We start from the raw sequence: 54,147 nt of genomic DNA, 5'->3' as shown, positions 1-54,147 counted from the left end.
CGGCAGGCCGACGCCCACGTTCTCCTCGCCGATCGCGGCGGCGAGCTGCTCGACCATGCCCGCGGTGGCGGCGTGGTACATCGCGGACTTGCCGCCCGCCAGCGGGCCGCCCTCGATGTCGTTGCCCTTGCTCGCGGTGTTCTCCGGCAGGCCGCCCGCGGCCTTCAGGTCGAGCAGGTACTGCAGGCTCTGCACGCCCTCGGGGCCGTTGAAGGCGACGCTCTTGCCGTCGGGGGCGAAGACGGTGCCGCCGTTGGCCCAGAGGATCGGGTAGAAGCTCTGGTTGAGCGAGACCTCGGGCTTGCCGGGGTAGTCGAGCACCGCCACCTTCTTCGCGGCCAGCTTCGGCGCCGCCGCCTTCAGCTCCTCCAGGGTGTCGGGCACCTCCGTGACGCCCGCCTCGGCGAACAGCTTCTTGTTGAAGATCGGGGCGGTGATCGTCTGGTAGATCGGAACACCGTAGAGCTTGCCGTCGACCGTCAGCGCGGTCAGCGCGTTGGGCAGGTAGGCGGCCTTGTCCTTGGCGATCACGTCGTCGAGCTGCTCGAGGGTGCCCTGCTGGGCGTACTGCGGGATCTGGTCGGGCCCGAGGACGACGAGGTCGAAGCCCTTCCTCGAGGCGAGGGCCGTCGTGACCTTCTCCTGCCGGCCGTCCCACGGCTGCTGGTCGATCTTGACGTCGATCGTGGGGTTGGCGGTCTCGAAGTCCTTCTCGACCTTGCCCCAGAAGGCCTGGTTCTTGGCCTGGTCGGCGATCACGGGATACATCCAGAGGGTCACAGTGCTCTTGTCGGATCCTGAGCCACCGGACCCGCACCCGGCGATCACGACGCTCATGGCGGCCGCGATTCCGGCTGCCGCTACCTTCCTCATCGGCGGCTTCCTTTCATGAATACCGGTCCTGACCGAAACCTAGTGAGCGGGGAGACGGTCGGTCAATGCCCGATACACGAACGTAACTACGGCCTGTTCCTGATTCGCTCCGCGATGAGCTCGACGTGCTCGTCGGTGTAGTGCTCGTTCCAGTCGATGACCAGCAGCGTCTCTGCCACCAGCCGCTCCGCCTCCGGGCAGGCCGCGGGCGTGTAGCCCTCCAGCGGGTAGCGGGAGCCGCCGTAGAGGGGCCCCTTCCACACCGGCGCCCTGTTCAGCGGCTCCCCGAGGTAACCGGCCCGCGCCGGAATCCCGGCGGCTCCCAGGTGGGCGGCCAGCTCGCCGGCCCCGCCGTCCAGAAGGACGAGGGGGAACAGCCACCATGCGTGCCCCTCGGGGCGCGGCAGCCGCAGCCCCTGCAGCCCTTCCAGGGCCTTCAGCAGGTGGGCGGCGGTGCGCCGCCTGGCGGCCAGCACGCCGTCCAGCTTGGCCAGCTGGGCGCGGGCGACGGCGGCCTGGAGCTCGGTCATGCGGTAGTTGAGGCCCAGACTGGCGTGCGACCGCCCGGCGGCGCGGTCCCATCCCTTGTCGGAGAACAGGCGCATCCTGCGGGCCAGCTCGTCGTCCTGGGTGATGACCACTCCGCCGTCGCCGCAGGTGATGTGCTTCCACTGCTGGAGGCTGAAGGTGCCGACGTCGCCCACGATGCCCGCGAGCCTGCCGCCCCCCACGCCCCGCGCACCGCCCCCGAGCTCCTCCCCCGACCCCTGAGCGGGAACCCCCGACCCCTGAGCGGGAACCCCCGACCCCTCGGCGGGAAGCCCCGGCCCCCGGGCGGGGAGCTCGGTGAGCCAGGCCTGGGCGCAGTCCTCGATCAACGCCAGCCCGTGCCTGTCGGCCAGCGCCCTGAGCTCGTCGATGCGCGCGGCCGCGCCGAACAGGTGGACCGCCATGATCGCCCGCGTCCTCGGCCCGATGAGGGCCTCGACCGCGGAAGGATCGAGATTGCCGTCGGAGGGGTCCACATCCGCGAAGACAGGAACGGCGTTCTGCGCCAAGATGGGGGCCACAGTCCCGAAGTCCGTGATCGGCGTCGTGATGATCTCGTCTCCGGGGTCCGGCGCAGCCGCCACGACCGACAGATGGAGAGCCGCGGTGCCGGAGCTGCACGCGATCGCGTGGCGGGAGCCGTACAGCTGCGCCATCTCGCGTTCGAGCGCCTTGGCCTCGGTTCCCCACACGGAGTTGAGCATGCCCGAGCGGATCACCCGCTCCAGGGCGGCCACCTCCTCGTCGCCGAGCGTGCGGCCCTCGGGATCGGCCATGGTTGGAAAGTTCAGAGTCACGAGTTACCCTTTCGGTCTTGACCGTAATATGCAAGAGGGAGGCGTGGGTGGGAATCGTCATCGGGGTCGTCGGCCCGCACGATCTGGTCGACGACGTCGCGGCCACCTGCGAGGAGCAGCCGGGCGTCACCGCGCTGCGGCTCGACTACGACCACGAGTCGCAGGCTCCCGCGATCGTCGAAGCGCACTCCTCCACCGTGGAGGGCTGGCTGTTCACCGGCATCGTGCCGTACATGCTGGCCAGTGACGCCGAGGCGCTCACCCGCCCGGCGGCGTTCGTCGACTACTCCGGGGCGACGCTGCTGACCGCTCTGGTACGGCTGCAGCACGAGGGCCAGGACATCACCCGCCTGTCCATCGACACGATCTCGGCCGCCGACGTCCACGCCACCTTCGAGGAGGCGGGCCTGCCCACCGAGCAGGTGCGCACGCTGCCCTACCGGCCCGAGATGACTTCCAAGAAGGCGGTCTCCTTCCACCGGCGCGGCGGCGACCACGCGGTGATCACCTGCCTCAGCTCGGTGCACGAGGCGCTGCGCGACGACATGCACGTGCTGCGCCTCGCGCCTTCGGTGCACTCGGTGCGGGTGGCGCTGCGCCAGCTGCTGCTCACCGCCGAGGGTCAGGCGCAGGAGGACGCGCAGATCGCGCTCGGGCTGATCGAGGTCGACAGCGAGGAGGGCCTGCTGCGCGAGGCGGCGGCCCTCGGTGGCACGCTGGCCGCCTTCAGGGGCGGCACGCATCTGCTGGTCACGACCAGGGGCCCGCTGGCCGACGCCACGGGCGGCTTCTCCTGCCTGCCGATGCTGTCGCGGCTGACCGTGACGAGCCAGGTGGTCAGGGTGGGCTTCGGGCTCGGCCGCAGCGCGGCGGAGGCCGAGAGCCTGGCGCGCAGGGCGCTGGCCAGGGCCAGGCGCATCGGCGACGTCGCCGCGGTGCTGTCGCTGCGCGCCGACACCGACATCGTGCTGGAGTCGGTCGGCGCGACACCAGCCGGCGAGCAGAACCTGTCGGTGATCGCCCGCAGGGTCGGCCTGTCGGTGCCCACGCTGGAGAAGCTGCTGGAGGCCCGCGAGGCGGCCGGCGGCGAGCCGCTGACCACCAGGGAGATCGCCGAGCGGCTCGCGGTGCAGCAGCGCACGGCCCGCCGCATGCTGCACCGCCTGGAGCTGGCCGGGCTCGCCGAGCGCACCGGCAACCTGACCAGCGGGACCAGTGGCCGCCCGCTGACCCTCTACCGGCTGACCCTCTAGCCCGCACACCTGGGCCGGCCGGCACCCCGTCCCGGGGTCCGGCTCGCCCCGTGGCCGGCACGCCTTCCGCGGATCCGGCGTGTCCGCTAGGCCAGCCACCGGTCGAGGCCCTCGGCGACGAACTCGTCGTCGCGCAGCCACGGGTAGGCGGCCCACACGCGGTCGATCTCGGCGAGCTGTCCTGGAGACAGCTCCTCGGCGGGGTCCAGGCACCAGCGCCCGGCCAGCAGCCCCTGGCGGCGCAGGATCTCGTGGATGCCGGGGATGCAGCCGTGGAAGCCGTTGGCCGAGTCGAAGATGGCGGCGTTGGCGTCGGTGAGGTGACCGTCGAGCCCGAGCAGCCTGCGCACGGCCGCGTCGTCGCCCGCACGGGCCAGCTTGGCCTCCTCCAGCAGCTCGACCGCCTTCTTGACCCAGACCGCCCACTGGCCGAGCAGGCCGCCGACGAACTCGACCTCGACCTCGCGGCCGTCCACGATCACCCGGTGGGTGGTGATCAGGTCGGCCAGGATGTGGTCGTCGTTGCCGGTGTAGAGCGCCACCTCGTCGGCGCGCCCCGCCCTGACCACCCCGTGCAGCACGTCGAGCGTGCGGTAGCGGTCGAACGGCGCCACCTTGATGCCGACGACCGACTCGATCGAGGCCAGCCTCGTCCAGAAGCTCCTGGACAGCGTGCGACCGCCGACGGCGGGCTGCAGGTAGAAGCCGATGACCGGCAGCACCTCGCCGACCGCGCGCGCCCGCTCGATCAGCTGGTCCTCGTTCAGCTCCCTGTGGGGGCTGAGCAGCACCATGTGGTAGCCGAGCGACCTGGCGAGCTCCGCCTCGGCCACGGCCTGCTCGGTCGGGCCGGTCGCGCCCGCCACCATGACGATCTCGCGGCCCGCCTCGCGGGCGGTCTCCGCCGCCAGCTCGAGCACCGGCGGCAGCAGCTCGGTGCCGTGGATGGCGAACTGCGTGGTGTGGACACCCACGGCCAGGCCGCCCGCGCCGGCCTCGACGTAATAGCGGGTCAGCGCCCGCTGGCGGCGCTCGTCCAGCTTGCGTCCCGCGTCGAGCGCCAGCGGGTGCGCGGGGATGACCAGGCCACGCCTGAACAGGTCGCGGACGGACGTCTGAGCCTCTGGAGCCGTGCTGAGCACGTCACTTCCCCCTCGATCGATGAGCATGCTGATCAGAACCGGCCGTCGCGGCGCTCGAACTTGGTCGGCTTGCCGAGCAGCGGGCCGCCGTCTGCGACCCAGCGCGCGGTGAGCTCGATCAGCTCGGCGGGCGCCAGCTCCGGGTAGCCGAAGAGCCTGTGACACCTGGCGGCGTTCGACAGCAGGGCCGTGTTCGCCTCCTCGCCCACGAAGGAGGGCTCCTTGCCCATGACCCTGCCGAGGTCGGTCGCGGCCTGCCGTACCGAGATCAGCTCGGGGCCCGTCAGGTTGAGCGTGAACGGCGGAGCCTGCGCGTGCAGCAGCGCGCGGAGCGTGACCTCGTTGGCGTATCCCTGCCAGACCACGTTGGCCATGCCCGTCGAGACGTCGATGGGCTCGCCCGCGTGGACCTTCTGCGCCAGGTCGACCAGCACGCCGTAGCGCATCTCGACGGCGTAGTTGAGCCTGATGAGGGCCAGGCGGGTGCCGTACTTCTCGCTGAAGTGCGACATCACCCGCTCCCTGCCCAGGCAGCTCATCGCGTACTCGCCCATGGGGTCGGCGGGGGTCTCCTCGGTCGCGCCGCCGCTGGTCACGGGGACGAGCGGGTAGACGTTGCCGGTCGACAGCGCCGCGATCCTGCTGTCCCTGAACCGGTCGGCGACCCGTCCCGGCAGGTAGGAGTTGGTGAACCAGGTGGCGTGCTCGGCGCCCTGGGTGCCGAACTTGGCGCCGACCAGGAAGACCACGTTCTCCACGTCGGGCAGGTCGCGCAGGGCCTGCTCGTCGGCCACGTCGGCGCTGACGACCGTGGCGCCCTCACGCGCGAGGTCCTCGGCCAGGCCCGGCTCGGAGAACCTGGAGACGGCCACGACCCGCCTGCTCCCCTTCGTGGCGTTGAGGGCGAGCCTGACCAGGCTCGGTCCGAGCTTCCCTCCCGCACCAAGGATCATGATGTCGCCGTCGAGCCTGGCCAGGTCGTCGACGAGACCGTCGCTGGGTCTGGCCAGCCGTTCCTCGAGCTCTGCTACCGTCCGCACCCCGAACTCCTCTCATTTACGGTCCAGACCGTAACTTCGCGAGTGTTTTCCTGTCAATGGGGCGCCGTTTTTATCGAGCCGGAACGGCCTCGCGGGCATCCACCAGAACGCCCAGAATCGCCCTGGTCTCGGCCCACGGCACGGGGCTCGGCGCCCCGCCGACCATGGTGAGGAAGGCCTCGACCGTTCCCTCGTAACCCAGGCCCTTCAGGACGTCGTCGCCGCTGTCGATGACGATGTCGCGCGAGCCCTGCCGGGTGTGCACGGTGACGGTGTACGCCTCGGAGTCCGAGACGCCGATGATCTCGACCGTGCCCGTGACTCCGCTGTCCCACCGCAGCGCCATGACGCCGGTGTCCTCCGAGCGCAGGCCCTCGTAGTGGCGGACCGAGCCGGCCGCGCCCGCCAGCCGTACGGCGGGGCCGAGCAGCGCCACGAGCAGCTCCACCCCGTGGATGCCCATCGTGACCATGGTGCCGCCGCCCTCGCCCGGCGTGTCCTGCCACGGGTTGTAGCCGGTGGCCCAGAGCCCGACGTCGTGCCTGACGGTGGCGCGCACGGACAGCACCTCGGCGGGGTCGATCCGCGCGGCGGTGAAGGCGGGCGCGAACCTCAGCACGGAGCTGGACAGCACCCGATCGGTGATCTCCAGCCGGTCGAGGGCGTCGAGCTGGGCCCTGGTCGCGGCGGCGGGCTTGTTCATGAACACCGGCGCGCCCGTCTCCAGCACCGCGCGCAGGGCGTCGGGCGCCTGGGGGTTCGGCACGGTGAGCACGACGCCGTCGGGCTCGGTGGCGAGCAGCTCGGCCAGGCCGGCCGCGACCTTCGCCCCCGGATGCTCGTCGGTGAAGCGCCGCAGCCTCTCGGCGTCCTGCTCCCACACGACGAGCTCGGCGTGGCGGGCCAGCGTACGGGCGTCGGTGTAGGGGTGACTGGTGGCCAACCCGGCCAAGGCAATGCGCACAGCGTCCTCCAGATCCGGAATGTGCGCCATCATGACACCCTCGCCCCCGGCCGAGGCGAGCCAGTCTCCCGGCTCCGCACGGCTACCGCTCGTCCACCTCGGCGTGGGTCCTGCCGTCGGCGAGCCTCGGATAGCCGGGTCCCCTGTCGAAGAAGCTGACGGGCTCCTCGGCCAGCCTGGCGCGCAGGGCGGCCGTGGCGGGCACGTCCACCCTGCCCCCCTCCGGCCCTGCGCCCTCCTCGAAGACCACCCCGTAGTCGGTCCTGGCGCCCTCGACCGAGACCTTCCCGTCGCGCACGTCGGCGGCCACCTTCTCCGGATCGCGCTCGTACGGCGAGCCCCAGCCGCCCCCTCCCGTGGTGCGGATGCGGATGACCTCGCCCGCCCGCACCGGATGGTCGTCGACCAGCCCCTCCATCTCCTGCCCCGCCACCGACACCGTGAAGGGACGCCCCGCCCTGCCCCCGTTGACGCCCCAGCACGACAGAATCGACCGGTCGGCGATCGACATGTACGAGGCGTCCCTGAGCATCCTGATGTGCTTGTCGTAGCCGAGCCCGCCCCTGAACAGCCCGGGACCCCCCGAGTCGACCGCGAGCCCGAGCCGCTCCACCCTGAAGGGCCAGCGCGCCTCGGCGAACTCCACGGGGATGTTGCGGGAGTCGGGCACCACGTGGATCGTGTCCTCCCCGTCTGCGTACCACCGGCCGCCCGAGCCGCCGCCCAGGACCTCTCTCATGAGGTACGGCACGCCGCCGCCGTCCTCGCCGTACACGCCGGTGTAGCGGATGGTCTCCTGGTCGGCGGGCATCCGCCCGTTCGTCGCCTTGGCCAGCACCCCCGCCAGCACCCCGAGCAGCCGCAGGATGACGAAGGTCCTGGCGTTGGTGGGCGCGGGGAAGATCGGCGTCAGCAGCGTCCCCTTCTCGGGGAAGCGCATCTCGATGAGCGGGACCACGCCCTCGTTGACGTCCAGCTCGGCCATCCGCTCGGGCGTGTCGGCCAGGTTGCGCAGGATCGGGGCCAGCCACTTCTTCAGGAACACCCCGTCGGCGTAGTCCCCCGCGTGGTTGATGGGGCCCTTGGCCTGCGGCGAGGTGCCGGTGAAGTCGATGACGAGCCTGTCGTCCACGCGCGTGAGCGTGATGCGCTGGGCGTGCAGGCGCGGCTCGTCCACACCGTCGTGCTCGGCGTAGTCCTCCCAGACGTAGGTGCCCTCGGGGATCTTCGACAGCAGCTCTCTGCGGAAGGTCTCGGTGGTCTTGTCGATGATGGCGTCGAAGCACCGCTCGACCTCGGCCCTGCCGTAGCGGTCGAACAGCTCGGCCAGGCGGCGCGCCCCCATCAGGCAGGCCGAGCACTCGGCGTCGAGGTCACCGGCGAGCGAGTCGGGCATGCGGGAGTTGCGCGTCATGATGCGCAGGGCGGCCTCGTTGGGCACGCCGCGCTCCCACAACCTGATCGGCGGGACCATCAGGCCCTCCTCGAAGACCGAGCGGGCGTGGGAGGGCATGCTGCCCGGCACCGATCCGCCGATGTCGTCGTGGTGGCCGAAGGCCTGCACGAAGGCCACCACCTCGCCCCGGTGGAAGACGGGCACGGTGACGCAGAGGTCGGGCAGGTGGCCGATGCCGCCCTCGGAGAGGTAGACGTCGTTGTGGAAGAAGACGTCGCCGGGGTTCATCGTCTCCGCCGGGAAGTCGCGCACGACGGGCTGGACCAGGGCGGAGTAGGAGCGGCCTGTCAGCTTGCGCAGCCTGATGTCGTGGATGCCCGCGCGGAAGTCGTGGGCGTCGCGGATCATCGGGGAGCGGGCGGTGCGGGCGATCGCGGTCTCGACCTCCTTCTCCACGGAGGCGAGCGTCCCTTCCACGATCTCGACGAGGATCGGGTCGACGGCGGTCACCGGCTCTGTCCCTTCTCGGTCGTGCTCGTGCCCGGTTCGCCCGCGCCGTGCCTGCGGATGACGAGGTTGCCGTGCGCGTCGCACTCGGCGGTGAAACCGGGGTGCAGCGGCAGGGTGGAGCCGTACTCCTCGATCACGGCAGGGCCGCTGACCACGTCGCCCCTGCGCAGGTCGGCGCGCTGGTGGACGGGGCGCTCGGTCCAGCCCTCGCGCTCGTCGAAGCAGACGGGCCGCCCGCCCCGCGCGGTGAGGGCGGCTTCGGCGCGTCCGGGGCGCTCGGGGATGGCGGGCCGGGTGATGGGGCCGATGCCCGACACCCTCAGGTTGACCCACTCCACGGCGTGGCGGGGATCGTCGCGGTAGGCGTAGCCGTAGAGCCGCTCGTGCGCCTCGTGGAAGCGGGCGAGCACCTCGGCGCGCCACTCCTCGCCGAGCGGGCCTGGCGGCGCCGCGACGCGCACCTCGTAGGCCTGGCCGTAGTAGCGCAGGTCGGCGCTTCGCCGGCAGACGGGCGAGGTGAAGCCTTCGCGCTTGAGCGCGGCGACCGCCTGCCCCTCCAGCTCGGCGAAGATCCCCGCCAGCACCCCCAGGTCCGGATTTTTCGTGACATGGGTGCGGACGTAGTCGTTCTTGACGTCCACGGTGAGCAGGCCGAACGCCGACACGTTGCCGGGGTCGGGCGGCACGATCACCGCGGGCAGCCCGAGGATGTCGATGAGGCGGCAGGCCAGCAGCGGCCCCGAGCCTCCGAAGGTCACCAGCGGGAAGTCGCGCACGTCCAGGCCGCGTTTGACGGTGATCTGCCTGATCGCGTTGCACTGGTTGAACGCGCTGATCTCCAGGATCCCCGTCGCGGTGCGCTCAGGGGTGAGGCCGAGCTTGGCCGCCAGCGCCTCGACGCCCTCCCTTGCCGCCTGCCCGTCCAGCGGGATCTCCCCGCCGAGCAGGTGCGGAGGGATCCTGCCGAGGAAGACGTGCGCGTCGGTGACCGTGACGTCCCCGCCGCCCTTGCCGTAACACAGTGGCCCTGGATCGGCGCCCGCCGACCTGGGACCGACCTTCAGCGTGCCCTCGGGCGAGATCCACGCGATCGAGCCGCCGCCCGCGCCCACGGTCACGATGTCGATCATCGGGATCTTGCAGGGGTAGCGGCCGATCGACCCCTCGGTGGTGAGGGAGGGCTCGCCGTCCACGACCACCGCCACGTCCGTGGAGGTGCCGCCGCCGTCCAGCGTGATGACCGAGGGGTGCCCCGCGGTGGAGGCGATCAGCGCCGCTCCCAGCGCCCCTGCCGCCGGTCCCGACAGCACCGTGGTGATCGGCTGGTGCACCACCTCGGCGGCGCTGAGGATGCCGCCGTTCGACTTCATCACCGAGTACGGCATGCGCAGCCGCTCGGACAGGTTGGCGATGTAGCGCCGCATCGTCGGCTTGACCGCCGCGTCGACCAGCGTCGTGACCGAGCGCTCGTACTCCCTGTACTCCCTCAGCACGTCGCTCGAGAGCGAGACCACGGCCTCGGGATGCTCCCTCTCGAGCACCCGCCTCATGCGCTCCTCGTGCTCGGGGTTGGCGTAGGAGTGCAGGAAGCACACCCCGATCGCCGTGATGCCGCGCTCCCTGAACCACCGCGCGACCCGCGCCGCCTCCTCCTCGTCGAAGGGCCTGACCTCGGCGCCGAGGTGGTCGAGGCGCCCGCCGACCGTCTTCACCCTGTGCACGGGCACGATCCTGGGCGGCTTCACCCAGAAGTAGGAGTTGCCGTAGCCGTCGGGCACGCTCTGCCTGGCGATCTCCAGGATGAACTCGAACCCCTCGGTGGTCACGAACCCGAGGTCCTCGATCCTGTCCTCGAGCAGCTGGTTGGTGGCCACCGTGGTGCCGTGCACCAGCCCGGTGACCTCCGCTCCCGCCTTCGCGGCGCCGACCTTCCCGAGGCCCGCCATGAACCCGTCGGCCGGGTTGGCGGGCGTCGAGGGGGTCTTGGTGGTGAAGATCTCGCCGGTCCGCTCGTCGACCGCCACCACGTCGGTGAACGTGCCGCCGGTGTCCACTCCGATACGCATGGCTTCAGTCTCCACCCGTGGACCTGCCTGGGGGGATCAGCGAAACCTGCCGAACAAGCGGCGTTTCTTCAGCGTCTCCTGCTGCCGAGCACGTCGTCGATCACCTTCGGGGCGTGCTCGGTGCCGACGTAGGCGGCCAGCCGTACGGCCAGCTCGTGGGCCTTGGTCAGCTCCATCTCCACGCGTGCCTTGCCCGACTGGCCGGCCTGGATGCCGAAATAGGCGCCGATGATGGTGCCGATCACGCCGCACACCCCCGCGAACATGGTCGCGAACTCCTTGGTGGCGAACACCGCGGCCCCGAACGCGACGAGGATCACGATGATGCCGGTCAGGACCACGAAGAAGCCGTAGCGCCAGCGTGCGGCGTCGGCCTGGGCGGCGGTCAGGTCGTCGGGGGTCATCAACGCGTCGAGCGCCGCGGGGTTGTCCGTGGCCACAGTTGCCTCCTGATAGCGATGGGACCATAGGTGATGCCCAGTAAGCTAGCGGCCTGTGACCGAAATGTCCGCGCTCTCTGCCGTGCCAGCCGCCGCCCGCGACGCCGTGCTGAAGTTCTACTTCGGCCCCATGGACTGCGGTAAGTCCACGCTGGCGCTCCAGATGAACTACAACCACGGACGGCAGGGCAGGCGCGGGCTGGTGCTGACCAAGCATGACAGGTCGGGAGGGCCGAAGGTCACCAGCAGGATAGGGCTCGGGCTCGACGCCATCGAGGTGGACGACTCCCTCGACCTGGTGGAGCTGGTGCGGGGTCACGACAGGATCGACTACCTCATCTGCGACGAGGCGTGCTTCTACACCATGGAGCAGATCGAGCAGCTGGCCGACCTGGTCGACGGGCACGGGGTGGACGTCTACGCCTTCGGCCTGGCCTCCGACTTCAGGTCGCGGATGTTCCCCGCCGCGCAGCGCCTGTTCGAGCTGGCGGACGAGGTGTGCAGGCTGCAGGTCGAGGTGCTGTGCTGGTGCGGGCGGCCAGGGCTGCTGAACGCCCGCGTCGTCGGGGGCGCGATGGCGCGCAGCGGCGAGCAGGTCGTGATCGGCGACACCGACGCCTCGCCCGTCCGCTACCAGGTGCTGTGCCGCCGTCATCACCGCAGCGGCCAGCTGGCGATGCCTGCCGCGGACCAGGCGGGGCCCGCCGAGGGCGCGGCGGTGCCGCCGGCCGACGGGGCGATGCCTGGAGGGAGCGGGGCGGCCAGAACGCAGGAGAGCCTGACCGCCTCCGCCTGAGGGTCAGCGCGCCCGCGGCGCGGCACGCCGGCCGGTGCGCTCGGCGACCTCCTCGAGCGCGGCGAGGAAGGTCTCCTCCGGCTGCGCGCCCGAGACGCCGAACTCCCCCTCGAACAGGAAGAACGGCACGCCGGTTATGCCGAGCTCGCGAGCCCTGCCGAGCTGCTCGCGGACCTCGTCGCCCGCCTCGCCCGTGTCGCTCACCCCGACCTCGGCGGCCAGCTTGGCCAGCACCTCGGCGTCGGCGATGTTGAGCCCGTCGGTGAAGTGGGCGGCGAACAGGCGCTCGGTCATCGGGGCGCCCAGCCCCTGGCGGGAGGCCAGCTCGATCAACCGGTGGGCCTCGAAGGAGTTCGCGCTGACCGCCCTGTCGAAGTGGAGCTCCAGCCCCTCCTCGGCTCCCACGGCCGCGACCCTGGAGGTCATCTGCGCGACGTCGCCGCCGAACTTGCGCCGCAGCGCCTCCAGCAGCGGCTCGCCCTCGGCCGTGGCCGTGGGGTTGAGCTCGAACGGGCGGTAGGTGACCTCCACCTCGCCCGCGTGACGCGCGGCCGCCCTGGCGAAGCGCTTGTGCCCGATATAGCACCAAGGACATACCACGTCCGAGAAAATCTCTACCTTCATGACGTGCTGTAACACTCAACCAGCCGCGAGTTCTTCCAAGCGGTGGGGCAGGTAACCCGAATCGTCAACGAGCGCCGAGGCGCCCCGCCACCAGCCGAACCACTCCCCGCTGCGCCACATCCAGTCGACCCGTTCGATCGCGGCCACCACGTCGCCGACATCCGACCACGACTCGCCCAGCTGTTCCGGCGTCGCGCCGTGTCGCAGCGCCCACTCCCTCAGGATGCGCACCGCGTCGCCAGGCACCGGCCTGGCATAGGGATCGGGGTCCTCCCCCGGCAGCCGGTGGGGGCCGAGCCCCGCCGCCACTCCCCAGCTCCACTGCGCCTCGGCGGGCTTGGAGTAGCGCAGGGAGGAGAAGTCGAGGTTGGAGCCGAGATCGTCGTCGGGACGCCTGGTCACCAGCGCGTCGAGCCTTCCTCCCGCGTCGAAGTGGACGACCAGGCGCTGGCCGGGCCGTGCGGTGTCGGGCAGTTCGATGCGGTCCTCCGCCTGCCAGGAGTTGAGGTCGACCTCCGCAACGGCGGGCCCCCACAACGCGTCGGCCGCGTCGTCGGCGATCCACGCCGCCAGCATCTCCAGCAGGGTCAGGTCGGTCCACGGATCGATCGCCGTCGAGGTGCGCAGCACCTCCATGGGGGCGGGCAGCTTGCCTCCCCGCTCGTTCTCCCACCAGCTGTCGCCCAGCTCCCGCACCCCGACCACGAGTGCGGCGATGGACGACAGCTCCGCCGATCTCCTGGTCAGTGAGGCGCCCAGAGCCAGCTCCAGGCACTGGGATGCGCGCTCGTCGCCCAGCGTGGCGCGCGCGTCGGCGATCAGCGTGGCGGCCGTCGGCCGCTGCTCGCCGAGCAGATTGTTGATGACTCGTCTGGCCTCGGTCCTCGCGTCTTCAGCATGTGCCTCGCGCATACAGCCACGCTACGCCCGTAGATCCTTTCTCGACAGCTTGTACGGAGAACCTGTATGACGATACGGTCACCCGCGTCAGCGGTTCCCACCTGCGGATGTTCCACTGGTGCCGTTGAGGAGGTCACCCATGCGCTTGACACCGACCGAGCGGGACAGACTCCTGCTCTTCACCGCCGCCGAGCTGGCCCGCGCCAGGCGGGCGCGCGGGCTGCGCCTGAACGTGCCCGAGGCCACCGCGCTCATCGCCGACGCGGTGTGCGAGGCGGCCAGAGACGGGGCGAGGCTGGCCGAGGCCATCGCGGCGGGCCGCGAGGTGCTCGGGCCGCAGGACGTGCTGCCGGGGGTGGCCGACATCGTGACCCAGGTGACGGTCGAGGCGGTGTTCGACGACGGCAGCAGGCTCGCGGTGGTGACCGACCCGTTCGGCGGCGGCTCCATGGGCGAGGCCGCGCCGGGCGCCGTCGTGTCCGCGGGAGACTGGACCCAGCCGCCCGCCTCCGCGCGGGTGCGGGTGCTCAACACCGCGCAGGTCCCGGTCTCCGTCACCTCCCACTTCCACTTCTTCGAGGCCAACCCGCGCCTGCGCTTCCCCCGCGAGGAGGCCTACGGCATGCGGCTCAACATCCCCGCGGGGGCCACGGTGCGCTTCGACCCGGGGGCCACGGTGGAGGTCGAGCTGGCGCCGATCGGCGGCGGCCGTACGGTGATCGGCTTCGCCGGGCTGGTGGACGGGCCGCTGGACGCGCCGGGCGCGAAGGAGGAGGCGCTGCGCAGAGCGCGCGCCTGCGGATACGAAGGGGCTTAGGATGCACGACTACATCGGGGTGCACGGACCTCGCCAGGGCGACCTGGTACGGCTCGGCGACACCGGCCTGGTCGTCCAGGTGGAGCACGACTCGCAGCAGCCGGGCGAGGAGTTCCTCGCCGGGTTCGCCAAGACCGCCCGTGACGGGCTGCATCTGAAGGCCGCCTCCATCCGCGAGACCTGCGACCTGGTGATCAGCAACGTGCTGGTGATCGACGCGATGCTCGGCGTCAGGAAGGTCTCTGTCGGGGTGCGCGAGGGGCGCGTCCACGCGATCGGCCGCGCCGGCAACCCCGACACCCTCGACGGCGTGGACGTGGTGGTCGGCACCGGCACCACGATCGTCTCCGGCGAGGGGCTGATCGCCACGGCGGGCGCGATCGACACGCACGTCCACCTGATGTCGCCGCGCATCATGGAGGCGTCGCTCGCCTCGGGGGTCACCACGATCATCGGGCAGGAGTTCGGGCCCGTGTGGGGCGTGGGCGTGAACTCCCCCTGGGCGCTGCGCAACGCCTTCGCCGCCTTCGACGCCTGGCCGGTCAACATCGGCTTCCTGGCGCGCGGCTCGTCGTCGTCGGCCGATCCGCTGGTGGAGGCGCTGGTCGAGGGCGGGGCGTGCGGGTTCAAGGTGCACGAGGACATGGGCGCGCACACCACGGCGCTCGACACCGCGCTGCGGGTGGCCGAGGAGCACGACGTCCAGGTGGCCCTGCACACCGACGGGCTCAACGAGTGCCTGTCGGTGGAGGACACGCTCGCCGTCCTGGAGGGCAGGACCATCCACGCCTTCCACATCGAGGGCTGCGGCGGAGGCCACGTCCCGAACGTGCTGCGCATGGCGGGCGTCGCCAACGTCATCGGCTCCTCCACCAACCCGACGCTGCCCTTCGGCCGCGACGCGCTCGGCGAGCACTACGACATGATCGTCGCGGCGCACGGGCTCAAGCCCGACCTGCCCAGCGACCAGGTGATCGCCCGCGACCGGATCAGGGCGGGCACGATGGGCGCCGAGAACGTGCTGCACGACCTGGGCGTCATCGGCATCACCTCCTCCGACGCGCAGGGCATGGGCAGGGCGGGCGAGACCTTCAGGCGCACCTTCCAGCTCGCCTCGCGCTTCGCCACGGAGGGGCCCGACAACGAGCGCGTGCTGCGCTACATCGCCAAACTGACCATCAACCCGGCGATCGCCCACGGCCTCTCGCACGAGGTCGGCTCGATCGAGGTCGGCAAGCTGGCCGACATCGTGCTGTGGGAGCCCTCCTCCTTCGGCGCCAAGCCGTGGCTGGTGCTCAAGGCGGGCTTTCCCGCCTGGGGCGTCACCGGCGACCCGAACGCCTCCACCGACGCCTGCCAGCCCCTGGTGTACGGCCCGCAGTTCGGCGGTCACGGCGCCACCCCCGCCGAGCTGTCGGTCGCCTTCGTGAGCCGGGTCTCGCAGGCCCTGCCGACCAGGCGCCGCCAGGTGCCCGTGCGCGGCACCCGCGGGATCGGCCCGGCCTCGCTCGTGCGCAACGACCGTCTCGGCCAGGTGCGGGTGGACCCGCGCACGGGCCAGGTGACGCTCGACGACCGGCCGATCGGCGCCGAGCCCGTCTCCTCGGTGCCCCTCAGCCGCCTGTACTTCCTCTGACCCGCCGACCTTCACGACACCCGCGCTTCGCGGTTCCCGCTAGGAGCCCTCATGACCCCCGCAGACCACGGTTTCCGCATGCCGGCCGAGTGGGAGCCGCACGCCCGCACCTGGATGGCCTTCCCCACCGCCAACCCGACCTTCACCGACCTCGAGGCCGCGCGCAGGGCGTGGGGCCAGGTGGCCAACACGATCGCCACCTACGAGCCGGTCGTGATGATCGCCAACACCGGTGAGAGCGCCGACGCCCGCTGCTACCTCGACCCCGGCGTCACCGTGGTCGAGCGTCCGCTCGACGACGCGTGGCTGCGCGACAGCGGGCCCACCTTCCTGGTGGACGGCAGGGGCGGCCTCGCCACGGCGAACTGGGTCTTCAACGGCTGGGGCCAGCAGAGCTTCGCCCGCTGGGAGAACGACTCCAAGGTGGGCGCGCTCGTCTCGGAGCTGGCAGGGGCGGCGCCGTACAGCTCGGCGATGGTCAACGAGGGTGGCGGCATCCACGTCGACGGCGAGGGGACGGTGTTGCTGACCGAGACCGTCCAGCTCGACCCGTTCCGCAACCCCGGATGGACGCGCGAGCGGGTGGAGGCCGAGCTGCGGGCCTTCATCGGTGCTGAGAAGTGCCTGTGGATGCCGCGCGGGCTCACCGCCGACTACGGCCTGTACGGCACGCGCGGCCACATCGACGTCTTCGCCGCCTTCGTCCGACCCGGCCTGGTCGTCGCGCACAGCCAGCCCGACCCCTCCCACCCCGACCACGAGGTGTGCAGGGAGAACATCGCCCTGCTGCGCTCCTGCACCGACGCGAGGGGACGGGCGCTGGAGGTCGTCGAGGTGCCCGCGCCCACGGTCACCGAGGTGGACGGCGAGCCCGTCGACTACTCCTACATCAACCACTACCTGGCCAACGACGCGGTCGTGCTGTGCGCCTTCGACGACCCGCGCGACGCCGAGGCGGCCGCGCTGTTCGCCAAGCTCTTCCCGTCGCGGACGGTCGAGCTGGTGGACGCCAGGGAGATCTTCGCAGGCGGCGGCGGCATCCACTGCATCACCCAGCAGCAACCGGCCGTCTCCCGCCCCTGACCCATCCGGCCACCAGAGGGGACCACCGGAGGCCAGGCCTCGCGGACGCCCTGGCGGGACCGTCGGATGACTGCTCTCGTGGATGCCATGGCCGAGCGGCCGATCGCCCTGCGGTTGCGAGGGAAGTCGGGGGTTCGGGCTCGAATGCGCGGTAGGTAGGGTGGACGTGTGACGACGTTCCGGATCAGCGAGGCCGCCGCGTTGCTCGGGGTCAGCTCCGACACCGTCCGCCGCTGGGTGGACGCGGGCCGGCTGGCGGCCGAGCGAGACGAACACGGCCACCGGCAGGTCAACGGCGCCGACCTGGCCGCCTTCGCTCGCGCCCAGGTCGGGACGGCGGGCGACGGCGGGCGCTCCTCGGCGCGTAACCGCTTCCGCGGGATCGTGACCGAGGTGATCAAAGACGCGGTGATGGCGCAGGTGGAGATCGCCGCGGGGCCGTACCGGGTGGTGTCGCTGATGAGCCGGCAGGCCGCCGACGAACTCGGCCTGGAGATCGGCGTCGTGGCCGTCGCCGTCATCAAGTCCACCAACGTCGTCGTCGAGATCCCCGACCACGAACGCGTGACCGGCAGCCAGTGAGGAGCCCCCTTGGTGTCCAGGCGTCTCTCCCTTCGGGCCCTCGCCCTGCCCGCCGCGCTCGCGATCGCCGTCGTCCTGTCCGGGTGCGGCTCCGGCCGGCCGTCCGCGTCCACCGCCTCGGGCCCCGCGGCGGCCGGTGACGGCGCCAAGGAGGTGACGGTGTTCGCCGCGGCGTCGCTGACCGGCACCTTCACCGAACTCGGCAAGGCCTTCGAGGCCGCCCATCCGGGGACGTCGGTGCGGTTCAACTTCGGCTCCAGCGCGACGCTGGCCCAGCAGATCGTCCAGGGCGCGCCCGCCGACGTGTTCGCCGCGGCCAGCCCTGCCACCATGAAGACCGTCACCGACGCCTCGCTGGCCGGCGCGCCGGCCACCTTCGTGCGCAACAAGCTGCAGATCGCCGTCCCCGCGGACAACCCGGCCGAGGTGGACGAGTTCCAAGACCTCGCCGACGCCAGGGTGAAGGTCGCGCTGTGCGCCCAGCAGGTGCCGTGCGGCGCGGCGGCGGTCAAGACGCTGAACGCCGCCGGGTTGAAGGTCACCCCGGTCACCCTGGAGCAGGACGTCAAGGCCACCCTCACCAAGGTCGAGCTCGGTGAGGTGGACGCGGCGCTGGTCTACCGGACCGACGTGATCGCCGCGGCGGGCAAGGTGAAGGGGATCGCCTTCCCCGAGGCGGACCAGGCGATCAACGACTACCCGATCGCGACACTGACCGAGGCGCCCGCCGGCGATCTGGCCCGGCGGTTCGTCGACCTGGTGCTGTCGCGACAGGGCAAGGACGTGCTGACCAAGGCCGGCTTCGAGACCCCCTGACGCCCATGACCTCCTCTGCCTCGCCCAGCCCCGACCACGCGCCCTCGCCCGGCCCCGACCGCGCGCCCTCGCGCGGCGGGCCCGTCGGCCGCCGGGGCTCGCCCCGCCCGGTCACCGGCCGCCTGCCCTGGATGCTGCTGGTACCCGCCGTGCTCGGGCTGGCCTTCCTGGTGCTCCCGCTCGCCGGGCTGCTGGTGAGGGCCCCGTGGCCGACGCTGCTGCAGCGGCTGGCCGAGCCACAGGTGCTGCAGGCGCTGCGGTTGTCGCTGGTGACCGCCAGCATCGCCACCGCGGTGTGCCTGGTGCTCGGGGTGCCGCTGGCCTGGCTGCTCGCCCGGGTGTCCTTCCCCGGGCGGCGGTTGGTGCGGGCGCTGGTCACCGTCCCGCTGGTGCTGCCGCCGGTGGTCGGCGGCGTGGCGCTGCTGCTGCTCCTGGGACGACGGGGGCTGCTCGGGCAGTGGCTGGAGTCCACCTTCGGTCTCACGCTGCCGTTCACCACCGCGGGAGTGGTCGTCGCCGAGGCGTTCGTGGCGATGCCGTTCCTGGTGATCAGCGTCGAGGGGGCGCTGCGCGGCGCCGACCAGCGCTTCGAGGAGGCCGCCGCCACGCTCGGCGCTTCACGCTGGACCGTCTTCCGCCGGGTCACGCTGCCGCTGATCATGCCGGGCATCGTGGCGGGGGCGGTGCTGTGCTGGGCCCGGGCCCTCGGCGAGTTCGGCGCCACCATCACCTTCGCCGGCAACTTCCCCGGCACCACCCAGACCATGCCGCTGGCCGTCTACCTGGCGCTGGAGACCGAGCCTGAGGCCGCCATCGTGCTCAGCCTCGTCCTGCTCGCCGTCTCGGTCATCATCCTGGCCAGCCTTCGCGACCGGTGGGTGAACACCCCATGAGCCCCGACGGTCTGCGTGCCCGGCTGGTCGTCACCCGGCCCTCGTTCGCCCTCGACGTCACCCTGGAGGCCGCCCCCGGCGAGGTGGTCGCGCTGCTCGGCCCGAACGGCGCGGGCAAGACCACGGCGCTGCGCGCCCTGGCCGGGCTCACCGCCCTGTCCGGCGGCAGCCGGATCACCCTCGACGGCGAGCCGCTGCACACCACCGCCGCCGAGCGGCGTCGGATCGGCATGGTCTTCCAGGACTACCTGCTCTTCCCCCACCTGTCCGCGCTCGACAACGTGGCCTTCGGGCCACGCTGCCACGGCGCCTCCAAGGCCGAGGCCCGCCGCGCCGCCGCCGCCCTGCTGGAGCGCGTCGGGCTGGCCGAGCACGCCGCAGCCAAACCCCGCCAGCTGTCCGGCGGCCAGGCCCAGCGCGTCGCCCTGGCCCGCGCGCTGGCCGTACACCCCCGGTTGCTGCTGCTGGACGAGCCCCTGGCCGCGCTCGACGCCCACACCCGGCTGGAGATCCGCTCCCAGCTGCGCCGCCACCTCGCCGACTTCGACGGAGCCACCGTGCTGGTCACCCACGACCCGCTGGACGCCATGGTGCTCGCCGACCGGCTCGTGGTCGTCGAGCAGGGCGCCGTCGTCCAGCAGGGCGCCCCCGCCGAGGTGGCCCGCCGCCCCCGCACCGACTACGTCGCCCGCCTGGTCGGGCTCAACCTCTACCGCGGCGTGGCCGACGGAGCGCGGGTCACGGTGGGCGAGCTGCTGTTCAGCACGTCCGAGCATCTTGAAGGGCCGGCGTTCGTCGCCTTCCCGCCCGCCGCCGTCGCCCTCTACCGCTCCCGCCCCGACGGCAGTCCGCGCAACCTGTGGCAGGCCACGATCGAGGGCATCGAACGGCACGGCGACAACGTCCGCGTCCACCTCGACGGCCTGATCGCCGCCTTCGCCGACATCACCCCTGCCGCCGTCGCCGACCTCGACCTCGCCCCGGGTCAGCAGGTCTGGGCGTCGGTCAAGGCCACAGAGACACACGCCTACCCGGCATGACCGCGCACCCGCCCGCGGTTCAGGCGCCCTGGCCGGTCTCCCCCTCCCGCCGGACGCGGGCCCGCACGACGCCGGGATACCACGCCGTGAAACGCACGGCGGCGACGATCGCGGCGATCTGGATGATCCAGCCGGTCCAGAGGTTGTCAGGGTCGCGAAGGACGAGATCCCCGTAGGCGCCGGCGACCGCGGCCACCAGGAACGCCAGCCCCCAGACGCCGGTGATCACGTAGTTGGTGCGCAGGAAGGCCGGCGAGTGCCAGTGCGCGCGGTCGACCTGCTCGCGGGCGTACTGGAGGGTGAACGGCATCCGCACCGCCATGGAACCGAAGGCGATGAGGACCAGAGCGATGTTCGACACCTCACCCGCGTACGTCTCCAGCCAGCGGCGCGTGCCCGCGCTCGCGACCAGGCCCACCGCCGCCATGGCGGCGAAGAAGACCACCTCCGCGACCTCGAGCAGCTTCGGGGCGCCGCCCCGCCGGACGATCCGGTTGGCCACGATGAGAAGGACGGACACGGCCAGCGCGAGCACCACGGACAGCTCGAACCGGCCTGGCCCGACGAGCACGGAGAAGATGATCCACGGGGCCATTCCGACGACAGGGTTGTCCAGGACTCCGGCCGGCTTCCCGTTGGCTTGGCTGTCCATAGGTGAACCTTCCGCGACGGGATCCTCACTCCCAGTGTGCCCCCTGTCCCGCAGGCGGCACCATGCCGCCCCGGCGGCGTCCACCTGGTCGGATATCGCCGAACGGGGATCGGCACCCGCGGGCGCGCGGCTCACCGGCCGGCACCGCTCTTCTCGCGCGCACCCGCGCACCGGCTCCGTCCTGGAGAGTAGGAGCAGGGTCCTGGATCGACTCTGCGGGGATGGTTCCGAGGCAGGAAGAGACCGGCCGCCCGCGACGGCACGCTGGGATCATGACCGCGATTCGCGCAGTGAACCTGCACAAACGCTACGCCGGCACCACCGCGGTGGCGGACCTGTCCTTCGCCGTCGAGCCCGGCAGGGTGACCGGCTTCCTCGGCCCCAACGGGGCCGGCAAGTCCACGACCATGCGCATGATCCTCGGGCTCGACCGGCCGTCCGGCGGCACCGCGCTCGTGGACGGGCGCCCGTACCACGAGCTGCGGCACCCGCTGCGCAAGGTCGGCGCGCTGCTGGACGCCAAGGCCGTGCACGGGGGGCGCAGCGCGCGCAACCACCTGCTGGCCATCGCCCAGAGCAACGCCATCCCCGCGAGCAGGGTGAACGAGGTGCTGGAGATCGTGGGCCTGCGGGAGGTGGCCAGGCGGCGGGTCGGCGGCTTCTCGCTGGGCATGTCGCAGCGGCTCGGCATCGCCGCGGCGCTCCTCGGCGACCCCGAGATCCTGATCTTCGACGAGCCGGTCAACGGCCTCGACCCCGACGGCATCCTGTGGATCCGCAGGCTCATGCGCAAGCTCGCGGCCGAGGGGCGGACGGTGTTCGTCTCCAGCCACCTCATGAGCGAGATGGCCCAGACCGCCGACCACCTGATCGTGATCGGCAGGGGCAGGCTCATCGCCGACACGAGCGTGGAGGAGTTCATCGGGCGCAGCTCGCAGGGGTACGTGCGGGTCCGCTCGCCCCGGCTGGCCGAGGTGGCCGAGCTGATCAAGGCGGGAGAGCCGGACGGCGACCACCTGCGGGTGACCGCGATGAGCACGCTCGAGATCGGCACGATCACCGCCCGCGCCGGCATCCCGCTGGAGGAGCTGACGTTCGTGCAGCCCTCGCTGGAGGCGGCCTACATGGAACTCACCAAGAACAGTCTGGAGTTCACCTCATGATCGACATTTTCAGGTCCGAATGGACCAAGATCCGCTCAGTCCGCTCCACGGTATGGACGCTGGCCGTCACCGCCGTGCTGATGCTGGGCTTCTCCGCCCTCACCAACGCCTCGGCCAAGGGGGCGGCCGACGGGCCGGTCCCGGGCTGGCAGGCGATCATCCTGGGCCTGACCGGTACGATGCTCGCCTCGCTGTCCATGGCCACCCTGGGTGTACTGGTGATCTCCAGCGAGTACCGCACAGGGGGCATCCGCACCTCGATCATGGCCGTGCCCAGGCGCATAAACCTGCTGACCGGCAAGATCGTGCTGTTCGTCGCGGTCTCGCTGGTCGTCTGCACGGTCGCGTCGGCCGCCGCGATCGGCGTCGGCGTGGCGATCTCCCAGCCGCCGTCGATAGAGATGGGCGAGGTGGCGCGTGCCTCGCTCGGGTCGGGTCTCTACCTGACCGCGTGCGGGCTGTTCGGACTGGGACTGGGCACGCTGATCAGGCACACGCCGGGCGCGATCGTGTCGGCCATCGCGCTGATCCTGGTGCTGCCCACGATGGCCAACCAGCTTCCGGGAGAGTGGGGCGCGAGCGTGGCCGCGTACTTCACCACGAACGCCGGCCTGCTGGTCGTCTCCGGCCAGAGCAACGGCTCGTTGGGCCCGTGGAGCGGGTTCGCGGTCTACCTCGCCTGGGTGGCCGCCGCGGTGCTCGCGGGCGCCGTGCTGATGCAACGCCGCGACGCGTAGTTGAGTTCGGCCCTGTCGGTTGATCTCGAAAGTGCCGCCTTCCAGAAGATCGGCGATCTGAGACGGGCACTGCAACTGGCTGAGGGCGATGATCCTCCCAGGGAGGAGCCGGTGAAGGCGGCGATGTCCGCGCTGCATGCGTTGAGCGATCACCTCGCCGATTGGCTGATGCAAGGGCGTCACCAGCCGGATGCGTCCGGCTGAACGGCCGCCTGGCCAGGGTGGAGGATCGGGCAGCATGGCGTCCGAGAGGATCATGCCGTGCGACCCGGCGCGGTGTGGCAGGCGGACGAAGCCTTCGGTGATCGGCCGGCGCGTTCCTGGCAGCGCGACGGTCTTGCGGTCAGTTCGGATCCGCCTCCGCCCCAGGGCGCTCGGGGGCGGGAGTGCGGGGGATGAGGGTCAGGGCGGCGGCCAGGCAGGCCAGGGGGATCGCGGGCAGGACGTAGCGGGGGTCGTAGTCGGCGGAGGCGGCGGGGATCACGAGCAGGGCCCAGGCCATGAGCCAGGCCGTCAGCGCCTCGCCGTCCCGCCCCCGCGCACCCGCTTCGGTCCCGGGTCGCCGGCGCTGCCGCCGCCTCGCTGCGACGCCGACCACGGGGATGAGCATCAGGACGGCCAGCGCCGGGCCCGGCAGCGACAGGCGGGCCTGGTAGGCGCGGACCCACCGGGCGTAGGGCTGAACCACGCGGGTGACGCCGGTGGCGCCGCCGTAGGCCGCGGCGAGCTCTGTCTGGCGCACCGCGGCGGCGCTGTTGAGCGCCCTGCGGGCGCTCTTCGGGAAGTGGTACTTGGCCTCCGTCCAGGTGGTGGGGTACGGAGACCGGCCCGGCGCGAAGGCGCGCAGCGTGTCGCGGGCCACCACCTGCAGATAGTCGCCCGGCTGGGCCTTGATCGCCGCCCAGAGGAAGCGGCGGGCCAGGTCGTTGGAGCGCGGCCCGTAGATCCCGCCGATCCGGCGGAACGGTGACTCCTTGGAGAACATGGCCGCGTAGACCGGCGAGGCGATCCTGGGATCGCTCGGAGGCCTCTTGGGGCACAGGACGGCCAGGTCGGGGGCGGGTCTGATGCGTGCGCAGTCGGCGAAGGCGGCAGTCCGCCCGTACAGCCAGACCGCGCTGTGCCGGTTGAAGCCCCACTCGCCGTAGTGACTGTGGAACCACGCCATGTACGCGGTGACCGGTACCAGGAACGCCCCCACCGCCACGATGACGGTCAGGCCCGACGCCCGTCGTCGCCAAGCGCCGCCGCCGGCGCCTGCGCCGTTCAGACCCGTCATGACGAGGCCCGCCGCGATGACAAGGATCAGTGGGAGGCCGACGATCCTGGTCACCGCCGCGCATCCGGCCAGCAGTCCTGCCACCCCCGCCGACCACCGGGGCACGGGGCTTCGCCACAGCAGGACGGTCACCGCCGACATCACCAGGAAGGCGAACAGTTCATCGGAGACCAGCAGGTGCTCCAACTGCAGGCGGTCGCCCTCGAGCAGCACCGGGATCGAGGCGGCGCAGCCCAGCGCCTGGGGCAGCCAGGGCCGGTGCGGCCATCGGGCGCGCGCCGCCCGCCATACCAGCGCGTACACCATCACCCCGGTGAGCAGGCCCATGACGGCCTGGGCGGCCACCACCGCGGTGAACCCGTGCAGCGGCCGCAGCAGCCACAGCAGGATCGGATACCCGCCGGGGTGGTGCGCCGCGGGCGTCAGCGTCAGCGCCGCGCGCACGTACACGGCCGAGTCGCCGGTCCACAGCATCGAGGGATACCCCGCGGCGGCGACGATCCGCAGCGTGGCCGCGGCCGCCAGCACCCCCGCGAAGAGCGCGTGCCGCCACGCCCATCGGCCGCAGGCGCTCAGCCGCCGGAACATCGCGCCGCTCCCGGGCCGATCGCGGCAGGCCGGTAGGCGAGGAGGACCAGACGGCCGGACACGCGACGTTCCATGCCTGCTCGCCTACCCCGCCGCCCGCGGGGTGCCCGGCCCTCCCGTCGATCTATGGCGCTCCATGGCCGGAAGATTCCGCCGTCTTTCCTTTGGGCGGCTTTCCTCTGGGCGGCGGGTAGCGTTCCGGGAACCCCGCGCCGTCACCGCCTGCCCGGTCCCCGATCTCCTGCCCGCGCAGCAGACGGAGGGCGAGCAGGCTCAGCCAGCACCACCCCGCGGTGATCGAGATGCGCTGGAACAGCCCGGCCACGTCCACCAGCCCCTCGGTCTGCTCGAAACCCATGCCGGCGAGCACGAACGCCCCTGTGAAGACGATGCCGGTGACCGCGGAGTAGGCGGCCCAGAGCGGACTCCCCCATCCGGCGAACCTCCTGGCGAAGACGAAGCAGGCCGCCACCAGGGCCACGAAGGCGAGCAACGAGACGACGTCGTGCAGGGCGGCGTGCGCGCTGCCGTACTGCGTGAGCCTGCCGGGGGTGCCCTGCGGATACCCGCTGATGGGGTCGGTGACGAAGACGCCCGCGCCGATCAGCCCCGCCCCCCAGACCCCGACGAGCACGGGCCCCCAGGTCGAGCCGCCGAAGGGCCGGAGCGCGCGCCTGAGTCCGACGGCGAAGGCCACCGTCAAGGCGCCCGCGACGACGAAGGTGGCCACCTGCGTCCAGCCGAGGTCGCCCAGGGCGAGCGAGCTGACCGGGTGACGCAACGGGTCGTAGCCGGCGCGGGTGGCGCCCGTGATGAGGAAGACGACGACGAACAGCGGGCCGGCGATCACGCCGCAGACGAGGAGAGGGGCGGCGCGTGCCGTGTCGGGCCGTGCTCGCGTCGATTTCTGCCGCATCCGTCCTCCGCCATTCTCACAGTAACCGAGCGGGAGCCGGAGAACATCGGCCCGCAGGCCGATGTCGCGCGGCCACCGGCTCCCTCACCTGTGACCCTGACCCTGCGCGATGGGGAGGGAACATGCCCGGCCTGGAGAACAAGGTCGCCGTCATCACCGGCGCGGCGAGCGGTATGTGCGACTCCGCGGGAACATTTGTCCAAGACTGACAGTCGGCCGCCCGTGCATGGTCTCCGCATGAGTAACTACGACATTGAGCACTCGCATGGGATGCACGTGATCCATGACGGCCCGCGGCAGGCGCCGCCGTTGTTGCTCATCCACGGATCGGGGGCTTCGGGCGGCTTCTGGAGCCCGGTGGTCCCGGCACTGGCCGGTCACCATCACGTCATCCGGGTCGACCTCCCGGGCTGCGGCCAGTCCCCGCCCGCGCCGTCGTACGACGTGCCTGCGCAGGCGGGCCGGGTGGCGGCGCTGCTGGATGACCTCGGCCTTCGTCACGTCGCCGCGGCCGGGCACTCCAGCGGCGGCTACGTCGCCACCGCGCTTGCCGAACAACGTCCCGACCTCGTGGGTTCGCTTGCACTGATCAGTAGCGGCCCACGTCCGGATGCGCTCCTTCGGCAGCCGTTCATCCTTCGGGTCCTGTTGGCCCCGCCTTTGGGCCCGCTGCTGTGGTCGAGGCGTTCGGATGCGATGATCCGCAGGGGGATCAGCGCGACGGCCGCTCGCCCGGTGGACCTCCCGGACGACGTGGTCGCCGACGTACGGGGCATCACCTACCGTGTGATGAGGACGGTGCTGCGCCGGAACACCGCGTACATCGCCGAGCGGAGCGTGCCCGAGCGTCTCGCCGCCCTCGAGGTCCCCGTGCTGGTGATCTTCGGCGCTGCCGACCCCCGTTGGGAGCCGTCGTCGGCGCACCAGTACGACTCGGTGCCGAACGCGCGGGTCGAGCTGCTGCCCGGCGTCGGGCATCTCCCCATGGTGGAAGCGCCCGAGACGACCAGCGAACTGCTGCTGGGCTTCACGGCAACGGCCGCTGACAGCCCGACCATGATCCCTGAGGCCTAGACTGGTCACGTGTTGTCGACCAGGACGCCACCTGACGAGGCGTGGGTGGACGTCGCAGTCCCACGCCCGTCGGTTCGGCTGCCGGGGGTCAGCATGGCCGGGTTCCGCCATCGCGCCCCGGCCGCTGTGGACATCGCCATGGTCGCGCACCCGTCCGTCACCCTGCTCGTCGACCTGAGCGAGGGAGAAGGCGTCGTCTACGAAACCCATGGCCGGCACGAGCGCGGCAGTGTCGTCGTCGGGCTCCTCCCCGGCGATCTCCGGGCAACTGGCCGGGGAGTCGGCGAGTGCCTGCAGATCCGGCTGGAGCCGGTCGCGGCGGCTGCGTTGTTCGGCGCGTCGGCCGAGCTCAGCGGGACGGTGGTAGCCCTTGAGGATGTCTGGGGCCGCGACGCCGGGCGAGCTGAGGACAGGCTGCGCGCCGCCGCGTCGTGGGACGAACGGTTCACGATCGCCGTGGACATCCTCGGCCGGCGGCTGGGCGCCCACTCACCGGTCGATCCGCAGGTCGCCCGCACCTGGCGGCGGACGCTCACCAGCCGGGGGCGGGTGCGGGTCGACGGCTTGGCGGACGAGGTCGGCTGGAGCCGCAAGCGTTTGTGGTCCCGCTTCCGGTCCCAGCTCGGCATCACGCCCAAACGCGCCGCCCGACTGGTGCGCTTCGACCACGCCGCCCACCTTCTCGCGGCGGGCCACGCCGCCGCCCGCGTCGCCACCGAGAGCGGCTACGTCGACCAGTCCCACCTCCACCGCGAGGTCACGATGTTCGCCGGGCTCACGCCCACGGCCCTGGCCGTGGCGCCGTGGCTCGCGATCGACGACGTCGCGTGGCCGGCTTCATCGCCGACCTGGCGCCCTGCGAAGGGTGGCGAACGCATCCCCGACCTTCGTTGAACAGCTTGCTCTGGACGGCCCGGATGGTCAGCCCCGCTCCAGAATCGCGGCGGATCGCCGCGGACAACTCGACCTTGGGCCGCACCAGCGCCACCTCATCCCGCCAAGCACACCGATGCTCTCACCACTAGCCTCCGAGCGCTGTTGCTTCTCAGCGACATCGTCTTCCAGCGGATACGTACTGCACCAACCGAACTGCTTGCGGCGGTGACCGGAGCGGTGGAAGCTTGATCGTCATGCCGGTGCCCCCGCCCTGGGTCGACGACCTGTTCTCGTTCCCCACGCCGCCTCCGCTCGCCAAGCTGGTCGGCATCGCCTGGGAACATGCCTTCACCGACGAGGACATGTACGACCAGGACCTCCTGATAACCCACTACGACTTCATGTTCGATCTGGAAGCCGCTCCCGACGCACCCGACGGCTGGGAATCCACCTATCCGGACATGCGACAGAACCACGTGCCGCCCGTGCCGTTGTTCGCCACACCCGAGTTGGTGCAGTTCGGCCATCTGGGCACCGGCACCTACGTTGGCTGGGTGGTGCCCGCCCCGGAGTTGCGCGGAACCGACCACCCCGTCGCCCTCTTCGGCCAGGAACCCGGTGCGCGCATCATCGGCAGGGACACCCGGGCCGGGCTGGAGTGGATGCTCTCGTTCGGCCTCCGCCGAGAGAACCTCCGGGACGACGACTGCGCCCTCATCGCCCGCCTCGCCGCCGAACTCGACCTCCACCCCGCCCCCGAGCACGGCATCACCCCCGACGGTTTCGACGTGGTGGTTCCCCTTGAGCTCGCTGTCCCGTCCGGGTGGAGACACGAGCCCGACGTGAACGGGGCCGGGATCGGCGTGCTGGCCCCCGCCGACGCGTTCACCGACCGCAGCTATGTGTACGCCGGCGGGTGGCTGGATGAGATCCTCGCCGATGCCGACCGTCTGCTGGACGCGGGATTCCCTGCGACCGCCCTGCTGGAGCTCATCGACGCCTTTCACGACGAGCGCGACCGGTTCGCCCATCTACACCCCCTCTGGGCGCGCGCCTACCAGGACCTCGGCCGTCCCCAGCTCGCGGCTCGACTCGAAACCATGATCCCGATGTATCAACGCCTTCAACACTGAGGACCACGGTCGGCGACCGCGTGAGGGCCACGGCTCCCCTGGCGTTGACCGGGTTGGGCCGGTCGACGGCTGTAGGCTGCGGCTCTCCCGCCGGGACTGATTCGCCAAGCTCAGCGGGCCCCTCCGGGAGACCTGCACCCGTCTCAAGTCGGGCATCAGCGAGCCTCTTCGCCCCTGAGCCGCATGGCTTCACGGACGTTCGAGCCAGGCTCGGTTTGCAATGGCGGACGCGGGACGGCCGTGAACGCGTCCTTGCCACGAACGCTCAGCAGGCCACGCTCGACGCCGTAGCCAAGCGCCTGGCCGATCTCTGCTGCCGGGGCCAGCAGCCGTTCAGCGAGCTCCTCCATCGTCTCCGACACCGTTTGGCCGGGACTCCATACCGCCACGGCGGCCAGATCCGCGGCGAGGCGGGTGTATCGGTGAAACGCGTCCTGACGCCGGAGCGCCGCCGCCTGCTCGGCGGACAGCCGTACCACCTCATCAGCGCGCGGCGGCTTCGTGGAGAGCTGATAGCGCGTCGCTCCACCCGAGGTCCACGCGACCACCAGGCCGGCCGCCACCAGGAACGGGAGCAACTCCAGCCGCGTGGTCGGTGCGGGTACCCCGAGCTGGACAGCGAACTCCGAGAGGGTGTCGGAGAGCGGGGCACCCCAGTCGCCCGAAGAGCTGGACCACGGGTGGTAGGCGGCGGCGATCTGTTCCTCGGTGGCATCGCCTGCGGCGGCCGCCACCCGGACGGCGTGAAGCACCTCCTGAGACGGGAGCCCGAGGCTGGTCTCCCATCGGGTGAGCGGGGGCGGCACGGCGGGGTGGCTCCGGCTGAGCCACAGCGGAGGCTCATGGGAGCCAGAGGTCGCCCAGAACTGCATGCGCCACAGGTCGCCCTTCGAGGCCTCAAGGCCGGGGATCTCCGGTGGTGTCCTCCTGCAGGAGACCCGAACCCGGTACAGCCCTGGAGGCCCGAGCCGGAGGGGCCTGTCGCTGTAGACCTCGCTGTGGAGCACGGTGGTCAGCATGACGGAGCCGGTGTTGGCGTGGTACGGAGTCTCGACCACGTCGTCCCAGCCGTCGTCAAGGGGCAGGGGAGCGTCGTGCGCTTCCAGGCGCACGCGGTGGCGCCCGTCGCGCGCCACCGCCTGTAACCAGGCGTCGCCGGCCCTGGCGATCGTGCCGCCCGGTTGCGCGTCCATGTCGTGCTCGCCGAGCAAGGGCACACCGCGCAGCGGCCTGGAGGCTGGATCGACCCCTGGCGCGTCCCTGATGACGATCGTTCCGTACTCCGGCCAGTAATTCTCTACGGCGACCGTTCTCATGCCCCGACCGTAACGACTGGCGCCGACAGTTACCGGCTACTGCCTGCGCTGGGACCCAGCAGGTCGCCGGCTCCGCCTTCCTTCGCGGGGCCGGGCTCCTTGAGCTCGATGAAGATGCTGTGGGTCTCCGTGTCGCCGATGTTCTCGCCGGAATGCTCCTGGGCGTCGAGCCAGCGCACCTGCCCCGCGGGGAGCTCGACGGCGACCTCCCGCCCTCCTGCCGACAGCTTCCTGCGGAAGGAGCTCAAGGTGTACATGACGCTGTCGGGATGCTGGTGCGCGACCGTCCTGTCACCGGGCCGATCCCTGTACTCCAGTACGCGGACGCGATCGTTCTCGAAGATCACCTTGTAGAGCTCTGGGTTGGTGACCGCTGGGTCCTTGCTCATGCCGGCCTCGCTCACTGTGATCGCCGTGGAGCCGGCCCCGGCCCGGGGCCGCACGGCAGACCCTACGGCGCGACGCTTGCAGATCGCATGCAGCCCAACCGGCCGATAAACGAGATGTGGTCGTAGTGGTGATCCGTACCGTGGAGATCGCTTCATTCAGAGAAGAGCAACCCCCGGTGCGCTGACAGCGGTTACTTCATGGCATTCATTCGATTCGAATCCGCACGCCAGGGTTCGCGGCTGTCCAGGCTGGTCAGGTCGAGCGTCACCTTGTCGGCGAACACCCAGGTGCCAGGCCATGGAGGTGCAGGTGTCGAGGACGTCCAGATGATCACCTCCCAGTGGTTGAGGGTGGATCGGTCCGCTCCCGAGCCTGTGAGGCAGGGAAGGTCGCCCGCCGTGCGGCCCGACCGGGTCCGAGCCAGGGCGCCGTAGAGGCCTGAAGCCGAGCCTTGGCCGGGTCAGGCGATGCGGCGGGCTCGGGACAGGGCCAGCCCGCCCAGGACCATGCCGATCAGCCCGAGCAGCAGGGCGAAGATGGCGCCGGCCAGCCCGTTGCCGGTACCGAAACCGCCGGCGGAGTTGGCCGCGTGCAGCCCACCGGTGATCAGGCTGGTCAGCCCGAGCGCCAGGGCCGTGACGGCGCCGGCGCGCCGGTCGCCGACGCCGATGCGACCCGCGGAGCGGGCTCGGGCCAGCCCGCCGATGATCACGCTGATCAGTCCCAGCACGACGGCCACGGTGGGCAGGGTGCGCCCGGAGCCGATGTCGTAACCAGCGGCGGTGACGGAGAACTGCACGGCCTCGGGTGCGGCGAGCAGGAGACGGACGGACATGGAGGATCCTTTCGAATCGTCCCGGGCCAGCCGGAGCAGGGTGGATCGGCCTGGGCCTGTCGAGGCGCCGACGTGGAACGCCTGGGAGGGTTTCAGGTGTGCTGTGGCGATTGAGCGGAACCGGCCATTCAGGGCCCGGGGCATCTATTCCGCGGAGCTATCGCCGGTTGCCGTTCTGCTCGACGAAGGCCTGCCCGGTGATCGGCTTGCCCCGGTACCGTCCGGTGACGGTGGCAGCGCCCTCGAAAGGGCCTTCCGTCAGGCCGACGCCGCGCCGAAGGCGGCGGCGTGGTCGGCGACCCACTGCGCGTAGGTGAAGGGCGGTCGGCCGGTGACCTTTTCGACCGTCGGCAGGACCTCCGCGGTCTTGCCGACTCTTGCGGTGAGCGCGTCGACGTAATCGTCGATCCCCGGGGCGGGCATGCCGAGGCGGGCCATCTCGTCCCTGAACCAGGCCTCGGACTGCTCCTCCCACCGCAACGGCCGCCCGATGGTCTCCGCGATGACGCGCAGGCGGTCGATCGGGGTCAGCGACTGCGGCCCGGTCACCGAGTACCCCTCGCCTGCACGCCCATCGAGGAGGCTGCGGACGGCGACCGCGGCGATGTCGCGCGGGTCGACAGGGGCCGTCGCGGCGTTGCCATACCGCCCGCGTACGTCACCGCCGTCGATGATCTGGGGCGCCCAGACCAGGTCGTTGGTCGTGAGCGCGTCGGGCCGCACGAAGGTCCACGCCAACCCGGACGCTTCGACGGATCGTTCGAGCCGCAGGTGCAGGTCGCCGACCCAGCTGGGCTCGGACCAGGTGACGGACACCGAGGACAGCATCACGACATGCCGCAGGCCGGCTCGCCTCGCCACGTCGAGGAATCCGTCGACCCCCTGGAGAACGGGGAACAGGAAGGCCCGCTCGATGCCGGACAGTGCCTCAGGCAGGGTTTCCGGCTGGGTCAGGTCGCCGGTCACGACCTCGACCTGGTCCGGGAACGCATGGCCGCTGGGGTTGCGGGTCATGACGCGGACCTTCTCACCTGCCTCCAGGAGTTGGCGGACGACGTTGGAACCGACGTTTCCGGTGGCACCTGTCACCAGGATCATGGTGGGGATCTCCTTCGGTTTCTTTGTTTCTTCGAGCCGGGGGCAGGTCGGTGACGATCGCGTCACTCGACCAGCCGTCCGGTGGATTCGAGGTCAGCGGTGAGTTCCACGCGCGGCGTCCTGACGACCATGAGGCGTTGGGCCCCCGGACTTTGTGACGGCCTGGACATGTGACATACGCCACCCTTCGCGGGTGTCACAGGGCGATGCGGGCCGGCGCCTTATGTGGAGAGCAAGGTGCGAAGAGAACACCCAGGAGCGGGCGATGAACGAGCACAGCGAGGCAACGGCCGGCCCGGGCGAGCCGCCCTTCGGTGACGGCCGGATGGACTCCGCCACCGAGACGTTCGTCGCTCACCGCAGCCTGCTGTTCACCGTCGCCTACGAGATGCTCGGATCGGCTGCCGACGCCGAGGACGTCCTGCAGGAAACCTGGTTGCGGTGGGTCAAGGTCGACGCGGGGCAGGTGCACGACCAGCGTGCCTACCTGGTCCGGGTCACCACCCGGCGCGCGCTGGACCGGCTGCGCACCATGAAGCGCCGCAAGGAGGCGTATGTCGGCCCCTGGCTGCCCGAGCCGCTGCTCACCACGCCGGACGTGGCCGAGGACGTCGAGCTCGCCGAAAGTGTGTCGATGGCGCTCATGCTCGTCCTGGAGACGCTGTCGCCGACCGAGCGTGCCGTCTTCGTGCTGCGCGAGGTCTTCGACGTCGGCTACGACGAGATCGCCGCCGCCGTCGGCAAGACCCCTGCGACCGTCCGCCAGATCGCGCACCGGGCCCGCCGGCACGTCGATGCTCGGCGGCCTCGTGAGGTCGTCTCCCCCATCCAGGCTCGGGCGGCTGTGGAGTCCTTCCAGCGCGCGCTCGAGACCAGGGACCTGCAGGGTCTGCTCGATGTGCTCGCCCCTGAGGTCGTCCTGGTGAGCGACGGCGGCGGCGTCAAGCGGGCCGCGCCGCGGCCGATCACCGGCGCCGACAAGGTGGCCCGCATGATCGTCGACGGCCTCGGCAAGGCCCGAATCGCGCTCACCAGCGAGCCCACCGTGGTCAACGGCAACCCGGCACTCCTCCTGCGCGTGGACGGCGAGATCGACGGCGTCATAGCAGTCAGGGTCGAGGACGCCCGCATCAGCGGCCTCTACTACGTCCGCAACCCGTGGAAGCTGACCCGCATCGCGTCGGAGACCCCCCTCACGCTGAAGTGATCCTTCAGCCGCCAGGCATGATCCCGACATCTCGACAGCGCGGAGCATCCCGAGCGAAGGCATCGGCTCATCGGCCCGACCACGTCAATCACGCAAACGTCGTATTCGAGGAGTAGACATGGCCGTTCAGGCCCCGCTGACAGCCGACACACCACCGTCACCCTGGCCGACGGTGGCCAGGGCAGTCGTCCTGCTCACAGCGAGCATCTCCGTGCTGCTCACCGCCTTCGCCTGGCCGTCGGTGCGCTCGTCGGTGCACGATGTGCCGATCGCCGTCGCCGGGCCGGCCGCCGCGGTCGAACAGGTCAGCACCGCTCTCGACCAACGCCTGCCGGGCGGCTTCGAGATCACCGAGGCCGCCGACACGGCGACCGCCGAACGGTTGATCCGCGACCGGGAGGTGTACGGGGCGATCGACGTCAGCTCCGGCACCCCGCAGGTCATCATGGCCTCCGCCGCCAGCACAGCGGTCGCTCAGACCCTGAACAGCGTCGCGACCGCGCTCGGCCAGGCGCAGGCACAGGGCGCCAGCCCGGCGGTCGCCGTCCGCGATCTCGTCACCTTGCCGGCCGACGACCCGCGCGGCGCCGGCCTGGCCGCCGGAGCCCTTCCCCTGGTCATGGCCGGTCTGCTCGCCGCGCTGTTGCTGACCAGACTCGTCCGCGGCACCACCCGCCGGGTCACGGGAGCGCTCGCCTTCGCCATCACCGGCGGCCTGGCCGTGGCTGCGATCCTGCAGTTCTGGCTCGGCTCGCTCAACGGCGCGTACTGGGCCAACAGCGGCGCCGTCGCCCTGACCATCGCGGCCACCTCCCTGAGCATCCTCGGGCTGGAGTCACTGCTCGGGTCGGCGGGCTTCGGTCTCGGCGCCGTCGCCATGATGCTCATCGGCAATCCCCTGTCAGGTACGGCGACCGCACCCGAAATGCTGCCCGGCTGGTCCGGCATCCTCGGCCAGCTGTTGCCGCCAGGGGCGGGTGGCCAGTTGCTGCGCTCCACCGCGTTCTTCGACGGCCGAGGGGCCACCCACTCCGTCATCGTCCTGCTCGCCTGGCTCACGCTCGGTGTCGTGCTGTGCGTGGCCAGCGGCCTGCGCGCGCGCCGTGCCGCCACCGTCGCCGCGGGACTTGTGAGGACGCCGGCAGCACCGGCCCCTACGACGTTCGCAACCCCGAGAGGCTGACCGCATCGCGCCCACGAAGCGGCGGCGCGACAGCCACCTGACCAGGCACCGCTTCTGGCCTCACCATCCGAACAGCCCAGAACGAATTCAGCCAGATCTCTCACCAGGAGGTTATTCATGACGAAGAACGTCGCCGACGAACTGGCCGGCCTGGAACTGCCGGTCGAGCGGGGCTGCCCGTTCGCCCCGCCCGCCGCCTACGAGCGGCTGCGCGAGCGGGCGCCGATCAACAAGGTCCGCCTGACCAGCGGCGGCCAGGCGTGGTGGGTGTCCGGGCACGAGGAGGCCCGTGCCGTCCTCGCCGACGGCCGCTTCTCCTCCGACAAGCGCAAGGACGGCTTCCCGCTCTTCACCCTCGACGCGGCGACCCTGCAGCAGCTCCGCAGCCAGCCGCCGTTGATGCTCGGCATGGACGGCGCGGAACACTCCGCGGCCCGCCGTCCGGTGATCGGCGAGTTCACCGTGAAGCGGCTGGCCGCGCTGCGCCCGAGGATCCAGGACATCGTCGACCACTTCATCGACGACATGCTCGCCACCGACCAGCGCCCGGTCGACCTGGTGCAGGCGCTGTCCCTGCCGGTGCCCTCACTGGTGATCTGCGAACTGCTCGGCGTCCCCTACACCGACCACGACTTCTTCCAGAGCCGCACCACCATGATGGTGAGCCGGACCTCGATGGAAGACCGCCGGCGAGCCTTCGCCGAACTGCGCGCCTACATCGACGACCTGATCACCCGCAAGGAGTCCGAACCCGGCGACGACCTGTTCAGCCGACAGATCGCCCGGCAACGCCAGGAGGGCACCCTCGACCATGCGGGCCTGGTGAGCCTCGCCTTCCTGCTGCTGACCGCCGGACACGAGACCACCGCGAACATGATCTCGCTCGGCGTGGTCGGGCTGCTCTCCCACCCGGAGCAACTGACCGTGGTCAAGGCCGACCCGGGCAGAACGCCCATGGCCGTGGAGGAACTGCTGCGCTACTTCACCATCGCCGACGGGGTCACCTCCCGGCTGGCCACCGAAGACGTGGAGATCGGCGGGGTGAGCATCAAGGCCGGTGAGGGCGTCATCGTCTCGATGCTGTCGGCCAACTGGGACCCGGCGGTGTTCAAGGACCCGGCCGTGCTGGATGTCGAGCGCGGGGCCCGTCACCACCTCGCCTTCGGCTTCGGCCCGCACCAGTGCCTCGGCCAGAACCTGGCCCGGATGGAGCTGCAGATCGTCTTCGACACGCTGTTCCGCCGTATCCCTTCCCTGCGGCTCGCCGTACCGATGGAGGACGTGCCGTTCAAGGGGGACTCCGTCATCTACGGCGTTCACGAACTCCCGGTCACCTGGTGAGCGGGACATGATGCGGATCAAAGCGGAAACCGGGCTCTGCGTCGGCTCCGGCCAGTGCGTCCTGACCGAACCGGCCGTCTTCGACCAGGACGACGACGGCATCGTGGCCCTGCTGACCGACCACCCCGACGACCAGAGCGCCGCACAGGTGCGCCACGCCGTCACCCTGTGCCCGTCCCGCGCGCTGTCCATCCTGCGGGACGCCTGAAGCCACTGACTCCGGTGTTCTCCTGCTCACCGAGGCCTCGGCCCGCCGTCGACTCGGCCGTACCCAGCTCGACGTCAGCGTACGTTCTGGTTCCGCTGCGCTTCGGCCTCCATGTCCGACCCCGTGTCGCCGAGGGAGACGAGCAGGCGGCGCAGGAGCACCGGGATCTGGTCGCGGTCGGCGGAGCTCAGGCCCTCCAGGAGCCGCCGCTCGTTGGCGACGTGATGCTCGACGAGCCTGTTGACCAGGCTCAGCCCCTGATCGGTGAGGGAGATCAGGACGCGGCGCCGGTGGGCCGGATCGACGGCGCGGTCCACCAGGCCCTTTTTCTCGAGCTGGTCGATGCGGTTGGTCAGGGCGGCCGAGCTGACCATCGCCGCCGTGCTCAGTTCGCCGGCGCTGAGGACGTGGGGCGGCCCGGAGCGCAGCAGGGTAGCCAGCACATCGAACTCCCAGGGCTCGATGCCGTGCAGGGAGAAGTGGTCCCTGATGGCGCGTTCGAGGAGGCGGGAGACCCGGGACAGGCGACCGATGATCTCCATCGGTGAGCAGTCCAGATCGGGGCGCGCCCTCTGCCACTGGCTGATGATCACGTCCACTCCGTCGTGGGGTTCGTCGGTCGTCATCGTGTGTCCTGTCCTGAGCGTGGGCTGTGCACAGAGACTAACACTTAGACGTCGAAGGGTTTGACTCTGGCGAACATCGTGGTCTAAGTTTTCGACATCGAAATTTTCGAGAGGAGACTTTGATGAAGATCCTGCTTATCGGTGCCGGCGGTTACCTCGGCTCGGCGGTCGCGGACCACCTGGACGAGGCCGGACACCACATCGTCGAACTGACCCGCGCCACCGACGACCGCCCGGAGAACGGGCGCGAGCAGCGTGTCGGCGACCTGACCGATCCGCGTTCGCTCACCCGGGCGGTGACCCCCGACATAGACGCCGTGATCAACATGGCGACGCCCACTGGAGACGCCGAGACCGACGCCGCCGCGATCGCCGCGCTGACTGATCCGCTGCGCGGCACCGGGCGAGCTTTCGTCTACACCAGCGGTGTCTGGGTGCTGGGAGCCACCGGGCCCGACCCCGTTGACGAGAACACCCCTGCCAACCCCATCCCGATCGTGGGATACCGGCCGACGATCGAGCGTCAGGTGCTCGACACCGCCGCGAGCGGTGTGCGCGCCCTGGTGATCCGCCCGGGCATCGTGCACGGCCGAGGTGGCGGCATTCCCGCTCTCCTGGTGAACCTGGCCCGCGAACACGCGGCGCCGAGGTTCGTGGGGGAAGAGGCGGTGCGCTGGCCCATGGTGCACGTCGACGACCTCGCCGACCTGTTCGTCGCCGCAGTGGAGCGGGCGCCCGCCGGGTCGCTCTGGCACGGTGTGAGCGAGACCGCGGTCGCCGTCCACGACCTCGCCTCCGCGGCCGGACGCGCCGCCGGTGTCCACGCGCAACCGCAGGGATGGCCGCTTGACCAGGCGCGTGAGGCGCTCGGCGCCCTGTTCGCCGACGCCCTCGCCCTGGACCAGAGCGTCAGCGGCGACGCCGCACGCGACAAGCTCGGCTGGCGTCCCCGGCGCGACGGCGCGATCGCCGATCTCGTCGACGGCTCCTACCGGTAGGACGACGGCACCACCCCCGGATCAGCACCACGACAACGCCTGACCAGCGCCCGGCGGCCACGGGCCGGACGTGCGGCCCTGACGGCCGGCCCCGGCCCGCCTCCCTACGCGCGCTTTCCAGCGGTTGACAGTAGATCAACCAGTCTATATAAATCGATCAGTAGACCGACTGTTCTATCTATGAGGTGTCAGCATGTCGTTTCGTACCACCACCGAGGTCATCGACCGTTTCAACCGCGCCTTCACCGATCACGACCCCGACCTGCTCACCGACCTGATCGGCGAGGACTGTGTGATGGAGGCGGTCCAGCCGACCCCCACCGGAGAGCGCGTCGAGGGCGGCGAGGCCTGCCTGGCCTGGTGGCGGACGCTCGTCGAGGACCGCACCACCCAGTTCGAGCCTCAGGAGGTCGTGATCGCCGCCGATCGGGCGACGATCCGCTGGCACTACCGCTTCGGCGACGGTCCCACCGACTGGGTGAGCGGGGTCAACCTCATGCGGGTGCGCGACGGCGTGATCGTGGAGGCCCTCGGTTACAGCAAGACCGCGGGCGAGGTTCCCCTGGCCACCGAGGAGAAGCCCGAGAATGCGTAGTTATCACCTCGACAGCGGCGCCGGAATCGACGGCCTGGCGATCCGGCGGCACGACGATCCCGTCCCCGGTGCCGGGCAGGTCCTCGTCGCGGTGCGTGCCGTCTCGCTCAGCTACCGCGAGCTGATGGTGCTGCGCGGCGACTACGTGCTGCCGGTGAAGCCGGACGTGGTGCCGGTCTCGGACGGAGCCGGTGAGATCGTCGCGATCGGCTCCGGTGTCCGTACCGCTCGAGTCGGCGACCGGGTGACGGCCACGCTCTTCCCGAGCTGGCAGGACGGCCCGTTCGGCGCCCAGCACCTGCCGCAGCGGGGCGGCTCCCTGGACGGCATGCTGACCGAGCTCGCCGTGATCGACGAGGACGCCCTCGTGCCGATTCCCGATCACCTCTCCTACGAGGAGGCCGCGACACTGCCCTGCGCCGCGGTCACCGCGTGGAACGCCCTGACCGGTGACGGCGACGGCCTCCGGCCGGGTCAGACACTGCTCGTGCAGGGATCTGGCGGGGTATCGCTGTTCGCGCTCCAGTTCGCCAAGGCGCTCGGCGCCCGGGTGATCGCCACGACCAGCAGTCCGGCCAAGGCCGACCGGCTGGCCGGACTCGGCGCCGACGCGACCATCGACTACCGGGCCACCCCCGACTGGCCGGCCATGGTCCGGGAGCTGACCGCGGGCCAAGGGGCCGACCGCATCGTCGACGTCACGGGCCTGCTGGATCAGTCACTCAAGGCAGTGGCGATAGCGGGCCACATCGCCTGCGTGGGCTTCGTCTCCGACACCGCGCCGCCGATCGACCCCCGGGTGCTGTTCGCCTCCGGCGCCACGGTGCGCGCCGTCGCCGTCGGCAGCCGCGCCCAGTTCCTCGCGATGAACCGCGCCATAGAGGATCACCGGCTTCGTCCCGTCATCGATCGGGTGTTCGCCTTCGACGAAGCCTCCGACGCCTACCGCTACTACGCGTCGGGCAAGGCCCTGGGCAAGGTCGTGATCAGGCTCTGAAGCACTTGACCGCAGCGGGGGTCAGCCGGCGTAGGTGGCGGCGCCGCACGCTTCGTCTTCGGCCTTTTCGGACATGGCCGCGATGATCGGTCAGTCGAACTGCAACACGAACCGCCCGCGGTCACCACGACACGGAGTGATCGTCTTACGGGGGCCGGGGATTCGGTTCGCCGAGGTCTTGTACCGGACGCTCGCCGGCCGGCGGGCCTCGAAGCGGCCTGGTGGATCAACGGGAGGCGGGGGCGGCCGACGAGGAGACGGTGAGGGGCGCGGCGGCGATGACGGCGTCGAGGAGGTCACGCGAGGCCTGCAACTCCTCGATGGCGCGGGTGATGCGTTCACGCTGGTGTTGCAGATCGGCGATGATCTCCGGGCAGACGGGCACCAGGTTCCCGGCCTTGACCCGTATGCAGGGCAGCACCTGCCCGATGGTCTCGGTGTTGAGCCCTGCCGACAGCAGACGGCGAATGCGCAGGACGGTGTCGACATCCGATTCCTGATAGGAGCGGTAACCGCTGGCCGCACGCTCCGGCCACAGGAGGCCCTGCTTCTCGTAGTAACGCAGCAGCCGCTCATGAACCCCGGTACGACACGACAGTTCCCCGATACGCACGCCGCCTCCACTTGACTCTGACATGGATGTCAGAGTTTAACCTCCTCCGTATGAGAGGAACGTTTCCGGTGCTTGCCGCTCTGTGCGTGAGCGTCTTCGTCGTCGGCACCGCTGAGTTCCTGACCGCCGGCCTGCTGTCGCAGATCGGCTCTGATCTGGGGGTGCCGGTCCCCGTTGCCGGACAGGTGGTGACCGCTGATGCGCTCGGCACGTTGATCGCCGCGCCGGCGCTGATCGTGGTCACCACCGCGGCCGGTCCTGGGCGGGCCGGCTCCGCGATCGCCGCCGCGCCCTCCGGGTTGACCGTGGCCAACCTGCTCGGAGTGCCGCTGGGTGCGGCGCTCGGCCAGGGTCTGGGCCGACGGCCGCCGCACGACTGTGAACGTCCGGCTGGGTGCGGCGCTCGGCCAGGGTGTGGGCCGGCGGCGCTGCACGCCTGTGAACGTCCGGCCGTGACCCCGACAGTGAGGAAGATCCATGACTGAAGCCGCTGACCACTACGACCGGCTGCTCGCCCGGCATTACACCTGGATGCTCGGCGGCGATCTGGCCGCCCTCGCCGCGGAGCAGGCGGATCTGCTGCGCAGCGTCGGCGTCGTTTCGACGGCGACCGCCGCTACCGCTGTGGACCTCGGCTGCGGGCCGGGCAACCAGAGCTTGGCCCTGGCCCGGCTCGGCTTCTCCACCGTGCTGGCGGTCGACACGAGCAAGGCGCTGCTCGACGAACTGACCGCCACCGCCGGCGGCGACCCCGCCATCCGGACCGTCCAGGCCGACATCCGCACGGTGTTGCCGCACATCGCTCGGCCCGGTACGGCGGACGTCATCGTCTGCATGGGCGACACGCTGACCCACCTGCCCAGCAAGGACGACGTGACCGCCTTGCTCGGCGACATCGCCGACGCCCTGGTGAAGGACGGCCAGCTCGTGATCACCTACCGCGACCTCACCCGTCCCCTGGCCGGCGCGGACCGGTTCATCCTGGTCCGCGGCACCGCCGACCAGCTGCTGACCTGCTTCCTGGAATATGGCGACGACGACACCGTCCTCGTCCACGACGTGCTGTGCACCCGTACCGGCGACACCTGGAGCCAGAAGGTCGGCACTTACCCCAAGCTCCGCATCGGCGCCGACTGGCTCGCCGCGCAATGCGCCGGGGCCGGGTTGTCGGTGCGACGCAACGAGATCGGCCCACGCGGCATGCGCCTGCTGACCGCCGTCAAGGCGGGAGCGGAGAGCTGAAGGTCACCGATCTCATGAGACTCGACGTCCCGGTGCTGTCCGGTGCTGCTGTACGGCTGGAGCCGCTCACCATGGACCATGCGCCCGAGCTGGCGCAGGCCGCAGAAGAGGACCGGTCCTCCTATGCCTTCACCCTGGTTCCCCGTGCGGATGAGGTGGAGGCCTACCTGCGAGCCCAGCTCTCTCGCGAGGGGCTGACCCCCTTCGCGCAGATCCGCCTGCAGGATGGGAAGGCGGTGGGATGCACGGCGTTCTGGGATCCGCGTTACTGGCCCGGCCGCCAGGACCTGCGCGCTGTGGAGGTCGGCTGGACCTGGCTGGCCGCTTCCGCGCAGGGCACCACCATCAACGCCGAGGCCAAGCTGCTGCTGTTCACTCACGCGTTCGAGGTGCTGGGCGTGACTCGCGTCGACCTGAAGACCGACGCACGCAACCAGCGCTCCCGCCGGGCGATGGAGCGCCTCGGGGCGACATTCGAGGGGGTGTTGCGCAGGTGGTCGCCCTCCTGGGCACCGGGTGAGGCAGGCCTGTTGCGGGACTCGGCCATGTTCTCGGTGATCGCCACGGAGTGGCCGGCCATCAAGACGGCCATGCTGGACCGCCTCCTCGCCACATCCACTGGAGAAGTGAAATGACCCCCCAGAAGCCCATGTTTGCCGAAATGTTCGTCGAGGAGAGGGCCGACCCCAGGATCCACGTGCCGACCGGAGGCGAGGAGAAGGCCATGCTCGCCGCCTTCCTGCGCTGGCACCGGCAGACGCTGCGGCTGAAGTGCGCCGACCTCGACCCGCGGGCCCTCGCCCAGCGGCCGGTGTCCTTCTCCGGTTTGTCCCTGCTCGGCCTGGTGCGGCACCTGGCCGACGTCGAGCGCCGCTGGTTCCGCCGGGACCTGGCTGGGCAGGCGGTCGAGCCGTACTTCGCCTCGGAGGATCACCGAGACGCGGCCTTCGACAACGCCGCACCCGATGCCGAGATGGTCGCCGAGGCTTGGCGCCGATGGCAGGAAGAGGTCGACTTCGCCGACCGTTTCGTGGCCGAGGCGGAGAGCCTGGAGGTGACGGGTGAGGATTCCTGGCGGGGCACGATCACCCTGCGGTGGGTGCTGGTGCACATGGTGGAGGAATACGCGCGGCACAACGGCCACGCCGACTTCCTCCGGCAGGGCATCGACGGCGCGGTCGGCCTCTGAGTGGACATCGAACAGTGGGCCGAGATCGGAGGCTCCCTCCAGACCAGCGACGGCGTACACCGGCCATCGTGGTTTTCCGCGTTCCTGGCCGCCGGCATGGACGACTGCGGGGATCTGACGGTGATCGACGCTGGATGCGGGGCCGGGCTGGTGGCCGTGGCGGCGCTGCAGGCGGGAGCTCCTCACGTCGTGGCCCAGGACTACGACCCCAAGGCCCTGCACGACACGGCCCGCAACGTCACACGGATCCTGGGGTCGCGGGCGCGTGCTCGGCTGACCTTGTGGGAGGCCGACTGGAGCCGGCTCCGCCCGATGCAGGCCGATCTTCTGGCGGTCAATCCTCCCCAGCGCCCAGCCGCCCTGTTGCCCGCCGTACCCCAGGACCAACGGCACCTCCACGACGGCGGCGGGCCGGACGGACTCGCGGCGATCCGTCTCGTCCTGCGCCACGCCGGAGCGGGCAGAGTACGGACCACCGCCGCGGCCGCCCTACGGTTCGACACGCGGGAATTCCCGGGCTGGTCGGCACCGCGGTGCGTGGCCATGACAGAACTGCCCTACGACCCTGCATGGCGCGCCCTCGTCCCTGACCTGCTAGGACAGGTGGGCATCTGGGAACTCCACCGAGAATGCGCTGACGGTTGAGTGGACGTGCGGCGGCGGCCCGGACCGCATGCGCGGCCGGTACGCACCTTCGGGTGACGGCGACCGACGACACCCACCCCCGGGCCGGTCCGCACGTCGGCGGCGCGGGGTCAGTTCTCCAAGGAGGCCAGCAGGTGGTGGGTCAGGTCGTGCAGCCGGGTCGCGGCGTGGGGGTCGAAGGCGGAATCGTCCAGGTTGATCGGGTCGAAGCGCGCGAACGCGGTGAGCGGCGCCGCCGGCGGGGCGTCGATGCGGGCGATGATCGGTTCGATGCCTTCGCCGACCGGCCGGCCGTGCCTTTTGAGCGTGGCGACATGGGCGGCGGTGGGCGGGTCGTACTCGCCTGCGAAGCTGGTGGCCACCGGGCCGGGGTTGATCAGCACGTACCGGGTGGGGCCGGTCGCCCGGCGGGTGGCGTAGGCGACCGCGAGCAGGTCGTTGGCCCGTCCGGCCTGCATCTGGGCGGCCACCCCTTCGTAGCCGTGTTCGAGCATGAGGTCGTCCCAGTGGATGCGGCCCATGGGGACGCCGGGCCCGGAGACGTTGACGATGACGCCGGGCGCGGTCAGGCCGTGGCTGAGGATGAACCGGCTCAGGTACTCCAGGGCGAAGACGCCTTCGACGCCCTCGGCGGTGACGAACCGGCTGGACCGGAAGTAGCGGGCGCACAGCACCAGCGCATCCACGGCGGGGTGGCGGGCGTTGATCTCCTCGACGATCCTCCTGTTCTCGCTGACCAGGCTCAGGTCCGCGGGGATGACGTGGGCTCCGGGCAGCGTGGCCGCCTTGGCCGCGTCGCGGCCGATGACCACCACGGTGTCGCCTCGATCCAGGTAGGTGGCGGCCAGGGCCCGGCCCATGCCGTCGGTGCCGCCGCTGATCACGATGGTCTTCGCGGTGCTGGTCATCAGGACGCCTTCGCTGTGGTGACGGATTCGGAGAGGGTGGCAGGAGTGTGATCGCGGCCGGGTAGCAGCGGGGTCACGGCGAGCACGGCCGCGATGAGCGCGCTGACGAGCCAGAACACGGTGTGGAAGCCGGTGATCACGTCTGTGGCGGTCTGCAGGATGAGGGTGACCAGGGCGATGCCGAGCGCGGCGCCGAGCTGGTTGAGCATGTAGAGGACCGAGCTGCCCTGCGCGACGAGCGGGCCGGGCAGGCTCCGGTAGAGCGAGCCCATCGACGGCGCGCTGAAGCAGCCCATCCCCAGGCCGATGGCCAGCGCCGCCACCACCGGCCACGCCTGGCTGGTGTCGGCGTCGATCCGGGTGAAGGCCAGGGCGCTGAGCCCGGCCACGAGCGCGCCGCCGGCGGCCAGGCCTCGGGCGCCGATCCGGTCCGAAAGTCGGCCCGCGAGCGGCATGGCGATGGCGCCGCCCAGGCCAGCCGGTGCCATCAGCAGCCCGGCGGTGAGCACCCCGTGGCCGTGTGCCTGCTGGTGGAACAGCGGGAGCGCGAACAGGGTCGCGAAGTTGGCCAGCCCGCCCAGTCCCATGATGGTGACGCTGGCGGTGAACCCCCTGCTGGCGAACAACCGCATGTCGATCAACGGCGGTGTGCGGCGGACGCCGAGCGAGCGCAGGACGTAGCCGGTGATCAGCACGAGGCCCACGGCCAGCGGCAGCAGCGCCTGCCAGGCGCCGAACGTCCCGTGCTCGGCCGTCTGCGACAGGGCCAGGACGAGCCCGGCGAACCCTGGCGCGAGCAGGGCCAGTCCCAGGACGTCGAGCCGGACCGCAGGGTGCCGTCCAGACAGGGAGTCTGCGGGCAGCACGCGTACGGCCAGCAGGTAGGCGATCAGGCCGACGGGCACGCTGAGCAGGAACATCCACCGCCACGACAGGCCGCCCAGGACGGCGCCGCCCGCGATCGGCCCCAAGACCGGGCCGAGGGACAGCACCACGCCCATCAGACCCATGACGCGCCCGGCGCGCGCCGGTCCGGCCGCGCGGGCCAGCAGGATCAGCACAAGCGGGTCGAGCAGCCCGGCGCCGAAGCCCTGCAGGGTGCGGAAGGCGATCAGGCTGCCGGCGTCCCAGGCCAGGCCTGCGGCCAGCGATCCGGCGATGAACACCGCCAGGCCGGCCAGCCACAGCCGCCGTCCGCCGTACCTGTCGACCGCCCAGGTGGTGAACGGGATGGTGACGGTGACGGCGAGCAGGAAGCCGGTGGAGGCCCAGCCGACCGTGCTGAGCGAGGCGTGCAGGGCGCTCGCCAGTGTCGTGGTGGCGACCGCGGCCATCGTGCTGTTGAGGATGCCCAGCAAGCCGCCGAGCAGGACGACGCCGATCAGGGCCAGCAGTGGCCGATCGAGCCGGTCATCCGAAGGGATTGAACTCATGGGTTCAAACTAGTTATCCCGCGAATCCAGCGCAACTTGGATGTTCATATGGGTGAACCAGCCAGTACAATCGAGGCATGGCTACCGCACGCGGACGCATCGACAAACGGCAGGCGATCCTGGACGGCGCCTTCGCCGTGTTCGCCCGTCAGGGCTACGCCCAGGCCTGCGTACAGGAGATCGCCGATGAGGCCGGCGTGGCCAAACCCACGGTGTACAACCACCTCACCGACAAGGCCACCCTCTTCAGGCACGCGATCCAGGCCGCGGCCCAGAGCGTGCTGGACCAGCGACTTGCCGCGCTGAAACCGCTCACCGAGCCCGGCGCCGACCTCCGCACCACGTTGGAGGAGGTCGGTCACCACCTGGTGCGCCTGCACGCCGACGACCGCTCCTGCGCACTGCGGCGGCTGCTTTACGCGGAGCTCACCCACTTCCCCGACATCCTCGACATCGCCGTCGAGAGCGGTCCGCACCGTCTCAACCAGGCGCTCGCCGACCGGCTGGCGCGGCTCATCCTCGCCGGCCGCCTGCACGCCACCAACCCGGACCAGGCGGCCGAACACCTCCTGGCCCTGCTCATCGGCCCGCTGGAGTCACGCTCCCAGATGGGCACCCGCCAGCTCGACGACACGGAACTGCGGGAGATGACCCGCGCCGCCGTCCACACCTTCCTCCAGGCCTTCGGCGCCGAGAACGCACACGCGCGGCAGCCCGCGGAGTGATCGCCGCCGGATTCGGTCCTGGCCGTGGGGCGAGATGGATCTTCAATCCCTCGTGTCTCGCCGGCGGCCTCGGAGGGGCGCCGCCATGACCTGCTCGCACGGCCGCGGCCCGCGCCGCCGGCGGTCGCCGCCTGGAGCGGTCAGGCCCCCGTGACGCCGTCGAGGCGTTCGCGGACCAGGTCGGCGTGGCCGCTGTGGCGTGCGTACTCGGCGATCAGGTGGACGTAGATCAACCTCAGGGAGATCTCCTCGCCGTCGTCGTGGACGAAGGTGTCGTCGAGCGACGCCCGCGCCACCGCGGCGTCGGCGAGCTTCCACTCCTCGATCAGTCGGGCGTGGTCGCCCGCGGCGTTGGCCGGGTCGAGGTCCTCGAAGTCGGCGTCCTTCCACTCGGGCGTGGAGTAGGCCGTCTCGACGGCCTCGCCGGAGAAGCGGCGGCGGAACCAGGTGCGCTCGACCTTCGTCATGTGGCGCACCATCCCGAGCAGGGTCAGGTTGGACGGCGGCACGGTGGCCGTGGCGAGCTGCTCGCCCGTCAGCCCCGCGCACTTCTGCAGCAGCGTCGCGCGATACCAGTCGAGCATGCCCTGCAGCAGGGCGCGCTCGTCGCCGGTCTTCGACCCGCCGACCCGCTCGATCTCCGGGGCGATCCATGTCACAGGCCCATCCTCCACCATGATCACAGCAGGCCACGACGCGACGGAGGAGCCATGCCCTTCAGGGCAGGATGGCGTCCACGTAGCCGCCGTCGACGCGCAGGGCGCCGCCCGTGGTCGCCGACGCGTACGGCGGGGCAGCTGGTCCACGACCCTGGCGGCGCCCTCCTCCGTCGACAGGTCGGCGGCGACGGAGGTCACGCGCGCGCCGTCCACCTCGCCGCCGGGGCGGCGGTTCATCCGCCTCTCATTTCCGTCCCCGAAGCTGTGGCGGGACAAGCCGTAGCGAGGGGGTCGTGTGAGCATCGCCGCCGAGAAGGTCCAGCGGGCGAGCGGGCCCGCGCCGCGCAGCAGGCGCAGGCGGTGGAGGTCGTGGCTGCCGGCGGGCGCGTTCGCCGCCTGGGCCTGCGTCAGGGTCTTCGGCCTCGAACATGGATCGTTCCCGACCCAGTTGATGACGCTCACGCCGTACGCGCTGGCGGCCGGGGTGGTCACGACGGTGGTCCTGGCCGTCCGCAGGAGGCCCGCCGCCGTGCTGGCGCTGGCCGCGTGCGTGGCGCTGGCCGCGACCGTGCTGCCGCGCGCCTTCGCCGAGCCGCTGACCGTACGGGGGCCCGCGCTGAAGGTCCTGTCGATCAACCTGTTCTCCAGGGCGGACGCGCAGGCGGTGGTCACGCTGGTGAAGGAGTTCGATCCTGACGTGTTCAGCGCGCTCGAGCTGGGGCCCGAGACGGTCAGGCGCCTCGACGAGGCGGGGCTGGACACCCTCATGCCGCACAGGGTGCTGCAGGCGGAGCGGGGCGCGTCCGGCAGCGGCCTGTTCGCCAAGCATCCGCTGACCGAGCTGAAGGGCCTGTTCACGCCGATCGGTCACAACATGCCCGCGGCCACGGTGACGCTGCCCTCGGGCGTCAAGGCGCAGGTGGTGGCCGTTCACCCGAATCCGCCGCTGGGGTCGATGGCGGCCGAATGGTACGCGTCGCTGGCGGCGCTGCCCGCGCCCTCGCCCGACGTGGTGCGCGTGCTGGCGGGGGACTTCAACGCCAGCCTCGACCACAGGGCGATGCGGGACCTGCTCGGCAAGGGGTACATCGACGCCGCCGAGGCGGTGGGCAAGGGGCTGACGCCGACGTGGCCGCACGGGCGGCTGCTGCCTCCGTTGATCACCATCGACCACGTGCTGGCCGACCGGCGGGTGGGGGTGGCCAGGGTGGAGGTGCGCGACGTCCCCCGCACCGACCACCGTGCCGTCTTCGCCGAACTCCGCCTTCCGTGAGGCCGCAGGAGGAGCGCCGGCCTTCTCAGCGGGGGCGGATGAAGGTGCCGAGGCTGTTCTCGTTGAGGTGTTCGACGGTCACCGCCGACGCCCGCTCCTCCTCCCGCACCGTGAACCGCACACCGGACAGCCCCACCGCGTTCTCTCCGCGCGTGACGTAGCTGAAGGTGTCTCCGTCGTAGTGGCGCAGCGGGAAGGCCATGTCCTTGGGGCCCAGCCGCATCACCAGTCCCCCGTCCTCGGTCGAGGTGACCCGCATCGGCCCGTAGTAGGGGTTGTCGTAGGTTCCCGTGTAGGCGTCGGCGGGGTGTGCCCGCCTGCCGTCCGAGGGAGGCCTGGAGTAGTCGATCGTCGATCGCCCCTCCTGCTCCATGGCCGCGAACATCCTGCCCACGAGGGGGAGCCAGTCGACGGTCTGCCTGCCGTGCTGGGCGATGTCGAAGAAGGCCTCGGCCACGGTCTCGGGCACGCCCACGGGCTCGCCGTTGGTGAGGACCACGATGCCGAGCCCCTCGTTCGGCAGCAGCGTCACCGTGGTGGCCGCGCCCTCGCCGAACCCGCCCGAGTGGTTGAGCCGCAGCCGCCCGAGCGCGTCGTAGTTGACGTTCCAGCCGAGCCCGTAGAAGCCCGCCCCGCCGAACGGGGCGCGGGGCGGGACGGAGACGATCCTCGGCAGGTGCGTCTGTGCGAGGGCGACCGGGTCGATGACGGTCCTGCCGCCGAAGCTCCCGCCGGCGAGCTGCAGCCGCATCCACGCGACCATGTCACGGGCCGTGGAGCTCGCGCCGCCCGCGGGGGACTGCGCCTGGGGGTCGCGGGTGTACCTGGCCTCCCAGCGACCGTCCGCCTTGACGTGGAGGACCGCCCTGTCGGGCGCCTTGGCGTAGGCGGAGAAGAGCGAGCTGGTGGACTTCATGCCCAGGGGCCGGTACAGCACCTGGGCCGACAGCTCCTCCCACGTGACGCCGCGGGCCTTCGCCACCGCCTCGGCCGCCGCCGTGAGGCCGAAGTTGGTGTAGGCGTAGCTCGCGCGGAACGGCGTCAGCGGCTCGTAGCGCAGGTGCCGCAGGATGTACGGCCTGCCGTACCCGAGATCTTCGAGCAGGTCGCCGGCGTGGTCGGGGAGTCCGCTGCGGTGGGCGAACAGGTCGGCAAGGGTGGCGTGCCCGCTCACCCACGGGTCCTTGAGCGCGAAGGCGGGGTCGTGATCGGCCACGGGGTCGTCCCAGGTGACGGTCTCGGCGCCCACGACCCCCGCGACCACGGTCGAGGCCAGGGGCTTGGAGAGCGAGGCGAGCTGGAAGACCGTGTCGGGGCCGACGGGCCGCGGGTCGCCGACGCGCCGCACGCCGTACCCCTTCAGATACAGCGTCCGGTCGTTGTGCACGACGGCGACCGACAGGCCCGGCACGCCGGTCCTCGCCATCGCGTCGCGGATGACGCCGTCGAGCGCGGCGACGGCCCCGTCGATCCGGGCTCTGGTCAGCGAGGGCGGGGCCTGGGCCGGTGGGGCGGCGGACAGCGCCGGCGTGGGGGTCGTCCCGACGTACCGCGCTCCGGGCCGGCCGGCCGTCATCAGCCCGTCACCCACGCCGCACGCGGCGAGCAGCAGCGCCGCCACGCCCGCGGCCGCCCAGCCCGCGTGCCTTCGCCTGTGTGTCATCTTTCCCAGCCTAGGACGCGTTTGCGCAGATCACACGGCTGGCGGAGCGCATGTCCCCGTGGCGCCGCCGGGGTTGGTGAGATCAGAGAGAACCTTTGGGGTCGTTGAGAGACGACCTCGGGGAGATCTGCGTTCGTACGCGTGATCAGACACGAGGGGGCAGATCGTGGAGCCAACGGTGACGGGAAGCCGTCGCGTCGCGAGGAGGGCGGCCGTCCTCGCGACGGCCACGGTGATGGTGGCCATGGGCGCGAGCGCGGCGCCCGCGGGAGCCGTGGTGCGGGGCTACGACGTCGAGGCTCGTGCCCTGACGGCGCCGCCGACGTGCGACACCGCCACCCCCACCCTGTCGGGTACCGACTTCTCCGAGATCCTGGAGGGCACGCCGGGCAACGACGTGATCTTCGGCCTGGGCGGCGACGATGTCATCAACGGCCTGGGCGGCGACGACCTGTTGTGCGGCGGAAGCGGCGACGACGCCGTCTCAGGCGGCGACGGCGACGACACCCTCGACGGAGAATCGGGCAGCGACGGGCTGTCCGGCGAAGCCGGCGACGACACCCTGCGCGGGAGCGGCGGCTCGGACTTCCTGAACGGCGGCAGCGGCGTCAACACCAACGACGGTGGAAGCGACGTGGACTTCTGCGTCAACCCGTCGAACGGTCGCGGCTGCCCCTGACCGCGAGGAGGCGGCAGAGCGGCCCCGCGGCCTCAGCGTGCGGACAGCAGCCTGCGCAGGGCGTCGGCGAGGACGTCGGGGTCCTTCAACGCGGGGTCGGCCAGTGCCAGCGGCATGCCGAGCCCGTCGAGGAGGGCGAGGGCCTGGCTGGCCAGGCGGTCGGGGTCGCCGTCCGCGCCGAAGCTCCCGTCGGCGAGCCCCTCGCCGATCACCTCGGCGAGCAGGGCGCGCCATGCGGCGTAGTCGCGCAGGAACTCCCCCCGCCACTCCGCGTCGCGCAGCGCCCACCGCCACGACTCGACCCACACCCGCCAGCCGCCGCCCTCCTCGCCCGCGACGTGGTGGGCGATGTGCAGCAGCCGCTCCCACGGCGTGCCCCGCAGTCCCTGCCTGACCACGGCCAGGTCGGTGGCGGCGGAGTGGCGGAAGGCGGCGACGAGGAGGTCCTCGCGGTTGCCGAAGTAGTACTGCAGCGTGCTGATCGGCACTCCCGACGCCTCGGCGACGTCGGCGAACCTGGTCGCCTCCGCGCCGCGCTCGGCGATGACCCGCGCGGCCCCCTCGAGGACGTCCTGCCTGCGCCGCCCGGCCCGTCTGCCCATGTCCCCCTATCTATCACGAGCCCGAAGGCATCTATCACGAGCCCGGAGGCGGACGCCCGGCGGACAGGGCGATCACGGCAGCATGATGGAGGCATGAGCGAAGACCGGATCTCCCTCACCCCGCTGACCGTGGCCGACGCCGACGAGATGGTGGACGTCCTGAGCGGCGAGCGGCTCTACACCTTCACCGGCGGCTCGGCCCCCACGTTGGAGGGCCTGCGCGCCCGCTACACCAGGCAGGTCACCGGCCGCTCCCCCGACGGCCTGGAGGAGTGGCGCAACTGGATCGTCCGCCGCGGTCACGACGGGCAGGCGGTCGGCTACGTCCAGGCCACGATCACCGAGCAGGGCCGCAAAGCCGAGATCGCCTGGGTGATCGGCCTCGCGTGGCAGCGCAGGGGTTATGCCTCCCAGGCCGCCACCGCCCTGGTGGCCTGGCTGTTCGACAGGGGGGTCGAGCAGGTCGTGGCCCACATCCATCCCGACCACGCCGCCTCCGCCGCCGTCGCCGCCAAGGCCGGGCTCTCACCCACCGACCAGTTCGACGACGGCGAGCGGCTGTGGCGGGCGAAGCGCTCCTAGCCGGCGCACTGGTCGGCGACGAGCTTGCCGCCCTCGAGGAAGGTCTTCAGCGCCGAGAGGATCATGATCCAGCCGCCGCTGGTGCCCTCCAGCATCTTGCTGTCGGGGCTGTCGAAGAGGTCGTGGACGATCGTCAGCTTGACGCCCAGCTCCGGGATCTCGGCGGGCTCGATCTCGAAGGTCACCCTCGAGCGCTCCTTGAGCGCCTCGGCGAACGCCTCGTCGGAGTCGAACAGCTGGCGGTGCATCGGCTGCAGCGTGTGCCAGGAGAAGGAGAGCCGCTTGCCGGGCTCGGCCTCCAGGACCCGCTGGCCCAGCTCCTCGAACTCCCCGTCGGGGAAGGACTTCCAGCGCACCGGCGAGCCGACCTCCCAGGTCGACTCGGGGCCCGTGCCACCCATGTAGACCTTGATGAGCTCGGGGTCGGTGAGCGCCTGGTAGAGCTTGTCCTGGGTGGTCTGGATGTAGGTCACATAGACGAACTCGGGCTTGCTCATGGGCGTTGCCTCCAGTGATTGCTTCAGTCGGGCCAGCACGGACAGCCGTCCCCGCTCGTAGCGGCCGATCCAGCGGTCGGCGATGTCGTGGATCGGCACCGGGTTGAGGTAGTGCAGCTTCTCCCTGCCGTGCCGTACGGCCGAGACGAGGTTGGCGGCCTCCAGCACCGCCAGGTGCTTGCTCACCGCCTGCCTGCTCATGCCGAGGCCCTCTGTCAGCTCCAGCAGGGTCTGGCCGTTGCGCTCGTTGAGCCGGTCGAGCAGCCGCCTGCGGCTCGCGTCGGCCAGGGCCTTGAACACCGCGTCCACCCTCCCAGAATAGGCAACTATTTGGTTGCCTGTCTAGGTGCGCGGGCACGCGTCGCGCTCATCCCGCACGACCTCTTCAGCGACGGTCCCGCACAGCTCCGCCCGCGATGGCCGGCGTCTCAACCGCGCAGCCCGCCTTATGAGCTCATCCGCGCTTCTCCTGTGGTTGGCCGGTGGCCCAGTTCCAGCCGGTGATCGTGGCGCGCATCAGCCGGGCGGCGGTCGACAGGTGGCTGTCGGCCCCCCAGTAGAGGGTGACCGCGCGACGGCAGTCGGGGCTGTCGACGGCGATCCAGGCGCCGCTGGGCCGCGTGGAGCTACGCCTGGCGAAGGCGGGGACCAGGCCGATGCCCAGCCCCGCGCTGATCAGGTCGGCGATGGCGCTGGGCTCGTCGACCTCGCAGACGATCTTCGGTGTGAGCTCTCGTGCGGCGAAGAGCCGATCGAGAAGCCTGCGCTGCCAATGCCCCTGGCGGGCGCTGACGAAGGGCTGGCCGGCGAGTTCGTCGATGCTCACAGAGGTACGGCCCGCCAGCGGATGACCGAGCGGCGTGGCGACCCCTACCGCGTCATCGAGCAACTGGACCGCCGCCAGGCCCTCAGCGGAGATGGGCTGGGAGGCGACACACAGGTCGACCTCCTGGGCGCGCAGGTGGCGGGCCATGTCCTCGGCCGGCATCCAGCGGAGTTCGATCTCGATGTCGGGATGGGCGCGTTTGTAGGCCGCCAGCGGCCCTGTGAGGGTGAGGAAGGTCTCCGACGCCAGCCGTACGGTGCCCACGCCTTCGCTGACGGCCTCGGCGACGGCCCGCCGTCCCGCGTCGAGCTCCCCCAGGGAGCGTTCGACGTGACCGAGGAAGAGCCTGCCCGCGTCGTTCAGCCGGAGCCGGCCGCTCCGGTCGAACAGCGGCGCGCCCAGCTCGCCCTCCAGCCTGGCGATGGTACGGCTCAGCGACGGCTGGGCGACGCGAAGCTCCTCAGCGGCGCGGCTGAGGTGCTCCAGCCGCGCCACCACCACGAACTGCCGGAGCGTGTTCAGATCCATCATGCCTCCCAAGACATGACAGCATAGCAATATTGATCTTCGACAAGATAACTGCTGAGTCATAGTGTCGGCGCGTGTTGATGAATCGACGAACACGGCAAGGAGGACCCTTCATGGTCATCGATGCCGCGCCCATGACGACACCCGCGGGATGGGCCCTGCGCGCCGTCGTCAGCGCGCACATGGTGGCGATCGTCGGCCAGCCGGTGTTCGCCGGGGTGTATCTGACCGGCGACTACGACAGCCTGCTCTGGCACGCGATCGGCGCCGACGTGGTCACGTCCATCGGATATCTGCAGGTGATCGCCGCGATCGTGGTGTGGGTCAGGCTGCGCAGGGCCTGGCCCTTCCTGACCACGATGGCGGTGGTGGCGACCGAGACGGTGCAGTACTTCGCCGGGCTGGACGGCGCCCTGTGGCTGCACATCCCGCTGGGCGTGATGACCGTCGCCGCGCTCGTCGTGCAGTTCATCGCCGTCTGGCGCCGGCCCCTCCTGCGGCGGGAGGCCCGCGATGCGCGAGCGCGATGAGGGCCGTGGCCTGAGCCGGCGGCGGATGCTGGGCATCGGTGGGGCGCTCGGGCTGATGGCGGCCACCGGGCTGTCGGCCTCGGCCGCGCTGGCCCGCCGCCCCTCGGTCACCGGTGCCGAACTG

General features: G+C 71.1%; 58 protein-coding genes (1 of these 58 only partly in view). 32 read left to right on the top strand and 26 right to left on the bottom strand.

The window, feature by feature from the left end:
• Positions 1-873, bottom strand: the 5' portion of a protein-coding gene (locus tag ABFX50_RS26705; protein WP_346150084.1) for an extracellular solute-binding protein. 375 nt of this gene lie to the left of the window's left edge; only the first 873 of its 1,248 coding nucleotides appear in the window; the start codon lies at positions 871-873; its stop codon lies off the left edge, out of view.
• 86 nt (positions 874-959) lie between these two features.
• Positions 960-2,198, bottom strand: coding sequence for a DegT/DnrJ/EryC1/StrS family aminotransferase (locus ABFX50_RS26700; RefSeq protein WP_346150083.1), 1,239 nt, complete (start codon positions 2,196-2,198; stop codon positions 960-962).
• 68 nt (positions 2,199-2,266) lie between these two features.
• Here ABFX50_RS26700 and ABFX50_RS26695 point away from each other — a divergent pair, with 68 nt between their 5' ends.
• Complete coding sequence (locus ABFX50_RS26695) at positions 2,267-3,472, top strand: helix-turn-helix domain-containing protein (protein ID WP_346150082.1); 1,206 nt, start codon at positions 2,267-2,269, stop codon at positions 3,470-3,472.
• Between the two features lie 86 nt (positions 3,473-3,558).
• On the opposite strand, the gene ABFX50_RS26690 is transcribed toward ABFX50_RS26695, so the two are convergent.
• From ABFX50_RS26690 to ABFX50_RS26665, 6 genes are all read right to left on the bottom strand, one after another.
• The gene (locus ABFX50_RS26690; protein ID WP_346150081.1) at positions 3,559-4,641 is read right to left on the bottom strand and encodes a dihydrodipicolinate synthase family protein; all 1,083 of its coding nucleotides are present in this window, start codon (positions 4,639-4,641) and stop codon (positions 3,559-3,561) included.
• A 5-nt stretch (positions 4,642-4,646) separates the two neighbouring features.
• A complete protein-coding gene (locus ABFX50_RS26685) occupies positions 4,647-5,654 on the bottom strand; it encodes an NAD-dependent epimerase/dehydratase family protein (RefSeq protein WP_346150080.1) in 1,008 nt (335 codons plus the stop codon).
• Between the two features lie 70 nt (positions 5,655-5,724).
• Positions 5,725-6,618 carry a Gfo/Idh/MocA family protein gene (locus tag ABFX50_RS26680; RefSeq protein WP_346150079.1) on the bottom strand — a complete coding sequence of 298 codons (894 nt, stop codon included), beginning with the start codon at positions 6,616-6,618 and terminating at the stop codon, positions 5,725-5,727.
• A gap of 82 nt (positions 6,619-6,700) precedes the next feature.
• Positions 6,701-8,524 (bottom strand): hydantoinase B/oxoprolinase family protein, encoded by a 1,824-nt coding sequence (locus tag ABFX50_RS26675; protein WP_346150078.1) that lies wholly within the window; start codon positions 8,522-8,524, stop codon positions 6,701-6,703.
• Complete coding sequence (locus ABFX50_RS26670; protein ID WP_346150077.1) at positions 8,521-10,590, bottom strand: hydantoinase/oxoprolinase family protein; 2,070 nt, start codon at positions 10,588-10,590, stop codon at positions 8,521-8,523. The genes ABFX50_RS26675 and ABFX50_RS26670 overlap by 4 nt, the downstream gene beginning before the upstream one ends.
• A gap of 68 nt (positions 10,591-10,658) precedes the next feature.
• Positions 10,659-11,030, bottom strand: coding sequence for a hypothetical protein (locus ABFX50_RS26665; RefSeq protein ID WP_183646046.1), 372 nt, complete (start codon positions 11,028-11,030; stop codon positions 10,659-10,661).
• A 64-nt stretch (positions 11,031-11,094) separates the two neighbouring features.
• Here ABFX50_RS26665 and ABFX50_RS26660 point away from each other — a divergent pair, with 64 nt between their 5' ends.
• Positions 11,095-11,826 (top strand): thymidine kinase, encoded by a 732-nt coding sequence (locus ABFX50_RS26660; protein WP_346150219.1) that lies wholly within the window; start codon positions 11,095-11,097, stop codon positions 11,824-11,826.
• Positions 11,827-11,829: 3 nt separating this feature from the next.
• Here the strand turns inward: ABFX50_RS26660 and ABFX50_RS26655 are convergent, their stop codons facing one another.
• A complete protein-coding gene (locus ABFX50_RS26655) occupies positions 11,830-12,450 on the bottom strand; it encodes a DsbA family oxidoreductase (protein ID WP_346150076.1) in 621 nt (206 codons plus the stop codon).
• 15 nt (positions 12,451-12,465) lie between these two features.
• Positions 12,466-13,362 carry a hypothetical protein gene (locus ABFX50_RS26650; protein ID WP_183646050.1) on the bottom strand — a complete coding sequence of 299 codons (897 nt, stop codon included), beginning with the start codon at positions 13,360-13,362 and terminating at the stop codon, positions 12,466-12,468.
• A gap of 127 nt (positions 13,363-13,489) precedes the next feature.
• On the opposite strand from ABFX50_RS26650, the gene ureA reads away from it, so the two are divergent.
• The 7 genes from ureA to ABFX50_RS26615 all read left to right on the top strand — a co-directional run bounded on the left by ureA (position 13,490) and on the right by ABFX50_RS26615 (position 20,217).
• Positions 13,490-14,167 (top strand): urease subunit gamma, encoded by a 678-nt coding sequence (gene ureA, locus ABFX50_RS26645; protein ID WP_346150075.1) that lies wholly within the window; start codon positions 13,490-13,492, stop codon positions 14,165-14,167.
• A 1-nt stretch (position 14,168) separates the two neighbouring features.
• The gene (locus ABFX50_RS26640) at positions 14,169-15,803 is read left to right on the top strand and encodes an urease subunit alpha (RefSeq protein ID WP_346150074.1); all 1,635 of its coding nucleotides are present in this window, start codon (positions 14,169-14,171) and stop codon (positions 15,801-15,803) included.
• 51 nt (positions 15,804-15,854) lie between these two features.
• Positions 15,855-16,886: an agmatine deiminase family protein gene (locus ABFX50_RS26635; protein ID WP_346150073.1), complete on the top strand. Its 1,032-nt coding sequence runs from the start codon at positions 15,855-15,857 to the stop codon at positions 16,884-16,886.
• Between the two features lie 168 nt (positions 16,887-17,054).
• Positions 17,055-17,468, top strand: a complete 414-nt coding sequence (locus ABFX50_RS26630) for a TOBE domain-containing protein (protein WP_346150072.1) — start codon at positions 17,055-17,057, stop codon at positions 17,466-17,468.
• A gap of 9 nt (positions 17,469-17,477) precedes the next feature.
• Positions 17,478-18,284, top strand: coding sequence for a molybdate ABC transporter substrate-binding protein (modA, locus tag ABFX50_RS26625; RefSeq protein ID WP_346150071.1), 807 nt, complete (start codon positions 17,478-17,480; stop codon positions 18,282-18,284).
• A gap of 5 nt (positions 18,285-18,289) precedes the next feature.
• Positions 18,290-19,177, top strand: a complete 888-nt coding sequence (locus tag ABFX50_RS26620) for an ABC transporter permease (protein WP_428834707.1) — start codon at positions 18,290-18,292, stop codon at positions 19,175-19,177.
• Positions 19,174-20,217, top strand: coding sequence for an ABC transporter ATP-binding protein (locus ABFX50_RS26615; protein WP_346150070.1), 1,044 nt, complete (start codon positions 19,174-19,176; stop codon positions 20,215-20,217). The genes ABFX50_RS26620 and ABFX50_RS26615 overlap by 4 nt, the downstream gene beginning before the upstream one ends.
• Positions 20,218-20,236: 19 nt before the next feature.
• Here the strand turns inward: ABFX50_RS26615 and ABFX50_RS26610 are convergent, their stop codons facing one another.
• Positions 20,237-20,869 (bottom strand): DUF3159 domain-containing protein, encoded by a 633-nt coding sequence (locus ABFX50_RS26610; protein WP_346150069.1) that lies wholly within the window; start codon positions 20,867-20,869, stop codon positions 20,237-20,239.
• A gap of 272 nt (positions 20,870-21,141) precedes the next feature.
• Here ABFX50_RS26610 and ABFX50_RS26605 point away from each other — a divergent pair, with 272 nt between their 5' ends.
• From ABFX50_RS26605 to ABFX50_RS26595, 3 genes are read left to right on the top strand one after another with little or no spacing between them, the layout of a single operon-like run.
• Positions 21,142-22,032 carry an ATP-binding cassette domain-containing protein gene (locus tag ABFX50_RS26605; protein ID WP_346150068.1) on the top strand — a complete coding sequence of 297 codons (891 nt, stop codon included), beginning with the start codon at positions 21,142-21,144 and terminating at the stop codon, positions 22,030-22,032.
• Positions 22,029-22,769: an ABC transporter permease gene (locus ABFX50_RS26600; RefSeq protein ID WP_346150067.1), complete on the top strand. Its 741-nt coding sequence runs from the start codon at positions 22,029-22,031 to the stop codon at positions 22,767-22,769. The genes ABFX50_RS26605 and ABFX50_RS26600 overlap by 4 nt, the downstream gene beginning before the upstream one ends.
• The gene (locus tag ABFX50_RS26595) at positions 22,770-22,973 is read left to right on the top strand and encodes a hypothetical protein (RefSeq protein WP_346150066.1); all 204 of its coding nucleotides are present in this window, start codon (positions 22,770-22,772) and stop codon (positions 22,971-22,973) included. It begins immediately after the preceding gene.
• 139 nt (positions 22,974-23,112) lie between these two features.
• Here the strand turns inward: ABFX50_RS26595 and ABFX50_RS26590 are convergent, their stop codons facing one another.
• Both ABFX50_RS26590 and ABFX50_RS26585 read right to left on the bottom strand, forming a co-directional pair.
• The gene (locus ABFX50_RS26590) at positions 23,113-24,636 is read right to left on the bottom strand and encodes a hypothetical protein (protein WP_346150065.1); all 1,524 of its coding nucleotides are present in this window, start codon (positions 24,634-24,636) and stop codon (positions 23,113-23,115) included.
• A 124-nt stretch (positions 24,637-24,760) separates the two neighbouring features.
• Positions 24,761-25,552 (bottom strand): DUF998 domain-containing protein, encoded by a 792-nt coding sequence (locus tag ABFX50_RS26585; protein WP_346150064.1) that lies wholly within the window; start codon positions 25,550-25,552, stop codon positions 24,761-24,763.
• A 237-nt stretch (positions 25,553-25,789) separates the two neighbouring features.
• On the opposite strand from ABFX50_RS26585, the gene ABFX50_RS26580 reads away from it, so the two are divergent.
• From ABFX50_RS26580 to ABFX50_RS26570, 3 genes are all read left to right on the top strand, one after another.
• On the top strand, positions 25,790-26,626 hold the full coding sequence (locus ABFX50_RS26580) for an alpha/beta fold hydrolase (RefSeq protein WP_346150063.1): 837 nt from the start codon (positions 25,790-25,792) through the stop codon (positions 26,624-26,626).
• A 9-nt stretch (positions 26,627-26,635) separates the two neighbouring features.
• The gene (locus ABFX50_RS26575; RefSeq protein WP_346150062.1) at positions 26,636-27,520 is read left to right on the top strand and encodes a helix-turn-helix domain-containing protein; all 885 of its coding nucleotides are present in this window, start codon (positions 26,636-26,638) and stop codon (positions 27,518-27,520) included.
• Positions 27,521-27,762: 242 nt separating this feature from the next.
• Entirely contained in the window at positions 27,763-28,635 is an 873-nt protein-coding gene (locus tag ABFX50_RS26570; RefSeq protein WP_346150061.1) for a hypothetical protein, read from the top strand.
• A gap of 155 nt (positions 28,636-28,790) precedes the next feature.
• Here ABFX50_RS26570 and ABFX50_RS26565 read toward each other — a convergent pair whose 3' ends face one another.
• From ABFX50_RS26565 to ABFX50_RS26550, 4 genes are all read right to left on the bottom strand, one after another.
• The gene (locus ABFX50_RS26565; protein ID WP_346150060.1) at positions 28,791-29,951 is read right to left on the bottom strand and encodes a DUF6042 family protein; all 1,161 of its coding nucleotides are present in this window, start codon (positions 29,949-29,951) and stop codon (positions 28,791-28,793) included.
• A gap of 29 nt (positions 29,952-29,980) precedes the next feature.
• On the bottom strand, positions 29,981-30,340 hold the full coding sequence (locus ABFX50_RS26560; RefSeq protein ID WP_346150059.1) for a cupin domain-containing protein: 360 nt from the start codon (positions 30,338-30,340) through the stop codon (positions 29,981-29,983).
• Between the two features lie 461 nt (positions 30,341-30,801).
• Positions 30,802-31,176 (bottom strand): DUF6223 family protein, encoded by a 375-nt coding sequence (locus ABFX50_RS26555; RefSeq protein WP_346150058.1) that lies wholly within the window; start codon positions 31,174-31,176, stop codon positions 30,802-30,804.
• 258 nt (positions 31,177-31,434) lie between these two features.
• The gene (locus tag ABFX50_RS26550) at positions 31,435-32,274 is read right to left on the bottom strand and encodes an NAD(P)H-binding protein (RefSeq protein WP_346150057.1); all 840 of its coding nucleotides are present in this window, start codon (positions 32,272-32,274) and stop codon (positions 31,435-31,437) included.
• Between the two features lie 265 nt (positions 32,275-32,539).
• Here ABFX50_RS26550 and ABFX50_RS26545 point away from each other — a divergent pair, with 265 nt between their 5' ends.
• The 4 genes from ABFX50_RS26545 (at position 32,540) to ABFX50_RS26530 (ending at position 36,213) form a co-directional block, all read left to right on the top strand.
• Complete coding sequence (locus ABFX50_RS26545) at positions 32,540-33,481, top strand: RNA polymerase sigma-70 factor (RefSeq protein WP_346150056.1); 942 nt, start codon at positions 32,540-32,542, stop codon at positions 33,479-33,481.
• A gap of 118 nt (positions 33,482-33,599) precedes the next feature.
• The gene (locus ABFX50_RS26540) at positions 33,600-34,664 is read left to right on the top strand and encodes a hypothetical protein (protein WP_346150055.1); all 1,065 of its coding nucleotides are present in this window, start codon (positions 33,600-33,602) and stop codon (positions 34,662-34,664) included.
• A 117-nt stretch (positions 34,665-34,781) separates the two neighbouring features.
• Positions 34,782-36,005, top strand: coding sequence for a cytochrome P450 (locus tag ABFX50_RS26535; RefSeq protein ID WP_346150054.1), 1,224 nt, complete (start codon positions 34,782-34,784; stop codon positions 36,003-36,005).
• A 7-nt stretch (positions 36,006-36,012) separates the two neighbouring features.
• A complete protein-coding gene (locus ABFX50_RS26530) occupies positions 36,013-36,213 on the top strand; it encodes a ferredoxin (RefSeq protein ID WP_312895484.1) in 201 nt (66 codons plus the stop codon).
• A gap of 74 nt (positions 36,214-36,287) precedes the next feature.
• Here ABFX50_RS26530 and ABFX50_RS26525 read toward each other — a convergent pair whose 3' ends face one another.
• The gene (locus ABFX50_RS26525; protein WP_346150053.1) at positions 36,288-36,839 is read right to left on the bottom strand and encodes a MarR family winged helix-turn-helix transcriptional regulator; all 552 of its coding nucleotides are present in this window, start codon (positions 36,837-36,839) and stop codon (positions 36,288-36,290) included.
• Between the two features lie 122 nt (positions 36,840-36,961).
• On the opposite strand from ABFX50_RS26525, the gene ABFX50_RS26520 reads away from it, so the two are divergent.
• The 3 genes from ABFX50_RS26520 (at position 36,962) to ABFX50_RS26510 (ending at position 39,429) form a co-directional block, all read left to right on the top strand.
• A complete protein-coding gene (locus tag ABFX50_RS26520; RefSeq protein WP_346150052.1) occupies positions 36,962-37,837 on the top strand; it encodes an NAD-dependent epimerase/dehydratase family protein in 876 nt (291 codons plus the stop codon).
• Between the two features lie 193 nt (positions 37,838-38,030).
• Complete coding sequence (locus ABFX50_RS26515) at positions 38,031-38,432, top strand: nuclear transport factor 2 family protein (protein ID WP_346150051.1); 402 nt, start codon at positions 38,031-38,033, stop codon at positions 38,430-38,432.
• Positions 38,425-39,429 (top strand): zinc-dependent alcohol dehydrogenase family protein, encoded by a 1,005-nt coding sequence (locus ABFX50_RS26510; RefSeq protein WP_346150050.1) that lies wholly within the window; start codon positions 38,425-38,427, stop codon positions 39,427-39,429. Before ABFX50_RS26515 ends, ABFX50_RS26510 begins: the two co-directional genes overlap by 8 nt.
• A gap of 226 nt (positions 39,430-39,655) precedes the next feature.
• Here ABFX50_RS26510 and ABFX50_RS26505 read toward each other — a convergent pair whose 3' ends face one another.
• Positions 39,656-40,042 carry a MerR family transcriptional regulator gene (locus ABFX50_RS26505; protein WP_346150049.1) on the bottom strand — a complete coding sequence of 129 codons (387 nt, stop codon included), beginning with the start codon at positions 40,040-40,042 and terminating at the stop codon, positions 39,656-39,658.
• A 50-nt stretch (positions 40,043-40,092) separates the two neighbouring features.
• Here ABFX50_RS26505 and ABFX50_RS26500 point away from each other — a divergent pair, with 50 nt between their 5' ends.
• From ABFX50_RS26500 to ABFX50_RS26480, 5 genes are read left to right on the top strand one after another with little or no spacing between them, the layout of a single operon-like run.
• On the top strand, positions 40,093-40,527 hold the full coding sequence (locus tag ABFX50_RS26500; RefSeq protein WP_346150048.1) for an MFS transporter: 435 nt from the start codon (positions 40,093-40,095) through the stop codon (positions 40,525-40,527).
• Entirely contained in the window at positions 40,520-41,284 is a 765-nt protein-coding gene (locus ABFX50_RS26495; RefSeq protein ID WP_346150047.1) for a class I SAM-dependent methyltransferase, read from the top strand. The genes ABFX50_RS26500 and ABFX50_RS26495 overlap by 8 nt, the downstream gene beginning before the upstream one ends.
• Before the next feature lie 14 nt (positions 41,285-41,298).
• The gene (locus tag ABFX50_RS26490; RefSeq protein WP_346150046.1) at positions 41,299-41,919 is read left to right on the top strand and encodes a GNAT family N-acetyltransferase; all 621 of its coding nucleotides are present in this window, start codon (positions 41,299-41,301) and stop codon (positions 41,917-41,919) included.
• Between the two features lie 26 nt (positions 41,920-41,945).
• Positions 41,946-42,473, top strand: a complete 528-nt coding sequence (locus ABFX50_RS26485) for a DinB family protein (RefSeq protein ID WP_346150045.1) — start codon at positions 41,946-41,948, stop codon at positions 42,471-42,473.
• Complete coding sequence (locus ABFX50_RS26480; protein WP_346150044.1) at positions 42,474-43,118, top strand: 50S ribosomal protein L11 methyltransferase; 645 nt, start codon at positions 42,474-42,476, stop codon at positions 43,116-43,118. It abuts the gene before it with no gap.
• Between the two features lie 110 nt (positions 43,119-43,228).
• On the opposite strand, the gene ABFX50_RS26475 is transcribed toward ABFX50_RS26480, so the two are convergent.
• Entirely contained in the window at positions 43,229-44,026 is a 798-nt protein-coding gene (locus tag ABFX50_RS26475) for an SDR family NAD(P)-dependent oxidoreductase (RefSeq protein WP_346150043.1), read from the bottom strand.
• Positions 44,026-45,459 (bottom strand): DHA2 family efflux MFS transporter permease subunit, encoded by a 1,434-nt coding sequence (locus ABFX50_RS26470; RefSeq protein ID WP_346150042.1) that lies wholly within the window; start codon positions 45,457-45,459, stop codon positions 44,026-44,028. Before ABFX50_RS26470 ends, ABFX50_RS26475 begins: the two co-directional genes overlap by 1 nt.
• A 77-nt stretch (positions 45,460-45,536) precedes the next feature.
• Between ABFX50_RS26470 and ABFX50_RS26465 the strand changes: the two genes are divergently transcribed.
• Positions 45,537-46,184 (top strand): TetR/AcrR family transcriptional regulator, encoded by a 648-nt coding sequence (locus ABFX50_RS26465; protein ID WP_183646109.1) that lies wholly within the window; start codon positions 45,537-45,539, stop codon positions 46,182-46,184.
• A gap of 140 nt (positions 46,185-46,324) precedes the next feature.
• On the opposite strand, the gene ABFX50_RS26460 is transcribed toward ABFX50_RS26465, so the two are convergent.
• Complete coding sequence (locus tag ABFX50_RS26460) at positions 46,325-47,080, bottom strand: DinB family protein (RefSeq protein WP_346150041.1); 756 nt, start codon at positions 47,078-47,080, stop codon at positions 46,325-46,327.
• Positions 47,081-47,138: 58 nt separating this feature from the next.
• Between ABFX50_RS26460 and ABFX50_RS26455 the strand changes: the two genes are divergently transcribed.
• Complete coding sequence (locus ABFX50_RS26455) at positions 47,139-48,116, top strand: endonuclease/exonuclease/phosphatase family protein (RefSeq protein WP_346150040.1); 978 nt, start codon at positions 47,139-47,141, stop codon at positions 48,114-48,116.
• Between the two features lie 25 nt (positions 48,117-48,141).
• Here ABFX50_RS26455 and ABFX50_RS26450 read toward each other — a convergent pair whose 3' ends face one another.
• Complete coding sequence (locus ABFX50_RS26450; RefSeq protein ID WP_346150039.1) at positions 48,142-49,779, bottom strand: serine hydrolase; 1,638 nt, start codon at positions 49,777-49,779, stop codon at positions 48,142-48,144.
• Positions 49,780-49,957: 178 nt separating this feature from the next.
• Here ABFX50_RS26450 and ABFX50_RS26445 point away from each other — a divergent pair, with 178 nt between their 5' ends.
• Positions 49,958-50,458, top strand: coding sequence for a calcium-binding protein (locus ABFX50_RS26445; protein ID WP_346150038.1), 501 nt, complete (start codon positions 49,958-49,960; stop codon positions 50,456-50,458).
• A 32-nt stretch (positions 50,459-50,490) separates the two neighbouring features.
• Here the strand turns inward: ABFX50_RS26445 and ABFX50_RS26440 are convergent, their stop codons facing one another.
• Entirely contained in the window at positions 50,491-51,060 is a 570-nt protein-coding gene (locus tag ABFX50_RS26440; protein ID WP_346150037.1) for a TetR/AcrR family transcriptional regulator, read from the bottom strand.
• Between the two features lie 93 nt (positions 51,061-51,153).
• On the opposite strand from ABFX50_RS26440, the gene ABFX50_RS26435 reads away from it, so the two are divergent.
• Positions 51,154-51,642: a GNAT family N-acetyltransferase gene (locus ABFX50_RS26435; RefSeq protein WP_346150036.1), complete on the top strand. Its 489-nt coding sequence runs from the start codon at positions 51,154-51,156 to the stop codon at positions 51,640-51,642.
• Here the strand turns inward: ABFX50_RS26435 and ABFX50_RS26430 are convergent.
• Together ABFX50_RS26430 and ABFX50_RS26425 are read right to left on the bottom strand one after the other, a co-directional pair.
• Positions 51,639-52,448, bottom strand: coding sequence for an ArsR/SmtB family transcription factor (locus ABFX50_RS26430; RefSeq protein WP_346150035.1), 810 nt, complete (start codon positions 52,446-52,448; stop codon positions 51,639-51,641). The genes ABFX50_RS26435 and ABFX50_RS26430 overlap by 4 nt on opposite strands.
• A 145-nt stretch (positions 52,449-52,593) precedes the next feature.
• Positions 52,594-53,496 (bottom strand): LysR family transcriptional regulator, encoded by a 903-nt coding sequence (locus ABFX50_RS26425; protein WP_346150034.1) that lies wholly within the window; start codon positions 53,494-53,496, stop codon positions 52,594-52,596.
• A gap of 110 nt (positions 53,497-53,606) precedes the next feature.
• Here ABFX50_RS26425 and ABFX50_RS26420 point away from each other — a divergent pair, with 110 nt between their 5' ends.
• Positions 53,607-54,023, top strand: coding sequence for a hypothetical protein (locus ABFX50_RS26420; protein WP_346150033.1), 417 nt, complete (start codon positions 53,607-53,609; stop codon positions 54,021-54,023).
• Positions 54,024-54,147 lie beyond the last annotated feature (124 nt).

Source organism: Nonomuraea recticatena, assembly GCF_039533245.1.
Classification (GTDB): Bacteria; Actinomycetota; Actinomycetes; order Streptosporangiales; family Streptosporangiaceae; genus Nonomuraea; species Nonomuraea roseola.
The sequence above is the reverse complement of the archived record's forward strand: the minus strand, read 5'-3'. Positions and strand labels throughout refer to the sequence as shown.

Excerpts from the sequence above, each read along its gene's own strand:
- ABFX50_RS26700 (WP_346150083.1), bottom strand. The coding sequence starts at position 2,198 with ATGGCCGATCCCGAGGGCCGCACGCTCGGCGACGAGGAGGTGGCCGCC.
- ABFX50_RS26690 (WP_346150081.1), bottom strand. The coding sequence starts at position 4,641 with ATGCTCATCGATCGAGGGGGAAGTGACGTGCTCAGCACGGCTCCAGAG.
- ABFX50_RS26670 (WP_346150077.1), bottom strand. The coding sequence starts at position 10,590 with ATGCGTATCGGAGTGGACACCGGCGGCACGTTCACCGACGTGGTGGCG.
- ABFX50_RS26660 (WP_346150219.1), top strand. The coding sequence starts at position 11,095 with ATGTCCGCGCTCTCTGCCGTGCCAGCCGCCGCCCGCGACGCCGTGCTG.
- ABFX50_RS26655 (WP_346150076.1), bottom strand. The coding sequence starts at position 12,450 with ATGAAGGTAGAGATTTTCTCGGACGTGGTATGTCCTTGGTGCTATATC.
- ABFX50_RS26650 (WP_183646050.1), bottom strand. The coding sequence starts at position 13,362 with ATGCGCGAGGCACATGCTGAAGACGCGAGGACCGAGGCCAGACGAGTC.
- ureA (WP_346150075.1), top strand. The coding sequence starts at position 13,490 with ATGCGCTTGACACCGACCGAGCGGGACAGACTCCTGCTCTTCACCGCC.
- ABFX50_RS26640 (WP_346150074.1), top strand. The coding sequence starts at position 14,169 with ATGCACGACTACATCGGGGTGCACGGACCTCGCCAGGGCGACCTGGTA.
- ABFX50_RS26635 (WP_346150073.1), top strand. The coding sequence starts at position 15,855 with ATGACCCCCGCAGACCACGGTTTCCGCATGCCGGCCGAGTGGGAGCCG.
- ABFX50_RS26620 (WP_428834707.1), top strand. The coding sequence starts at position 18,290 with ATGACCTCCTCTGCCTCGCCCAGCCCCGACCACGCGCCCTCGCCCGGC.
- ABFX50_RS26615 (WP_346150070.1), top strand. The coding sequence starts at position 19,174 with ATGAGCCCCGACGGTCTGCGTGCCCGGCTGGTCGTCACCCGGCCCTCG.
- ABFX50_RS26610 (WP_346150069.1), bottom strand. The coding sequence starts at position 20,869 with ATGGACAGCCAAGCCAACGGGAAGCCGGCCGGAGTCCTGGACAACCCT.
- ABFX50_RS26605 (WP_346150068.1), top strand. The coding sequence starts at position 21,142 with ATGACCGCGATTCGCGCAGTGAACCTGCACAAACGCTACGCCGGCACC.
- ABFX50_RS26600 (WP_346150067.1), top strand. The coding sequence starts at position 22,029 with ATGATCGACATTTTCAGGTCCGAATGGACCAAGATCCGCTCAGTCCGC.
- ABFX50_RS26590 (WP_346150065.1), bottom strand. The coding sequence starts at position 24,636 with ATGTTCCGGCGGCTGAGCGCCTGCGGCCGATGGGCGTGGCGGCACGCG.
- ABFX50_RS26585 (WP_346150064.1), bottom strand. The coding sequence starts at position 25,552 with ATGCGGCAGAAATCGACGCGAGCACGGCCCGACACGGCACGCGCCGCC.
- ABFX50_RS26580 (WP_346150063.1), top strand. The coding sequence starts at position 25,790 with ATGAGTAACTACGACATTGAGCACTCGCATGGGATGCACGTGATCCAT.
- ABFX50_RS26565 (WP_346150060.1), bottom strand. The coding sequence starts at position 29,951 with ATGAGAACGGTCGCCGTAGAGAATTACTGGCCGGAGTACGGAACGATC.
- ABFX50_RS26560 (WP_346150059.1), bottom strand. The coding sequence starts at position 30,340 with ATGAGCAAGGACCCAGCGGTCACCAACCCAGAGCTCTACAAGGTGATC.
- ABFX50_RS26555 (WP_346150058.1), bottom strand. The coding sequence starts at position 31,176 with ATGTCCGTCCGTCTCCTGCTCGCCGCACCCGAGGCCGTGCAGTTCTCC.
- ABFX50_RS26550 (WP_346150057.1), bottom strand. The coding sequence starts at position 32,274 with ATGATCCTGGTGACAGGTGCCACCGGAAACGTCGGTTCCAACGTCGTC.
- ABFX50_RS26545 (WP_346150056.1), top strand. The coding sequence starts at position 32,540 with ATGAACGAGCACAGCGAGGCAACGGCCGGCCCGGGCGAGCCGCCCTTC.
- ABFX50_RS26540 (WP_346150055.1), top strand. The coding sequence starts at position 33,600 with ATGGCCGTTCAGGCCCCGCTGACAGCCGACACACCACCGTCACCCTGG.
- ABFX50_RS26535 (WP_346150054.1), top strand. The coding sequence starts at position 34,782 with ATGACGAAGAACGTCGCCGACGAACTGGCCGGCCTGGAACTGCCGGTC.
- ABFX50_RS26530 (WP_312895484.1), top strand. The coding sequence starts at position 36,013 with ATGATGCGGATCAAAGCGGAAACCGGGCTCTGCGTCGGCTCCGGCCAG.
- ABFX50_RS26525 (WP_346150053.1), bottom strand. The coding sequence starts at position 36,839 with ATGACGACCGACGAACCCCACGACGGAGTGGACGTGATCATCAGCCAG.
- ABFX50_RS26520 (WP_346150052.1), top strand. The coding sequence starts at position 36,962 with ATGAAGATCCTGCTTATCGGTGCCGGCGGTTACCTCGGCTCGGCGGTC.
- ABFX50_RS26515 (WP_346150051.1), top strand. The coding sequence starts at position 38,031 with ATGTCGTTTCGTACCACCACCGAGGTCATCGACCGTTTCAACCGCGCC.
- ABFX50_RS26510 (WP_346150050.1), top strand. The coding sequence starts at position 38,425 with ATGCGTAGTTATCACCTCGACAGCGGCGCCGGAATCGACGGCCTGGCG.
- ABFX50_RS26500 (WP_346150048.1), top strand. The coding sequence starts at position 40,093 with ATGAGAGGAACGTTTCCGGTGCTTGCCGCTCTGTGCGTGAGCGTCTTC.
- ABFX50_RS26495 (WP_346150047.1), top strand. The coding sequence starts at position 40,520 with ATGACTGAAGCCGCTGACCACTACGACCGGCTGCTCGCCCGGCATTAC.
- ABFX50_RS26490 (WP_346150046.1), top strand. The coding sequence starts at position 41,299 with ATGAGACTCGACGTCCCGGTGCTGTCCGGTGCTGCTGTACGGCTGGAG.
- ABFX50_RS26485 (WP_346150045.1), top strand. The coding sequence starts at position 41,946 with ATGTTCGTCGAGGAGAGGGCCGACCCCAGGATCCACGTGCCGACCGGA.
- ABFX50_RS26475 (WP_346150043.1), bottom strand. The coding sequence starts at position 44,026 with ATGACCAGCACCGCGAAGACCATCGTGATCAGCGGCGGCACCGACGGC.
- ABFX50_RS26470 (WP_346150042.1), bottom strand. The coding sequence starts at position 45,459 with ATGAGTTCAATCCCTTCGGATGACCGGCTCGATCGGCCACTGCTGGCC.
- ABFX50_RS26465 (WP_183646109.1), top strand. The coding sequence starts at position 45,537 with ATGGCTACCGCACGCGGACGCATCGACAAACGGCAGGCGATCCTGGAC.
- ABFX50_RS26460 (WP_346150041.1), bottom strand. The coding sequence starts at position 47,080 with ATGAACCGCCGCCCCGGCGGCGAGGTGGACGGCGCGCGCGTGACCTCC.
- ABFX50_RS26450 (WP_346150039.1), bottom strand. The coding sequence starts at position 49,779 with ATGACACACAGGCGAAGGCACGCGGGCTGGGCGGCCGCGGGCGTGGCG.
- ABFX50_RS26440 (WP_346150037.1), bottom strand. The coding sequence starts at position 51,060 with ATGGGCAGACGGGCCGGGCGGCGCAGGCAGGACGTCCTCGAGGGGGCC.
- ABFX50_RS26435 (WP_346150036.1), top strand. The coding sequence starts at position 51,154 with ATGAGCGAAGACCGGATCTCCCTCACCCCGCTGACCGTGGCCGACGCC.
- ABFX50_RS26425 (WP_346150034.1), bottom strand. The coding sequence starts at position 53,496 with ATGATGGATCTGAACACGCTCCGGCAGTTCGTGGTGGTGGCGCGGCTG.
- ABFX50_RS26420 (WP_346150033.1), top strand. The coding sequence starts at position 53,607 with ATGGTCATCGATGCCGCGCCCATGACGACACCCGCGGGATGGGCCCTG.